This is a genomic window from Limisphaerales bacterium (assembly GCA_014382585.1).
Taxonomy (GTDB): domain Bacteria; phylum Verrucomicrobiota; class Verrucomicrobiia; order Limisphaerales; family UBA1100; genus JACNJL01.
The window spans coordinates 1-57,671 of the sequence record JACNJL010000048.1 but is presented as its reverse complement, the minus strand read 5'-3'; the positions used below and the strand labels follow the sequence as shown (position 1 = coordinate 57,671).

The 57,671-nt window shown below is 58.0% G+C and carries 48 protein-coding genes and 1 pseudogene (1 of these 49 running past the window's edge); 21 read left to right on the top strand and 28 right to left on the bottom strand.

What is annotated here, in order from left to right; translation table 11 throughout:
* From H8E27_11130 to H8E27_11060, 15 genes and pseudogenes are all read right to left on the bottom strand, one after another.
* Positions 1-1,118, bottom strand: partial view of a sulfatase-like hydrolase/transferase gene (locus tag H8E27_11130; protein ID MBC8326163.1) — the 5' portion only. The gene continues 406 nt to the left of window position 1, outside the view; 1,118 of the gene's 1,524 nt are visible here — the first part of the coding sequence; it begins with the start codon at positions 1,116-1,118; its stop codon lies beyond the left edge, outside the window.
* A 54-nt stretch (positions 1,119-1,172) separates the two neighbouring features.
* Positions 1,173-1,574 (bottom strand): redoxin domain-containing protein, encoded by a 402-nt coding sequence (locus H8E27_11125; GenBank protein ID MBC8326162.1) that lies wholly within the window; start codon positions 1,572-1,574, stop codon positions 1,173-1,175.
* Between the two features lie 9 nt (positions 1,575-1,583).
* Positions 1,584-2,219, bottom strand: a complete 636-nt coding sequence (locus tag H8E27_11120) for a HEAT repeat domain-containing protein (protein ID MBC8326161.1) — start codon at positions 2,217-2,219, stop codon at positions 1,584-1,586.
* A 6-nt stretch (positions 2,220-2,225) separates the two neighbouring features.
* Positions 2,226-3,695 (bottom strand): sulfatase, encoded by a 1,470-nt coding sequence (locus H8E27_11115; GenBank protein MBC8326160.1) that lies wholly within the window; start codon positions 3,693-3,695, stop codon positions 2,226-2,228.
* A gap of 19 nt (positions 3,696-3,714) precedes the next feature.
* A pseudogene (locus H8E27_11110) lies at positions 3,715-4,405 on the bottom strand (HNH endonuclease).
* A 52-nt stretch (positions 4,406-4,457) separates the two neighbouring features.
* Complete coding sequence (locus H8E27_11105; protein ID MBC8326159.1) at positions 4,458-5,573, bottom strand: esterase family protein; 1,116 nt, start codon at positions 5,571-5,573, stop codon at positions 4,458-4,460.
* 22 nt (positions 5,574-5,595) lie between these two features.
* On the bottom strand, positions 5,596-6,978 hold the full coding sequence (locus H8E27_11100) for a sulfatase-like hydrolase/transferase (protein MBC8326158.1): 1,383 nt from the start codon (positions 6,976-6,978) through the stop codon (positions 5,596-5,598).
* 18 nt (positions 6,979-6,996) lie between these two features.
* Positions 6,997-8,286: an alkaline phosphatase family protein gene (locus H8E27_11095; protein ID MBC8326157.1), complete on the bottom strand. Its 1,290-nt coding sequence runs from the start codon at positions 8,284-8,286 to the stop codon at positions 6,997-6,999.
* A 125-nt stretch (positions 8,287-8,411) separates the two neighbouring features.
* Positions 8,412-9,803 (bottom strand): sulfatase, encoded by a 1,392-nt coding sequence (locus tag H8E27_11090; GenBank protein ID MBC8326156.1) that lies wholly within the window; start codon positions 9,801-9,803, stop codon positions 8,412-8,414.
* Between the two features lie 9 nt (positions 9,804-9,812).
* Positions 9,813-11,294, bottom strand: a complete 1,482-nt coding sequence (locus H8E27_11085; protein MBC8326155.1) for a hypothetical protein — start codon at positions 11,292-11,294, stop codon at positions 9,813-9,815.
* A 54-nt stretch (positions 11,295-11,348) separates the two neighbouring features.
* A complete protein-coding gene (locus tag H8E27_11080; protein MBC8326154.1) occupies positions 11,349-13,673 on the bottom strand; it encodes a DUF1592 domain-containing protein in 2,325 nt (774 codons plus the stop codon).
* 57 nt (positions 13,674-13,730) lie between these two features.
* The gene (locus H8E27_11075; GenBank protein MBC8326153.1) at positions 13,731-14,987 is read right to left on the bottom strand and encodes a DUF1552 domain-containing protein; all 1,257 of its coding nucleotides are present in this window, start codon (positions 14,985-14,987) and stop codon (positions 13,731-13,733) included.
* A 67-nt stretch (positions 14,988-15,054) separates the two neighbouring features.
* The gene (locus H8E27_11070) at positions 15,055-16,395 is read right to left on the bottom strand and encodes a mandelate racemase/muconate lactonizing enzyme domain-containing protein (protein MBC8326152.1); all 1,341 of its coding nucleotides are present in this window, start codon (positions 16,393-16,395) and stop codon (positions 15,055-15,057) included.
* A 96-nt stretch (positions 16,396-16,491) separates the two neighbouring features.
* Positions 16,492-17,805 (bottom strand): Gfo/Idh/MocA family oxidoreductase, encoded by a 1,314-nt coding sequence (locus H8E27_11065; GenBank protein ID MBC8326151.1) that lies wholly within the window; start codon positions 17,803-17,805, stop codon positions 16,492-16,494.
* Positions 17,806-17,940: 135 nt separating this feature from the next.
* A complete protein-coding gene (locus H8E27_11060) occupies positions 17,941-19,263 on the bottom strand; it encodes a hypothetical protein (GenBank protein MBC8326150.1) in 1,323 nt (440 codons plus the stop codon).
* 96 nt (positions 19,264-19,359) lie between these two features.
* Between H8E27_11060 and H8E27_11055 the strand changes: the two genes are divergently transcribed.
* The 4 genes from H8E27_11055 to H8E27_11040 all read left to right on the top strand — a co-directional run bounded on the left by H8E27_11055 (position 19,360) and on the right by H8E27_11040 (position 23,267).
* On the top strand, positions 19,360-19,959 hold the full coding sequence (locus tag H8E27_11055) for a DUF1080 domain-containing protein (GenBank protein ID MBC8326149.1): 600 nt from the start codon (positions 19,360-19,362) through the stop codon (positions 19,957-19,959).
* Positions 19,960-19,972: 13 nt separating this feature from the next.
* Positions 19,973-21,025, top strand: coding sequence for a hypothetical protein (locus H8E27_11050; protein MBC8326148.1), 1,053 nt, complete (start codon positions 19,973-19,975; stop codon positions 21,023-21,025).
* A 10-nt stretch (positions 21,026-21,035) separates the two neighbouring features.
* Complete coding sequence (locus H8E27_11045; GenBank protein ID MBC8326147.1) at positions 21,036-23,000, top strand: hypothetical protein; 1,965 nt, start codon at positions 21,036-21,038, stop codon at positions 22,998-23,000.
* A gap of 78 nt (positions 23,001-23,078) precedes the next feature.
* Positions 23,079-23,267, top strand: coding sequence for a pentapeptide repeat-containing protein (locus H8E27_11040; protein ID MBC8326146.1), 189 nt, complete (start codon positions 23,079-23,081; stop codon positions 23,265-23,267).
* Here H8E27_11040 and H8E27_11035 read toward each other — a convergent pair.
* The 5 genes from H8E27_11035 to H8E27_11015 form a co-directional block, all read right to left on the bottom strand.
* Entirely contained in the window at positions 23,233-23,763 is a 531-nt protein-coding gene (locus H8E27_11035) for a mechanosensitive ion channel (GenBank protein ID MBC8326145.1), read from the bottom strand. The two genes, H8E27_11040 and H8E27_11035, sit on opposite strands and share 35 nt — an antisense overlap.
* Before the next feature lie 128 nt (positions 23,764-23,891).
* Positions 23,892-24,827 carry a thioredoxin family protein gene (locus H8E27_11030; GenBank protein ID MBC8326144.1) on the bottom strand — a complete coding sequence of 312 codons (936 nt, stop codon included), beginning with the start codon at positions 24,825-24,827 and terminating at the stop codon, positions 23,892-23,894.
* Between the two features lie 40 nt (positions 24,828-24,867).
* Positions 24,868-25,683: a hypothetical protein gene (locus H8E27_11025; GenBank protein ID MBC8326143.1), complete on the bottom strand. Its 816-nt coding sequence runs from the start codon at positions 25,681-25,683 to the stop codon at positions 24,868-24,870.
* A gap of 159 nt (positions 25,684-25,842) precedes the next feature.
* Complete coding sequence (locus H8E27_11020; protein MBC8326142.1) at positions 25,843-27,252, bottom strand: hypothetical protein; 1,410 nt, start codon at positions 27,250-27,252, stop codon at positions 25,843-25,845.
* Between the two features lie 157 nt (positions 27,253-27,409).
* Entirely contained in the window at positions 27,410-28,096 is a 687-nt protein-coding gene (locus H8E27_11015; GenBank protein MBC8326141.1) for a sigma-70 family RNA polymerase sigma factor, read from the bottom strand.
* A 201-nt stretch (positions 28,097-28,297) separates the two neighbouring features.
* Here H8E27_11015 and H8E27_11010 point away from each other — a divergent pair, with 201 nt between their 5' ends.
* Both H8E27_11010 and H8E27_11005 read left to right on the top strand, forming a co-directional pair.
* Positions 28,298-29,041, top strand: a complete 744-nt coding sequence (locus tag H8E27_11010; GenBank protein ID MBC8326140.1) for a response regulator transcription factor — start codon at positions 28,298-28,300, stop codon at positions 29,039-29,041.
* A gap of 7 nt (positions 29,042-29,048) precedes the next feature.
* On the top strand, positions 29,049-30,980 hold the full coding sequence (locus H8E27_11005; protein MBC8326139.1) for a HAMP domain-containing histidine kinase: 1,932 nt from the start codon (positions 29,049-29,051) through the stop codon (positions 30,978-30,980).
* Here the strand turns inward: H8E27_11005 and H8E27_11000 are convergent.
* The 4 genes from H8E27_11000 to dprA form a co-directional block, all read right to left on the bottom strand.
* On the bottom strand, positions 30,977-31,831 hold the full coding sequence (locus H8E27_11000) for a sugar phosphate isomerase/epimerase (protein MBC8326138.1): 855 nt from the start codon (positions 31,829-31,831) through the stop codon (positions 30,977-30,979). The genes H8E27_11005 and H8E27_11000 overlap by 4 nt on opposite strands.
* Positions 31,832-31,880: 49 nt before the next feature.
* The gene (locus tag H8E27_10995; GenBank protein ID MBC8326137.1) at positions 31,881-33,131 is read right to left on the bottom strand and encodes a DUF1552 domain-containing protein; all 1,251 of its coding nucleotides are present in this window, start codon (positions 33,129-33,131) and stop codon (positions 31,881-31,883) included.
* Positions 33,132-33,306: 175 nt separating this feature from the next.
* Positions 33,307-37,248 (bottom strand): DUF1592 domain-containing protein, encoded by a 3,942-nt coding sequence (locus H8E27_10990; GenBank protein ID MBC8326136.1) that lies wholly within the window; start codon positions 37,246-37,248, stop codon positions 33,307-33,309.
* A 244-nt stretch (positions 37,249-37,492) separates the two neighbouring features.
* Positions 37,493-38,581, bottom strand: a complete 1,089-nt coding sequence (gene dprA, locus H8E27_10985; GenBank protein MBC8326135.1) for a DNA-protecting protein DprA — start codon at positions 38,579-38,581, stop codon at positions 37,493-37,495.
* 194 nt (positions 38,582-38,775) lie between these two features.
* Between dprA and H8E27_10980 the strand changes: the two genes are divergently transcribed.
* From H8E27_10980 to H8E27_10930, 11 genes are all read left to right on the top strand, one after another.
* A complete protein-coding gene (locus H8E27_10980) occupies positions 38,776-39,885 on the top strand; it encodes a PQQ-binding-like beta-propeller repeat protein (GenBank protein ID MBC8326134.1) in 1,110 nt (369 codons plus the stop codon).
* Positions 39,882-41,222, top strand: coding sequence for a coproporphyrinogen III oxidase family protein (locus tag H8E27_10975; protein MBC8326133.1), 1,341 nt, complete (start codon positions 39,882-39,884; stop codon positions 41,220-41,222). The genes H8E27_10980 and H8E27_10975 overlap by 4 nt, the downstream gene beginning before the upstream one ends.
* Entirely contained in the window at positions 41,222-41,788 is a 567-nt protein-coding gene (locus tag H8E27_10970) for a hypothetical protein (protein MBC8326132.1), read from the top strand. The genes H8E27_10975 and H8E27_10970 overlap by 1 nt, the downstream gene beginning before the upstream one ends.
* A 2-nt stretch (positions 41,789-41,790) precedes the next feature.
* A complete protein-coding gene (locus H8E27_10965) occupies positions 41,791-43,038 on the top strand; it encodes a tryptophan 7-halogenase (protein ID MBC8326131.1) in 1,248 nt (415 codons plus the stop codon).
* A gap of 32 nt (positions 43,039-43,070) precedes the next feature.
* Positions 43,071-44,336, top strand: coding sequence for a glycosyltransferase family 4 protein (locus H8E27_10960; protein ID MBC8326130.1), 1,266 nt, complete (start codon positions 43,071-43,073; stop codon positions 44,334-44,336).
* Positions 44,336-44,770, top strand: a complete 435-nt coding sequence (locus tag H8E27_10955; protein MBC8326129.1) for an acyl-CoA thioesterase — start codon at positions 44,336-44,338, stop codon at positions 44,768-44,770. The genes H8E27_10960 and H8E27_10955 overlap by 1 nt, the downstream gene beginning before the upstream one ends.
* 122 nt (positions 44,771-44,892) lie before the next feature.
* Positions 44,893-45,354 carry a hypothetical protein gene (locus H8E27_10950; protein MBC8326128.1) on the top strand — a complete coding sequence of 154 codons (462 nt, stop codon included), beginning with the start codon at positions 44,893-44,895 and terminating at the stop codon, positions 45,352-45,354.
* 5 nt (positions 45,355-45,359) lie between these two features.
* Positions 45,360-46,628 carry an AMP-binding protein gene (locus tag H8E27_10945; protein MBC8326127.1) on the top strand — a complete coding sequence of 423 codons (1,269 nt, stop codon included), beginning with the start codon at positions 45,360-45,362 and terminating at the stop codon, positions 46,626-46,628.
* A gap of 3 nt (positions 46,629-46,631) precedes the next feature.
* Positions 46,632-47,318 (top strand): ABC transporter ATP-binding protein, encoded by a 687-nt coding sequence (locus H8E27_10940; GenBank protein ID MBC8326126.1) that lies wholly within the window; start codon positions 46,632-46,634, stop codon positions 47,316-47,318.
* Positions 47,318-50,581, top strand: coding sequence for an ABC transporter permease (locus H8E27_10935; protein ID MBC8326125.1), 3,264 nt, complete (start codon positions 47,318-47,320; stop codon positions 50,579-50,581). The genes H8E27_10940 and H8E27_10935 overlap by 1 nt, the downstream gene beginning before the upstream one ends.
* A gap of 20 nt (positions 50,582-50,601) precedes the next feature.
* Positions 50,602-51,234 (top strand): hypothetical protein, encoded by a 633-nt coding sequence (locus tag H8E27_10930; protein MBC8326124.1) that lies wholly within the window; start codon positions 50,602-50,604, stop codon positions 51,232-51,234.
* 7 nt (positions 51,235-51,241) lie between these two features.
* Here H8E27_10930 and H8E27_10925 read toward each other — a convergent pair whose 3' ends face one another.
* From H8E27_10925 to H8E27_10910, 4 genes are read right to left on the bottom strand one after another with little or no spacing between them, the layout of a single operon-like run.
* Entirely contained in the window at positions 51,242-51,958 is a 717-nt protein-coding gene (locus tag H8E27_10925) for a DUF3299 domain-containing protein (protein ID MBC8326123.1), read from the bottom strand.
* Between the two features lie 10 nt (positions 51,959-51,968).
* Complete coding sequence (locus tag H8E27_10920; protein ID MBC8326122.1) at positions 51,969-52,463, bottom strand: hypothetical protein; 495 nt, start codon at positions 52,461-52,463, stop codon at positions 51,969-51,971.
* Positions 52,464-52,467: 4 nt separating this feature from the next.
* Positions 52,468-53,703: an FtsX-like permease family protein gene (locus tag H8E27_10915; protein MBC8326121.1), complete on the bottom strand. Its 1,236-nt coding sequence runs from the start codon at positions 53,701-53,703 to the stop codon at positions 52,468-52,470.
* Positions 53,700-54,380 carry an ABC transporter ATP-binding protein gene (locus tag H8E27_10910; protein MBC8326120.1) on the bottom strand — a complete coding sequence of 227 codons (681 nt, stop codon included), beginning with the start codon at positions 54,378-54,380 and terminating at the stop codon, positions 53,700-53,702. Before H8E27_10910 ends, H8E27_10915 begins: the two co-directional genes overlap by 4 nt.
* Positions 54,381-54,496: 116 nt before the next feature.
* Between H8E27_10910 and gap the strand changes: the two genes are divergently transcribed.
* The 4 genes from gap to H8E27_10890 all read left to right on the top strand — a co-directional run.
* Entirely contained in the window at positions 54,497-55,525 is a 1,029-nt protein-coding gene (gene gap, locus H8E27_10905; GenBank protein ID MBC8326119.1) for a type I glyceraldehyde-3-phosphate dehydrogenase, read from the top strand.
* A 151-nt stretch (positions 55,526-55,676) separates the two neighbouring features.
* Positions 55,677-55,985, top strand: a complete 309-nt coding sequence (locus H8E27_10900) for a hypothetical protein (protein ID MBC8326118.1) — start codon at positions 55,677-55,679, stop codon at positions 55,983-55,985.
* A 70-nt stretch (positions 55,986-56,055) separates the two neighbouring features.
* Positions 56,056-56,478 carry a YjbQ family protein gene (locus H8E27_10895; protein MBC8326117.1) on the top strand — a complete coding sequence of 141 codons (423 nt, stop codon included), beginning with the start codon at positions 56,056-56,058 and terminating at the stop codon, positions 56,476-56,478.
* Between the two features lie 79 nt (positions 56,479-56,557).
* The coding region (locus H8E27_10890) for a VCBS repeat-containing protein (protein MBC8326116.1) at positions 56,558-57,671 on the top strand (1,114 nt) is incomplete at its 3' end.

Here is a 57,671-nt window from a genome sequence, read left to right as displayed (position 1 = left end):
ATGTCTTTTAATTTCCCGGGCTGACCGCCAGCCCAGTCGACGAAGGTGGGGAGCAGATCGTAGTTCACCACGTTGCCATCAAACGTCCTGCCGGCGGGGATGCCGGGGCCGCGCACAATCATCGGCACACGAATGCCGCCCTGCCACACCCACCATTTGTGGGCGTGCATGGGCTGGGTGAGCTTGGGATGCAGCTTGAGTTCCTTGTGACGATAACCGTTGTCGGACATCACCACGACGTAGGTGTTGTCCGCAATGCCGGCCTGCTTAAGCTTGGCGAGCACGTCGCCGATGCAGCGGTCGAGATCCTCCGCCATGCCCAGCCAGATGGCGGGGTCTTGTTTGCGGTTGATGTTGTCGGCGGTCTTGCCGGCGCGCTTGTAGTAGGCCTGCACGGCGGGATGTTTCACGTACTTGGTGCGCGTGGCGGGCAGGCATTCGCGGCCCTCGTGCATGGCGTAGTGGGAAATCTGCAGGTAAAAAGGCCGCTTCGCCTTGGCCTGTGCGTCGATGAAGTCCATCGAGCGTTGGGTGACGCTGAACATCAGCTTGGGGTCGGTAAGATCATCCGGTTGGCGGGCGACTTTGCCCACGGTGTTGCCGGGGTCGTTGGTGGTATCGCCGTCATGCGCGATGTACCCCTCAGCGCCGGGATCGCCGCGCATATGCCATTTACCAAAATGCGCGCTCGCATAGCCCAACGGCTTGAGCGCCTCCGGAATGGTCACGGCCTCGGGATCGAGTGTCATATCCGAGATGCAGGAGATCACCGGCAGGCCGCGCGATTTCTTGACGTTAAAATATTCCTGCCCGAGCGCATTCGAGAACACGGTGTAGCCATTGCGCGGGGAGGATTGGCCGGTCTGCACACACACACGCGAAGGCGAACACTGCGGCGAGGCGTAGGCGTTGCGAAACTTCATACCATCGCGTGCGAGCCGCTTGAGATGCGGCATCTGCAGCACGGGCATTTTGGAATTGGCCATCGCCTCATCAAAGGCAATCGGGGTGCCGTTCCAGGCCCAGTCATCAATGAAAATGAACACGATGTTGGGCGGGCGATTCTCGGCCTTGATGGGCAATGTCAGTGCAAAGAGAAGCGTAAGGAAACGGATCATAATGGGCGGGGAATCTGTACCAAAGCGCCTGCGAAGGCCAGCTTTTAGCGGGGGCTAATTGGAGTGGCGGGAAGCTTGCTCCAGTGCTTTTAGCATATCGTCAACTTCCTTTACATAGGAAGTAGGCGAGGCAAACGTGGGATGCGCTGCGTAGGTGAGAATGCCTTTGCGATCGATAACGAACCAACAAGGGTTGTTCTCTACCCAGCCGCCCCAGCGGATGCATTTGCGGGCAACCCCATAAATCGCTGCCGCCTGTCCCGCCGGATCAGCCAGTGCCGTGCTGAAGACGAGGCTCTTTTGTTTGGCGAACGGGCCGTTGCCGCGGGAGAGCAACCGATTCTCCTCCTTAAACACCCGGGTGCGCAGCAGGTCATGGGACTGGATCAGATATACTTCTGCACCCAGCTTAAGGACTTCTTCTTTTTTCAGGCGCAACTGCGCCTGCTCATGCATGCAGCCGCCTCATTGATCGAAGGCCGCAAAATACAGCGCAATGGGTTTCTTGCCCAGAACGGTCGATAGCTTGAAGGGCTTGCCGTCCAGCGTTTGGGCGGTGAAATCCGGAGCGGGTTGCCCGATCATTGCCGAGCCCATTTTCTTGCGGTTAATGCCCGCCGCAAACGCCCGCCGAATTTGGCCGGCACAATCCTGTTTGCTCTTGAGCTGGTCAGCGGCCAAATCAGCCGACCAGCGCACAGCGCCTTGGCGATCCTTCTTTGCCGCCTCAATCACCTCCGCCTTCATCTTGAGCAGACCAAGTGATTCCACGGCCCGAATGCGAACCATGAACTCCCGATCTTTCCGGGCCACCTCCGCCAGCGCATTGGCCGAGGCCTTGTCTCCACGAATGCCCAGCGCCCGGGCGGCCATGGATCGTACAAATTCGTTTTTGTCAGTCAGACCCGCGCGCAGGGAGGACAGGTTGGCCTGATTGATAATCTCAAATTCCAGCGCTACCCGTTCACGCCAACCCTTGTCAAAATTCTCCGGTCGCGGTGGGAACTCCAAATTACGGTAACGCTCCAATGCCGGCGGCGGTTCGGCAATTACCGCGGGTGTCAGAATGGCCAGTGCACATAGCGCAATTGAGAATCTCATCACCGTTCACTTTACTTCATTGAGCCGTTCTTTCAAGCGCTCTAAGAGCTTGGCCTTGATGGCGGCGTGGGCGGGGTCATTGGCGAGGTTGGTGAATTGTTTCGGATCTTTCTCCATGTCGTAGAGCATGAATCCTTCGGTTTTGGTGCGCTTGGAGGCGGGGTACCACATGAAGGCCCATTTGCCGGAACGTAGGCCATGGCCGCGCGCGACGGTTGTCCAGGCATCTTGACGCGGGAGTTTTGCGTCTGGGTTATTCAACAGCGGTACGAGGCTTTGCCCTTGGGCCTTGGGTTCGGGAGGCAAGCCCGCGAGTTCGGCGAGGGTAGGATACAGGTCGATGAGTTCGACGATGTGATTCGTGCGCGCGCCTTGCTTTTTGCCGGGCGCGGAAATGATGAGCGGGACATGGATGGCTTCGTTCCAAAGGACGCCTTTTTTCCACATCTGATGTTCGCCCAGCAGATAGCCGTGGTCGGAGACGAAGACGACGATGGTGTTGCCGCGAAGCTTGAGATGATCGAGCCCGTTCATGAGGCGGCCAAATTGCGCGTCCATGTAAGTGACCGCGCCGTAGTAACCGCGGCGGACTTCCCGGACGGCGGTTTTCTTTAGCTCCATCATGCGTCCCTTGGAGCCGGTCGGCATGTCGGCGTGATCGTCCTGCGGAAAATCCGGATGAGCCATTCGATGGGCATCATAAGGTTCAAGGCTGCCCTCGGTCGCCACAAACGGAAAGTGCGGGCGCACCAAGCCGACAGCGAGAAAGAAGGGCTTGGCCTGGCCTTGGCGGCCTTTGAGCAGTGCGAGGGCCTTGTCGACGGCCAGGGTATCGGCGAGTAATCCGGTGTCCTTATCCGCTACTTCGAGCACGGCGTAATCGCCGCGGATGGAGGGATGCATTTTGTAGGGAGCCCCTTCACGATGCGCGGCGGCCCATTTGGCGCGTTCGGCGGGGTAATGCTCGGCGGCGTCTGGATGCGTGTAATCGGCCAGCTTGCCAGGCGTCATCGTTTCGAGGGCGGTGATATTATGGGCCTCGCTCCAAGAAGCGGCATGGTCCGGGCCGGACGTTCCTTGCACGATGTCGACGGGGATGCCCATGTGATAGATCTTGCTCACGCGCGCGCTCCAATAGCCGTGGTTGGCAAAGTGCCGGGGAAGGGTCACCCGGTTGGGATCGACCTTGCCTCCGTTGCGCATCACGCCGTTCACCAACGGATACTGGCCCGTCATGATGGAAGCCCGCGAAGGACCACAGAACGGAAACTGACAATACGCCCGCGTAAAGCTAACGCCCGTCTTGGCAAACCGATCAAGGTTCGGCGTCTTGCATTCGGGATGGCCGTCTCCGCCGAGGGCGTAGTTCAGGTCGTCCGAAATGACGAACAGCACATTGGGCTTGGCGGCGGCCGCAGGTGAAAATGCAAAGAAAACGAGCGCATATGCAACAGAGTAAATGTCAATTGTTTTCATTGCGATTACCTGGAGGGATTTATTGTATTTTCGCGGATTTTTTAAGGTTGTGTCGCATGCAAAGAAGCTGAATGTTATCCGTTGTTATAGAGGTTCCGCCTTTTGAAAAAGGAAGGATATGGTCAAAGTGGAGATTGTCTTCCGATCCACATTCAACACACTGGCCCTGATCTCGAGTCCAAACTTCTAACTTGATATTCGTCGGTATTATTCTTCTGTGTGGAATGTCAATACTTACAGGTCGAGAGAAATCTTCGTCGCCCTCTACAGCAACAAGGCGAAATTTAAAAACATGTCTTCGATTAGATTTTTCTCGCCAGGAATCAATGAGATGGAAAACACCATTATAAGTCCAGATCCCGGGTTTGATTTTTTCATAAACACGTACCCGTTCTGGTAATTGTTCGCGCCGCTTGGCTAGTTGGGCTGCTTTAATTAAACTTTCCATTTTCAGTCAACTTGCCTGTTGAATACTTTTCTGGTTGATCGACTGTTTTTGGGTTTGGGCCTGTTCTTGTTCTGTTTATATCGTGACCTTCATAAATAAGTGTTTCACCATTGTCTTCTAATCGGTCTTCGTATGGGGCTCCAGGACGCACAGACATTAAAATAACTGAGTGGTCATGTCCGAGTCGGTAATTCATGCCTCTTTGCAGGCTTGATCCTTCACGTTTGCACATCTCCAAATAAGGTATAATTTCATTATTCATTTACTGTAACTTTGGTCGAAATTTTGTGAAGTAAAAGGAGTTGCTCAGAAGTTTACTCCTTCGGTTTGTAGCCGTGCCAGACCCATTCCAGTGCGTGGGGCAGGAACTGGGTCTTGGCGTTGCGGATGCCGTGGCCGGAGTTTTGGCAAAACAGATATTGGTAATCGTAACCCTTGGCCTTGAGCACCTTGGCCATGCGATGGTTGGCTTCCACCCAATCGTGCATATCGTCGCGCATGACGTTGGGGTTGAAGTTGTCGCGGTCGCCCACGGCCAGAAAGATGCGAAGCGGTTTCTTGGGACTCTGCGGGATGAGCTGGTCGTGAAAATCCCAGGCGCCGCCGGGGGTCTTGGGATTGAACGGCCATTGCTGGTTGACGAAGGTGCCGGAGGTGGTCAGCACGCGGTGATAAAGATCCGTGCGATACCACGCCATGATCAGGGCGGCGGAACCGCCGGAGCTGCTACCCATCACGGCCCGGCCATCCGGATTCTTGGTGAGTTTCACGCCGCAGTTTTTCTCCACCAACGGCAACACCTCGGTCTCGATGTATTCGGCGAACAGGCCGGACATGGTGTCGTATTCCTTGCCGCGTTGATGGCCTTGAGCATCGCCGCCGCCGTTAGCCACCATGATAGCGATCTGGGCGGGAACGCGTTTCTGGGCGATCAGGTTATCGAGAATGCGGGGCAAGGTGAGGTTGGGTTTTCCTTTGGGCCCGTCGTGGCAGACGATGAAAGGAGCGGCCTCGCCGGGCCGGTACTGGGCGGGCACGTAAACGGTGATCTGGCGGACGTAATCAATCTTGTGCGTGTCCACGATCAAGGTCTTGGGGTTGTTGGGATCGACCGTGCCGAAGACCTTGCGCGCGATGCCGGGGTTCAGCAGCTTGGTGGTGCGGGAATCGATTTTGAACTGGTGAATCTTGCCCTGCGGCACATTGGGGTTGGCCTTCGTCTCCGGCGCCGGCTGGTATTCCGGGCCAATCAGGTAATTGCCATTGGCGGCCACGGGCGGGTTGAGCCCCGGCTTGGCATCGAGTCGAATGAACTTGGGCGCGCCCGGTCCATCAAATTTGCGAACCGGCGGTGGTTGCCGCTTGGCGCCTTGCGCGGGCAGGGTGAATACGGTCACCAACATAGCGGCGAAAAGGTGAAGGGGTTTCATGTTCTGGTAGATTTGAAAAAGCTTACCGGTTGGTCTTGTTCTTCAGCCCTTGGATGCGGCCTTCTTTGCTGGCGGTGGTGAGGCGGGTCTTGGCCAGCTCGGCGAGCTTGGCTTCGAACTGGTCCTTGAGCGCGCGCTCGGATTGGCTGAGTTTGTTGTCCTTCAACTGCTTGCCGTCAAAAGGGCCTTTATAGCGGGTGAAGGCGGTGTTGGTGCCGTCTTGGTTGGCGAGGAGGGCGTATTGCTTGTTGCGAATCATGACCTGCTTGCGGTACCAGATGTAGATCCAATCCTTTGTGCGGGCGGACGCCTTGTTTTGGAGTACGGGGACGATGCTGGCGCCGTCAGCGGGATGGTTCTTAGGCAGCTTGGCGCCGGTGACTTCGCAGAGCGTTGGGAACATGTCGGTGAACTCGACGAGATCATCCACTACGCGCCCGGGCTTTTGGATGCCAGCCGGCCAACTGGCGATGAGCGGCACGCGTGTGCCCGTGTCGCTCATGGTGCCTTTGCCACCCACAACCTTAGTTCCGTTCCAGGGAGTAACAATGGGTGTGTCCGTACCATTATCGCCCGTAAAGATGATTAGCGTGTTGTCGCGCACACCGGATTTTTCGAGCTGCGCCACGATCTGTCCGACGGCCTTGTCGGCGTAGGCAACCATGTCAATGAAGTGGCGCTGAGGATCTTCGCGGTCGCCCTTGTAGGTGGTGGAACCGAGCCGCTTGGGATCCCAGTCGGTGGAGTCCGGTGTGGGGTCGAAGGGGCAGTGCGTGAGGATCATCGGGTAGTACACGAGGAAAGGCTTCTTCTTGTTCGCGTCGATGAAGTCGCAGAGGAAGTCGGTGCAGACCTGCGGACCGTATTCGCCGTTGGTGTAATCCTTCTCCACGCCGTTGATCTCCAATAGTGGGTTGACGAAGCGGCGGTCGATGCGTTTGCCATCTTCGTTGGATCGACCACTTCGGGTGTGTTGCCAGAGGCAGGATTGTTCGAATCCGAAATGCTGCGGTGAATCCTTGTCTTTGCCGAGTTGCCACTTGCCGGCGATGGCGGTCGCGTAGCCGGCAGCCTTGAGCTGATGAGCGAAGGTGGTTTGTTCACGATCCAGCCAGCCAAACTTCACGTAGTTCCGGACGTTGTAATGGCCGGTCATGATCTTCGTCCGCGACGGCGTACAGATCGGGTTGGAGAAACAGTTGGTGAAGCGCACGCCGTTCGCTGCCAGCTTGTCGAGGTTGGGCGACTTGCAGGATTCGCTGCCGTTGGCGGACAACGCTTCGTAGCCCATGTCGTCGGCCATGATGAGAATCACATTGGGCCGGGCGCCATCGGGAGCGGCTTGCGTGGTGAACGCTCCAAAAAGGAGCACGGCGAGGGTGGTGAGAGCGGATGTGAGTTTCATGGTTGAAAGGATGTTCGTTTATTTGAACTGCAGTTCGCTGCGCTTGAGGGTGAGGTCGTGGATGGGTTTGCCGTCGATGTTGATGATGGTGTATTTGACGGTTGGATCGTCGGCCTTGAGATCGAAGTCCACGCGGCCGAAGGATTGCTTTTCGTTGTAACCAAAAAGCGAGTGCTTGATCAGGCCGTGCACATGTTGATTGGTGAGACGTGAGGACTGCCATTCGTAGAGCGGGTACATGCCGTCAATGCCGGTGTCGATCTTGTAGGCATCGGACCGATGGCGGTCGGCGGAGAGGATGATGACACCGGGAATCTTCTCCTTGGCCAGGTGCTCAAAGATCGCCTGACGTTCGCCGGCAAAGCCGTCCCAAGTATCCTTTGAGCCGGGCTTCACCTTGGGGGTGATGGGCACGTTGGTGCAGAACACAGTGAAGGTGGCCGGTTTTTTGAGGGTTTGCTTGAGCCACTTCAATTGTACGGGGCCGAGCATGGAAGGGTTCTCCTTGCTGCGCGGGGATTCGCGATAGTAGCGGCCATCGATCATCACGAAGTGCACCTTGCCGATCCAGAAATCAAACCAACAACCGGGCTGCTTCTCGCCGCCGCCGTAGTAAGGGTTGTCGTAGTTCTCCTTGAAAATTTCCCAGACCTTGCGCTTCCATTTGGGCTTCTCGATATCGGGCCCGCCCCAGCCGTCGTTGGTGGTGAAGTCGTGGTCATCCCAGATGCCGTAGATGGGCACGCGCTTGGCGAGCTTCATCCATTCGGGCTGGCTTTGCCGACGGTAGTAGTGGAACAGTTGCATTTCTGGTGTTTCAGGGTCGTCGATGTAAACATTGTCGCCGAGCAGGAGAATGGCGCGTGGATCAATGGCGCCGATGGTGTTCCACACGCGTTCGTTGGCGGGCACGTAGCCTGAGCCGCCGCCAAAGGCGATGGTGAACTTCTCGCTCGGGGCATCTTTTTTGAGTGAGGTATCGGGCAGCACACGCTCCCACGGCCAGGTCTTGGCATCGTACTTCCAGGCGTTGGGCTTGTCGTTGGCGATGTCCAGCAACAGCTGGGTATGTTTGGGATTTACCTCAAAGGCGGAGGTCTCAAACAGGTAGGCAGCGGCCTCCTTTTTCTTGCCCTGCAGGATCAGCTTGAGCGCATGCGGATGCACGCGCTTCACCTGTCCGCGGCTACCGGGCTTTTCATTATTCACCCGCGGCTTATTCGCCTGACCTTCCTGGGCCAGAAGCGGGGAGGTGTGGAGGGCGAAGGCGAGGGCGGTGAGGCAGAGCCAGAGGGGGGAGTTTTTCATTGGATTGTTCCTTTTTGTAAACACGAATGGACACGAGTGATTTTCAGAGAACGATTCGTTACCAGTCGAGTTTGGCGTGTTTGAAATTCAGTAACAAGCTTCAGGAGTGAGGCAGGTTTCATGAGTTATTTGGAAAGGGGTTTGGCGTTTTTTACAAAGGCGGCCGGCCGACTGTTTTTTGCGATATCCTTGGTGAACACCTGAAGGTGGTTTTGGAGGCGACGCACAATGTCAGGGTTTGCCTTGAGCACGTTTTGTTTTTCACCGATATCGGTTTCCAGATTGTACAGTTGGGTGGGTTTGCCTTTGTTAACGTGGAGCTTCCAATTGCCTGAGCGCACGGCGTTGAGGTTGGTGCGGCTGTGGTAGAAAAAGGCTTCATGCGGAGTGCTCGCCTTGCCGGTGAGTACCGGCCAGACGTCTTTGCCGTCGATGACGCGGTCATTCGGAAGCTTGGCGCCGGCGAGTTTGGCGAAGGTGGGGAGTAGATCCATGGTGGTCATGAGTTTGGGATTGGTTTTGCCCGCCGGAATTTTGCCGGGCCAACGGATCACTGTGGCTTCGCGCATACCGCCTTCGAAGGTGCTGCCTTTGCGGCCTTTGAGCGGGCCGGCGCTGCCAATGGCGGGGCCGTTATCGGAGGTGAAGATCACCAGCGTGTTGTCGTCAAGATCGTGCTTTTTGAGGGTGTCGAGGATGCGCCCCACCGACCAGTCGATCTCGTTGATGGCCTGACGAAAGAGACGGTCGCGGGTCTTGTAGTCGACCGTGCCATTCTCGAGTTTTAGTTTCTCAGTGATTTCCTTCGCCACACCTTTCATGAACGGCGGGGCCACATGGAGTGGCTTATGCGGGATGGGGTGCGGGACGTAGAGGAAGAAGGGGTTTTCCTTGTTGCGCTCAATGAATGACACCGCATGTTCGGTGATGCGTTTGGTCAGGTAATCTGCGTCGGGATCCATTTCGGTGACCGTTTCGTTTTCGAGCAAGGCCAAGGGCGGGAACTTGAAGTGGTTCTGGCGTGGGTGAAACGGATGAATGTCGTGGCTGAAGGGGATGCCAAAAAACTCGTCGAACCCTTGTCGAGTGGGCAGAAACTCCGGTTGATCCCCGAGATGCCATTTGCCGGAGATGGCGGTTTTGTATCCGACCGTTTTCAGGATTTCGGCGATGGTTATTTCATTGGGGTTCAGCCCCTTGGGGTCTCCTGCCAGCAGGACGGCGAAATTCGAGCCGGTCGCCATATCGATACGCGATGGGTAACAACCGGTCATCAACGCGGCTCGGGACGGAGTGCAAACCGGGGCCGCCACGTAGAAGCTTGTGAGTTTGGCGCCTTCTTTGGCCATGCGATCGATGCGCGGGGTGTGAACATGCTTGCCCCCGAAACAACTGAGATCGCCATAGCCTTGGTCGTCCGTGAAGATCACCACGAAGTTGGGGCGGTTGGCTCGCTCCGCTTGTGCGGGCAGACCGATCCACAGCGTCGTCAGGATTGTAATTAAACGTAAGGACATCGCGCGCGGTTAGTTGAGTTCAAGCTGCAGGCTCTCGAGGATGGGCTTGGATTTGTTGGCGGTGGAGTCGGTGATCTTCAACTCGATCTGGAAGGCAAATCCAGCGGGGAGCTTGGAGAGATCGAGCGCGGCGGGGGTGCGTTGGATTTGTTTGGAGTAGCCCTTGATGTAGTCGTAGGTCTCCTTGACCTCGGTCCAGTCGGTCCACTGGTTGATCTTGCCGTCGTTGTTGGTATCGACGCCGACGCGGGCGGTGACGGTCTCAACCCACGGGCCGGGGCTCACGTAGTCGGTGCGCTGTTGGGTGGCGAGATAGAACTGGCCTTCGGCGAAGGCGACGTCCGGATCGGGGTGACCGTTACCGATTTTGTCGCACCACTTGAAAGGTTCATTGATGGACGCAGAAGTAAACCAGCCGACGCTCATTTGGTGACCGCCGGCGGGATCGTAATCGCCGAAGAGATAGTATTGGCCGCCGATGCAAATGGCCGCCCAATCGCCGTAGGCTTCCTGCTCCGGCTGGTGCACTTCGTACTTGGCGACGTTGGTCTTGAAGCGCTTCGGATCCTCCTTGAGCCAGTGCGGATGGTTGTAGGTGGCGATCTTGCCGGTGGGTTTCGTCCGGTTGTCGACGGCGGGTTTTTGGAACTTGAAATTGTTCAGGCCGTTCGGGCTCACGGCGTGGCCGGCGAGCGGAGAATCCCACGAGCGTTTGCTGGCGTTGATCGGGCTCCAGTCCTCGATGATCACGTGCATGTTGCCTTGGAGATCGCGGATGAAGCCGGCGTCTGAACCGTGCGAGGGATCCTTCACGGCGATGCCCATGTTTTTGCCGGGGACACCGTCGAAGAGGTTGTCGTCCACGTAGACGTGCGGATCCTGATCGTTTGGAAAATCATAGTAGATGTAGGCCTTGCCATCGACCCACTCGGCACTGGTGACCCAGCGGGAAAACCCTTCGGTGACGGGGCCGTGGTGCACCCAGTTCTTCATGTCGCGGCTTTGCCAGGCGTGGTAGCCGCCCTTGCCCGGCTTGAGCCCACCGGGCGCGTTAAATTGGTTGGGGAAAGGGGTCGTCCGCAATGGCATATCAAAACCCTTCAGCGTTGCCTTCTCGGCTTTGAATGCGCCGCCGCGTCGACCGCCGTAGCGGCCGAACATCCAATAGTTACCCGGTCCCACGGTGAGCAGCACCGGGGCATCGCTCAGGTTGGCCGGGCCGAGGTTTTCGATCGGGTTCCAGTTTTGCCACACGGCCGATTGGGTGAGGGTCAGCGCCTTGGCCGTTTGTTTGCGGTCGAATTTTTGTAGGTGCGTGCGGATCTGTCCGGCTTTTTCGGTGGGCGTCACGGTGCCATTTTCAATGGCGACTCCCTTGGAATCGGCTACGGCTTTTTTCCATTCGGCTTGGGTGCGAATGAGAAGGGTATCTCCGGCAACTAATGCTGAAATCGATAGGAATAGCGATAAGACGACTGAGAAGTGCTTCATAGGATCGGCCGAGCATTGGCCAAAATTGCCGCTGGCGCGAGCTAAAGATGCGGGCTAACGCTGCCGCAACAGATCCCCGGTGGCGATGGCTTCGACGAGGTGGCGCAGGGGATGCCGGTGGTCGGCGGCTTGGTCCACGATTTTGTTGACTACGACGAAATCGGCGGCGTCGAGCTGTCGGCCTTTGGCGTATTCGGCAAGGCGAACGGTCAGGTTGTAGGCGAAGGGGCGCAGGTCTTGCAGAAGGATTCGTTTCAGATCCTGCACGCCTTCAATGTCCGTGCCCTTAAAGGTGCCGTAGGTGGTGACGGGTTGTTTGTTTTCGTACCGGACACGCAGTCGGCCGATGGGGTCGTAGGCTTCGAGGGACATGCCGATGGGGTCCATTTTGCGGTGGCATTCGACGCAGGCGGCATTGGTGCGATGCTTGGCGAGTTGTTCGCGGACGGTGGTGGCTCCGTTGAGGTCGGGCACGAGGGCGGGTACTTCTTTGGGCGCGGGCGGTGGCGGGGTGCCGAGCATTTCGGCCAGCACCCAGTGACCCCGCACGACGGGGGAGGTTTCGACGCCGTTGGAGGTGAGGGTGAGGATACTGCCGTGACCAAGCAGCCCCCCGCGCGGCGTGTTCGGAGGGAAGGGGGTGCGGACGAGTTGGGCGCCTCCGGCAAAGGGGATGTCGTAGAGTTGAGCGAGACTTTTGTTCAGGAAGGAATAATCGGAATCGATGAAGTCGGCGATACTGCGGTTTTCCCGGAGCACGTGATGAAAAAAGGCGCGGGTTTCTTCTTTCATGGCCGCTTCCAGATTGTTTCGGAAATAGCTCCGGTACTGCGGATTCTTTACGTCCGGTGGCATTGTGCCGAGGGTGTCGAGGGCGAGCCATTGATCCGCAAAGCTGCGACTGAATTCAATGGCGCGGGGATCGGCGAGGAGGCGTTGGACTTGTTTCTGGAGGACGGCCGGCTTGAGGAGTTCTCCGGAATCGGCCAAGGCCATCAGTTGGGCATCGGGCATGCTGCTCCAAAGGAAGTAGGAGAGGCGGTTGGCCAGACCATGGGCGGAAAGGGTGGCGGCGTTACCGGCATCGTGGATGTAAAGGAAATCGATGGAGGACAGGATGGCGGAGAGCGTTTCGATGAGCGCCTCGTGCCAGTCGTGTCGGGCCCGGTGTTCTTTCTCCAGAAAATCAAGGTAAGGCCGGATTTCCGCTTGGGTGACGGGCCGGCGGAAGGCGCGTTTGGCGAACCGCATAATGAGTTGCTCGCGTTCGGTCGCCTGACTGAGATCCGGCACGGTCTCGGCGTCGTAGGTGGCGCGGAAAGATGGGGGCGGCCATTCGTCATAAAAGGGGCCCTCGATGGTGAAGCGGGTGATTTTGATGCCGGGCCCGCGATAGGGTTGCTTGAGGGCAGAGGGCGGAAGGTTTTTGCGCCGGATGTTGGAGCGGATTTGGGTGATGGGTTTTGATGAACCGTTCTTGAAGGTGAGGTAGGGAAAATGATTCCGATCAATCCAGCTGTTGAAGCGGAAGGTTTGCGCCTTATCATCCTTGAGTTCGAAGGTGCGATGGAGGGTGCCTTGGGCGGATAGGGAGTCGGAGACTTCCTGCATGACGCCGAAGCCCATCAGGATCGGCCCCTGTTCCGGCGTAAAGGGAATGGGGTAGAATTTCCGGTCCACGGCGGATGCGGTGACGGTGAGTTGGTATCGGCCGGGGTACGCCGGCACGCGACTGGGGGAGCCGTCAAAGAGCTTGGCTTTGCCGCCGGAACGGCCGATGGCGTAGTTCTTCGCGGTGTTGATATAACGGCTTGAAGTGCCGGTGACGCGATGCAGCGGCACCTGAATCGTTTGCGGGGAAGGCTTAGTGGCGCCGGGTGAAAAGAGCGCGTATTGCAGACTCTTCCGCGCGGCGGCCATGTATTCGATGAGCAGTTCGTTGGAGATTACCAATTGCTCGGCTTCGGTGTCGAAGCCGTGATCGATCTCGTCGTCATAAACGTATTCGGCCGGATCAAACGTTCCGTTTCGCAAACCCAGGAGGTCGCGGAGGGTGTTGCTGTACTCCCGTTTATTGAGCCGCCGCAGTCCCGATGCGCGAGTCGGTTTGTCCTTGGCCGCCTTGCTCAGGGCGAGGGCGGTGAATGCGGCGCGCGCGGGATCAGAGGGTTGAGGTTCATCTTCGGGAGGCATTTCCCGGAGGGACAACTGTTCGGATACCCGCAACCATAGCTCCGGATCGATGGCTTCAAACCGGTCCAGTCGCACGTCGCCCTTTTGTTTGTCGGGTCCGTGACATTTGAGGCAGTGGGTTTTGAAAAATTCTTTGTGAGTCGCCGCGTCTCCGTCTGCCCGCGTGGTGAGGGCCGTCAGTAGCATTGGCGCGGCCAGAAGGGCTAGGCGGAGGATTCGTGGCAGTTGAGCGGTGGACATGGCCTAGCTTAAGTCGAAGGTGCCCGTGGCGCCGTTGAACCGTTCGGTTTCCACGCCGAAATTTTGCAGCATGGTGGTGTAAAGATTGTTCAAGGGCGTCTGACTGTGGTCGGGCCGCATGGCGTCCACGTGACCGCGGTGCTGGAATCCGCCTCCGGCGAGAACCATGGGCAGGTTGCGGTTTGAATGGCGGGCGGCATCACCCAGACCACTGCCGAACAGCACCATGGTGCGGTCCAGCAGGTTGGCGTCCTGCGTCCGGGTGTCCTTGAGGCGTTGCACGAAGCGGGCCATCTGTTTCATGTAAAACGTCTCAATGATTTGAAGCTCCCGCAATCGGTCGGGCAGATTGCCGTGATGGCTGAGGCCATGGTAACCGCCGGTCACGCCGTCCAGTTCGATGACGTGGTTGTGCATGCCGAAGCCCGCGGTGAAGACGCGGCTGGAATCGTTTTGCAGCGCCAGATGGAGTAGGTCGAACATCAACGGCGAAAGGGTGCTGTAGTCCATCCCGCCGTGTGGGTGGACCGTGTCGTTCACGGCCACTTTGGGTTTTGGAATTTTCTGCCAGCGTTGAATGCCTTGGATGCGTTCCTCGGCTTCGCGAATGGCGGTCAGGTATTCCTCGAGCTTGGCTTTGTCCGCCGCGTTGATGCTGTGCTCCAGACGTTTCGCCTGGCCGCGGACGAGATCCAGCACGCTGCCCTGCCGATCAAGTTCAAGCTGGCGGGCTTTGCGGGCAGCGGGGGAGTCGGTCACAAACAGTTTTTTGAACAACAGCAAAGGATCGCTCTCCTCGCGCACCTTGATTCCCGATGCCGTCCATGAACTGCCCTGACTGCCTCCCAGAGAAATGTGGACCGAAGGAAATCGCGTCCGGTATCCGACGTGCGCCGCCGCTACTTGGTCGAGGGATTGATTTTCGCCCGTCCGCGCCTTTTTCGCATCCACGCCACTGAGGAAGGAATTCATCCCGCCGTGCTTGGTGAAGATGGAGGGGTGATCCATGTGGGAAAACACGGTCAGGTCATCTCGCAACGGCGCGAGCGGGGCGAGCACCGGCGAAGGTGTGAAATCTTTCCCAAAAGTTTTCGGAAAAAAGGTGGCTGGGTTCATCCCCAATCCGGTGCAGATGCACACCAGCCCCATCGGCGGCTGGGCGGCGGCCGGCGTTCCGAAGGATTCAAGCGGAGGCAGGGCAATGGCAACGCCCGCCGCCTTGAGAAAAGTCCGGCGGGTCGATTGAGTTTTCCGGTTCATGATTAAAGAGGATGTGACGTTGCTACCCAGTAATGGTTACAGGGGGATTGGAACATGGAACAAGTTTTTAGCGTGCTTCGAAATGGACGCCCTTTTTGTTTGAGGGGCGGTTGATCCAATGCGCTCCATCAGGGTAGCGGTGTTGATCTATGAATTCCGACCGAAACTCCAGCCCCCAACCGGGGGCCGAAGGGGTGACGTAGCAGCCATCGCGCACGGCCACGGGATGCTCGACGGCGTCTTGCAGGAAATCGATGTACTCCACCAGTTGCGTGTCGGAATGGCCGGCCACGGCGATCTGATCCCACATGCCGTAGTGCTGAATCATGTTGCACAGGGCGATGCCGCCACCGTGCGGGCAGACGGGCACGCCGTACTTGGCGGCCAGCAGAATGATCGCCATCACGTCGTTCACGCCCGCGACGCGGACGGCATCGATTTGGCAGTAACGAATGGCGCCGCTTTTGAGGAGTTGCTTGAAGATCACTGGGGACGCCGCTTGTTCGCCACAGGCAAAATCAAAGGAGGCATCGGCGAAGGTCTCGGCCAATTCCACATAACCGAGCACGTCGTCGCGGGCGATGGGTTCCTCGACCCACTTCAGATCAAACGGCCGGTATAGCTCGATGTGTTGCTTGGCCTCGGCCAATCCCCAGAATTGGTTGGCATCGACCATCAGTTGGGCGTCCGACCCGATGGCGTCGCGCATGAAGCGAATGCGCGCCACGTCTTGGGCGGAGTCCTGCCCGACTTTGAGCTTGAAGGCATCGAACCCTTCGGCCTGCAGTTTGCGGATGGTGCCGAGAATGTCTTCATCGCTCAGGCCCAGCCAACCGGCGGTGCAGTAGGCCTTGGGCCCGCGCTCGGCCATGGCGGTTTCGCGTTGGGGCACCTCGGCGCGGCGGGCTTGCAGGAGGGCAATGGCTTCCTCGCGCGTGAGGGCATCGCCGAGGTTGCGCCAGTCGATGCAGTCGGCAACGAATTCCGGCTCCAAATCCACGAGCAATTTCCAGAGCGGTTGATTGAGGGATTTGGCCCACAGATCCCACATGGCATTCAACACGGCGCCGGCGGCCATGCGAAACACGCCGTCGTGCAGCCAGCGCAGTTGATGATGATCGATCAGGCGCCGGTAGAGTTGGAACGGGGCGGCGGTGAATTCATCGAGCCGCGTGCCCACCACGAGTTGGCAGAGGTCGCGGATGCCGTGGCACATCCAGTCCGTGCCCGCGCCGATAGTGAACACCACCGACACACCGCGCAGATCGGAATCAGTTTCCAGATGCAGTACAGCCGAGGAATAATCCGGTGCTTTATGAAAGGGATCGGAACCCAGCATTTGGTCCGAGGTGGGCACGCGCAGATCAATGACCTCGGCCGAAGTAATGGTGATGGGAGATTGGGGCATGATTTTCTCAGGAGAACCAACGGAGAAGGCGCGCCGGTTCAGGCGTTCGGAGAACTCCACATTTTCCCGGGCACAACCGATGTCGGGTGTTGCGGCCTAAAACTTCCGGTACTTGCCTTCGAGCATTGGGTTGGCGGCGGCGAGGTTGGGGACGTGCATTTTCTTGGAGTCCCATTGCAGGCGTTTGCCGGGGAATTGACAGGCCACCACGCCGAGGCAGAGGGATTCCGCCAGCGGACCGGCGTAGTCGAAGCCGGCGAGGGTTTTGTCTTTGCCCTCAATGGCGTCGAGAAACTGCGTGTAATGGTTGACGTTGCCGAAGGCCTTCGTGTCCGCATCCTTCAGCACGGAATCCGGGTAAAAGGTCGGCGCGGCGCAGTGCGGCAGGACCATGCGGCCGCCTTCGCCGACGTAGAGGGCGCCCTGCTTGGGCAGCTTGTCGCCGTTGGGCAGTTGGAGATCCGGATTGCCGCCATGGCGCGGGGCACCTTCGCCATCCCACCACGTGAAGGTGAAATCGTCGGTGGTATATTTCGTGGGCTTAAAGCCGTAATGCACCTTGTTTTGCTCGGCGTGCCCAAAGCCGTTGGGCGCGCGGCATTCGGCCTCGACCCAGAGCGGGTCAGTGAGGTCCAGCGATTTGAAGGGCGTATCGAAAATGTGGATGCCCATGTCGCCCAACGTGCCGCAGCCGTAGTCGAGGATCTTGCGCCATTGGCCGGGGTGATAGACCTTCGAGGTAAACTTCCGCACCGGCGCGGTGCCCAGCCAGAGATTCCAGTCGAGCGTTTCGGGAATGGGCGATTCTTCGGCGTAGGGTTTGCCGTCATAGCCCCAATTCTTGAACGACCACACGTAGACCTTCTTGATCTTGCCGATGATGCCGGCCTTGATGTGGTGGCGGGTAAACCGGTAGGGCGCACGGGATTGGTTCTGAATGCCCATCTGAGTGGTGAGCTTTTTCTCCGCGGCAAATTCCGCCAGCTCGCGCGCTTCGGTGAGTTTGTGGGTAAGCGGTTTCTGCGTGTAGACGTGCTTGCCGAGCTTCATCGCCGCCATGGTGGCCGGGTAATGCGTGTGATCCGGCGTGGAGATGGACACCACATCCACCTTGTCGCCAAGGGCCGTAAGCATCTCGCGGTAGTCCTGGAAAAACTTCGCGCTCTTGTGCTTGGAGAGCCAGGAATCGGCCATGCCCCGCGCGCGGTCCACATCACAAAACCCAACGGCCTGCGCGTGCGCGTGATCGAGCAATTGGCCGGTATCCACGCGGCCCTTGCCGCCGGTGCCGATGTGGGCGGTGCAAATCCGGCTATTGGGCGAGTTCGCCCGTAACCCGGAGGGCAGCACAAAAAAGCTACTGACGGCGGCGGATGTTTTAACGAAATCTCTACGGGATACTTTGTTCATGGCGTGAGTGAATGGCTGCGCCAGTATAAAGCCGGCCTTCAGGCTTGTCGATGGGATTGGTTGAGCGTCTCTTTTCGTATGAAAAAACAACCCATCACAATCGCGTCGCTTCGCGAGACATCCGATACCTCGACTCTACTCTGATCGCAATCCCGCGGTATTGACGGTCACGACCTTGTAGGCGCTTTTGGTGAGAATGGCGGTATCTTTCATGGTGTATTCCATTTTGGTGAGCGGCACGGTCGGTGTGTCGCTGTATTGCAGCCCCTGAAAGAGCGGCCGGCCGAAGCGGTTGCTCGGTTGCTCGGGCACGGTGGCGATGGGGCGGCTGCCTTGGAGGATGATGAAATGGGATATGCCACTTTCCAAATCAGCTTCAGCAGTCCACGTGAGTGTGCGGCCGGTCCACTTCACATTCTTGGGCGCCGGCGGCGGCGTGGTGTCGATCACCTTGGTGTCCGTTACGTACTGCATCCATTGTTGGGCAAAGGCCTTGTTGGGAAGCCAGGAGGCTTTGTTATCGTCGATGACCGTCGGGGCCGGCACGGCGATCTTGCCGAGCAACGGAGCCAACCAAGCGCCTTGAGTGGGCATGGGCTTGAGCGGTTGACCGGGCTTGGCGGACAGACGCGCGGTGAGGCAGACGTCGAGCCACGGGATGGCGAGGTAGCGTTGGTTGCCGCATTCGTGAGCGGAGAGCGGATCAATCGCCATGCCGAGCAGACCGCCCTGGCCGCGCACGGTGTTGAAAAAAGTTTCGTTCATGGGCCACACGCGGGCGAAGCGGCCGGTCTTGACGGTGACGCCTTCCTTGGTGCCGGGATTGCACATCATCGGCACGCCGAGCGCGGCCTTGGGCAGAGCGTGCGGCTTGATGGTGGGCCGGTCCGGATTGGCCGCGAGAAATGGCACGCCCGATCGCAGCCAGGCGGCGGCCACGCGCTCGGGATGCAGCATCACCATGCCGCCGGCCCAATGTCCGCCGCCGCTGTGTCCCCAGAGCGCCCACGGCACGGTGGCCAATTCGGCATGACCGCTGAGTTTGCCCAGCTCAACGAGCGCTTCCTGAAAGGCCTTGCTGGAGCCGTTGCGCGGATCGCACCATAGTTGGCAATCGGCCTGTTGCGGTTGCTCATAGGAAGGCGAGAGCAGGGCGCAGTTGTGTTTCTTGGCCAGCGCCTGCCAATGCAAATCGAAGGCACCGGTTTGGCCGGATTTACACGAGCCCTCACCGCAGCCGTGCTGATGCACCACCACGCCGCGTAATTGCTTCACCCCGGCCGGAATCCAGACCGTGTATTGCACGGGAAACATCAATTCACCCGGCTTCACCGAAGCCTCAAAGCGCACGCGATAGTACGGCGGCTTCACCTCCGGCGGATTATCGTACGGCGCCTGTTGGGCGGGGAGCGTGACGGTGAGAGCGAGCAACATCAGGATGGCGTGGCGGAGGTTCATGATAAGGACACCAGTGTCGGGCGAGCGCGAGGCGCGGTCAATGGGGAAAACCGCCTACGGGCTTGATTCGCGGAATGGATCGGGCACACTGCGCGCATGTACTCCAAGCTTTTGGGTGTGTTGTTGTGGGTCGGGTTGGCCGGCGGGGCATTGGCGGAGCCGATTCTTCAACCCCTGTTTAACGGCAAGGATCTTTCCGGCTGGAAAGTGCCCGCAGGCAATGACGCGGCCGGTTGGTACAAGGCGGTCGATGGCGTATTGAAAATTCAAAGTGGGCCGAAGAAGAAGGGCTCGGTGCTTTGGACGGAAAAGAAGTACGGCAATTTCATGATGGAGCTGGAGTTCCGCTTTGGCGAAGGCGTGGTGGACAGCGGCGTGCACGTGCGCAATGCCGACCAGATTCAGATCGGCATCAGCGGCTCGCTCAAGCGCGACATGACCTGCTCGCCCTACATCCCCGGCAAGGGCTATCCGGTGGAGGCCAAGAATATCAAGAAACTGCTGAAGGCAAAGGACTGGAACCGCATGCGCATTCAGGCCATCGGCAAGGAATACACCGTGTGGTTGCAGGGCGAAAAGGTGATGACCTACAAAAGCGACTCGGCCATCAAGGAAGGCCCCATCGGCATTCAACTGCACGGCAACCGCAACATGGCGATCGACTATCGCAAGCTCGGCATTCTCCAACTCAAATAACTCAATTTAAAAAATGAAAACCATCCATATCGCACTCGCTCTCTTCCTGCAATTGGCCACCTTCGCTGTGGCCGGACCGCTGGTTTATGAGGGCACTGAAGGGCCCGGCAAGGGTAAACACATCGTCTTCATCGCCAGCGACCACGAATATCGCGGCGAGGAAACCTGCCCGGCCATCGCGCGCATTTTGGCCAAGCGCTATGGCTTCAAGTGCACCGTGCTCTTTGGCTTGGATGACAAGGGCCACATCAAGGCGGGCTCCTCGGATGTCCCCGGGATTGAGGCCCTCAAGGATGCGGACTTGATGTTTTGTTTCATGCGCTTCCTAGCGCCGAACGATGCGTGGATGAAACAGTTCGCCGGCTATCTCGATCGCGGCGGTCCGGTGCTGGGACTACGCACCACCACGCACGCCTTCAATGGTCTCAAGGGCAAGTACGCTAATTACAATTATAACTCGCGCAATGAATCCTTCGACTGGGGGTTCGGCCGGCAAATCCTCGGCGAGACGTGGCGGCCGCGCGAAGGGGCGGGCCATTACGGCAGCAACCACCGCTACAGCACGGCGATGTTTGTCGTGCCGGAACACAAGGACCATCCCGTGGTGCGCGGCGTGAAGGACATGCACGCCTTGGCCGGCGCGTACAGCGCGGTGCCGATTGAGGGATCGATTATCCTCGGCAAGAATCAAGTGCTCGACTCGATGAAACCCGACGGCAAACCGCTGGCCAACAAGCCGCCCAGCCCGAGCATTTGGGTGCGCGAATACAAATCGACCTCCGGCAAGAAAGGCCGCGTGTTTGCAAGCACGCAGGGCGCCTCGGAAGATATCATCAGCGAAGGCGTGCGCCGCTGCATCATCAACGGCGTCTTCTGGTGCATGGGCATGGAGAAGGAAATCAAAGCGGACATGAACGTCGATTTCGTCGGCCCGTATCAGCCCACGCCATTCACCTTTGGCGGGGAGGCGCAAAATGTGAAGCCCGCCGACCTCGCCGGTTGGGCCAGCCCCATCATGCCCAAGGGCGGAATCCACAAACCCAAACGCGCACCGCGCCGTAAATAATTTTTTAACAATGAACGACAAAAAAATCACACGCCGCACGGCGTTGAAAATAACTGCCGCCGGTGCCGGCGCGCTGGTGGTCTCCCACGAAATGCTGCTGGCGCAGGACGCTCTCAAACCATTCGGCAAGGGCTTCGCGCGGCTGGAATCATTGACCACCGGTGAGTGGTGGAAACGCCCGAGCAATCTCGGCGTGCCTCTCAAGGGTGGACGCAAAGCCGCCGCGCCCAATCTCAATGTGCCGCGCGATGAAGTGGTGGCGTTTGCGGTTTACACGCATCAGAACGGCGTGCTGAAAATTACCGGCCAACTTTTCCCGCTCAAGCCCGGCGAGAAACGCGAGGCGCGCCTGGAGTTCAAGCGCAACGGGTTGTGGGTCGAGGCCGCCAAGGCGGAAGTGCTTTATCCCGGCTGGGATGCGCATTTTCGCATCGAAAAATGGGATAACACGCAGAACGTGCCCTACCGCGTGCGGCACGGCGCGAAGGCAAATTTCGAGGGGCTAATCCGGCGTGATCCGTCAGAAAAAGAAACCATCGTTGTCGCCAATCTTTCCTGCAACTCCAGCCGCACCGGCGGGCCGCGCAAAGAAATCGTCGACAACCTCCGCCATCACGATCCCGATCTGCTGTACTTCGGCGGCGACCAACACTACCGCCACACCGAGCATACCACCGGCTGGATTGAGTTCGGCATGCAATATCGCGACATCATTCGCGATCGCCCCGCCATTTGTATTCCCGACGACCACGACGTGGGCCACGGCAACGTCTGGGGCGAAAGCGGCAAGCAGTCCACCATCCCGGGCGATGCCGATGGCGGTTATAAATATCCGGTCAAATACGTCAACCAAGTCCAGCGCCAACAAACCTCCAACCTGCCCGACCCCGCCGACCCCACGCCCGTGGATCGCAACATCGGCGTGTACTACACACGCCTCAACGTCGGCGGCGTGGATTTCGCCATCCTTGAGGATCGCAAATTCAAAACTGGCCCCGCCGGCAAAATCCCAAAGATGGGCCCGCGCCCCGATCACATTAACGATCCGAAATACGATCCCAATAGAATCGATTTGCCCGGATTAGAATTACTCGGCCCGCGACAGGAAAAATTCCTCAACGACTGGACTGCCGACTGGACCGACGCCGAAATGAAATGTGTTCTGTCCCAAACCGCGTTCTGCGGTGCCGTCCATATGCACGGCGGCCCCAACAGCCGGCTGCTGGCCGACCTCGATTGCAATGGCTGGCCGCAAACGCCGAGCCGACGCGCGTTGGAAATCATCCGGCGCGCCCGCGCCGTGCATTTGTGCGGTGATCAACACCTCGCCGTCGTCGTCAAACACGGCATCAAAGAACACGGCGACGGTCCGTACGGCTTCACCGGGCCCGCCTTGGTGAATACTATTTACGGTCGCTGGTGGCATCCGCTCGACGAAAAGGCGGGGCCCAATCCCGTGCCGAACAGTCCGCTACCGTGGACTGGCGATTACAAGGACGGCCTTGGCAACAAGATTTCCATGATGGCCTACGCCAATCCGGAAGATCGCAACGACGAAAAGAAACGCGCCGATGGCTACGGCATCGCACGCTTTAACAAAAAGACGCGCAAAGTCACCTTCGAATGTTGGCCGCGCTTTTGCGATGTGGCCGATGGCGATAAAGCTCAATACCCGGGTTGGCCCATCACCGTCGCCGAAGAAGCCAACGACGGCCGCAAAGTCACCGGCTGGTTGCCCGAACTCAAATTCGGAAAAGGCCAAAACCCCGTCATCCAAGTCATCGAAGAAAAAACCGGCGAAATCCTCTACACCGCCCGCGCCCAAAACAACCGCTTCCAACCCCGCGTCTATTCCAAAGGAAAACACACCGTAAAAATCGGAATGCAAAAGCCGGATGCCTCAAATTCTAAAACCCTGAACGGACTCGAGCCAAAGTCAAAAAAAGCCGCAGGAGATCAGTCCGTAAAACTGTAATTTCCTCTGCCCGCATAGATAGGTAGGGCGGTTTCTCCGAAACCGCCTTGGCGCGCTCGGAGAGCACGCCCTACCTTGGTGCCCAATCCGTTACGCCCTAACCTTCGTCGATCTAACCTTCGTCGATCTAACCTTCGTCGATCTAACCTTCGTCGATCTAACCTTCGTCGATCTAACCTTCGTCGATCTAACCTTCGTCGATCTAACCTTCGTCGCTCTAACCTTCGTCGCTCTAACCTTCGTCGCTCTCGGCTTTGCCGATGGTGATGGGGTTGGTGAAGAGGAGGGAATTGGGGAGGAGGATTTTTTGGCCGGCGTGTTGCAGGGTGGTGTAGCGAAGGTCGATGGCGGTGACTTCGCCGGACATGCCTTTGACTTCCACGAAATCCTGTTTGGAAAAGGGGCGGTAGACGAGCAGCAACACACCGGCGAGGATGTTGGAGATGGTGTCTTTCACCGCGAAGCCGAGGGCGAAACCGGTGAGACCAAGGCCAGCGACAAGGGCAGAGACATCCACGCCCAGTGTGCCGAGCGCGGTGATGAGGCCGGCGACCAACAGCGTGACACGGGCGGCCATCGCCAACAGGCGCACGACGGAATAATCAAGGGAGGCTTTCTCGCCGGCGGCGGAGATGGTTTTGCGGACAATGCGTGAGGCAATCCAAAAGACAAAGAGCAGCGCGGCCGCCATTAAAATTTTCGGCCCCCAAACATGAATGATAATGGGTAAATTTTCCTGAGTGTATTCCCTAATGCGATCCATAAAACCTCCTGCAGCATTTGTGGCGAATGTGGATACGCGCGGCAAGCGGGAACTATTGACAGGGGCCGATAAAAAACGGGGCAGGTTGCCCTGCCCCGTTGGGTGAATTTGGGTTTGGTGATCGGTGCTTAGATGGAGTTTTTCTTGCCGAAGTATTGTTTCAGTATTTGATCAATGCGCTTGGCCGTATCGCTCTTGGGTGCGGCTTTTTGGGCCTTGATCAGGAGCTTCTCGGCTTCATCCTTTTTCTTGGCTTGGAACATAATGGAGGATTGCATAAACAATGCTTGTTGCAGGGATTCACCGGTGGCTTTTTCTTTGTTCACCAGAGCATCGACTTTGGCAATCAGCACCTCGGTCTTGGCGCCGCGATTGTCGCTCATGATTTGCGTGAGCGCATCCTTGAAAACGGCAGCCTTACGGGCGCCTTCGTATTTAACTTTGAGGCCGGCTTTATTCTTTGCATCGAGCTTGATGATTTCATCAATCTTTTCACTGTGGCTTTCGTTGGCGAATTTGGAACCCATCAGCGTCAGCGCAGTGTCGAGTAGTTTAGCCCGCTCAATGCCCTTGGCTTTTTCAGCTTGGGCCAATGCTTTGGGGATGCGGGATTTGCCGACCATTTGTTCCACCCATTCATCAGCGGATTGGCCGCCATAGCCGGAGTTGGAAAAGAAGGGTTTGCCTTCAGCGTCGGTTAGGAAAATCGACGGCACGCCGCGCACTTTGTAATGGGCAGATAGTTCTTTGTACTGGGCCTTTTCCGCGTCGGTGGTTTTGGATTTATCGCGCGGGCTGTCGAGCTTCAGCAAAATGTAATGCTTGGGCATTTCATTTTTGAAGATGTCTTTCACCAACACGTTTTTGTGCAGTGCTTTGCAGGGCGGGCACCAGTCTGAACCGGTGAATTCCATCAGGATGGGTTTGCCTTCCTTGGCGGCTTGGGCTTTGGCTTTTTCGAAGTCCACCAACCAGCCTTCTTCGGCTAGGGCGGTGCTCACGAACAGCGTGGAAAACATGACGGCCAGCGCCATGCGGGTGGAGTAATGTTTAATGGGTTTCATGGCTGATGAACCTACCTTAGCGGCCCATACCATGCAACGGCTAATTTGCCAATGTACTGCCCAACCAGTGACGCAATGCCGAGCGGGAGGAGCTGGGGCGCAACAGCCAGGCGTCGTTGTGGTTGCGAAAACCCGTGGAGCGAAACGTAATCGGGCTCTTGATCCCGGTGGATTCCACCCAACGCCGGGTAGCCGCGATGCCGTTACCTTCGTGACAGATCAACTGCGGTCGATCTCCCAAACGCTTGAGCCGGATCAAAGCCGATTTGCGATCCGCGCCGGGATACCCCCAACGCTCATTCACGCCGTCGTAATGACTATAGGGGATGAACGCGCACCAAAGCTTGGCGATCGCGTCGTCATGAAGCCCCACAAAATTACAGGCGATTGCCCCGCGTGAGAAACCGCAGAGGATGACGCGCCCGGGATCGCCTCCGTATTGTTTGCAAATCCACGGCACCGTTTTTTTGCAATACTCCACCGTGGGTCGCACATCGTATTTCGGCGCATCGCCCCACCATTGCGTTACGTTGCGTGTGCCGGTATGATTCAGGTAGGGCAGGCAAACCCAAATGAACCCGTTGCCTCCAGAAATTCCTAAACCCATTTTGCTGCCCTCCGGTTTGCCGGTGCTCACATCGCCAAACCGGCTTCGATAAGGTCCGTTGCCGGCAAATTCCACGATCACGGGCAGCTTTGCTTCAGGCTTCCAATCTCGCGGCAGGAACAGCACATGGTAAATTTTCGTATCCCGCCAATCGGAATGAGTTTGTTTAACACGTTTCCCGACCGCAGCCGCTCCTTTAGATAACGGCGGCAGCACGAGATCCGCCTTCACGGTTCGAATGTCCGGCACGGCCTCTGGCGTCGCAAGATTCCGGGCCGGCAAATTGAATATTGAGTCGGCGCCCTGCACTGAGCAAGTTGCAAAAAGTAAGATGGATAGGATTATGTTTTTCATTCGTTTTGGGGGCATGAACTTGCCGGAAAAAAATCACAACAGCCGCGATCAAATTTATTTTGTTAATCTACCGATGATGACACCGGCCTTGGTTTCGAAGATTTTCTGCCACGCGGGAGCCAGCAGACAATCGCTGTCCTCCTGCGCGCCACCTGCGTTTTTCAGTTGCTCCGCGGTGGGCGAATAAAAAATGTAGCCGTTGGTATAGCCGGCCACGAAAGTGAGTTTGTGTTTCGACGCTTTTTTGATGTTGAGACCGATCGGGACGGTCAATTCGCCGGGGAATGTTGTGAGCACAAAGTCACCCACACGCAGTCCGGCGATTTCGACTTCAATAGTCTTAACGCCGGAGCCATAGCCGTCTTTTTGGTGACGCTTGAGCAGGCGGAGGTTGGTGTTGATGCGGGTGATTTGTTCCATCTTGTGGATGTTGGCGATGTACGCCTGCAAATTGGCGCGGTTTTTGGCATCCATTTTTTCCAATCCGGTGCGGCCCATTTTGTGCTCGTGCAGGTAGCGGTAGGAATTGAGCGAGGGGAAATCAGGCGCAAGCCCGTGCTTCGCGGCGAGTGGCAGAAAGGTGTTCAGATTTAAAAACGTGCCGTTGAGTGACTCCGCCAATTGTTTGAGCTCCGCTTCCATCTTGGCAATGCGCGGGGCGTGGTCAGCGCGGGGGAGCTTGAGTTTTTCGCTATGAATGACCAACGGCTGACCGGGTTGGCTTTTGATTTCCCGCACGGCGCGCAGCGTGCTCAAGCCGAGCATCAGTCCGAGCGGCTCGGCACTGCGCAGGTGGTTGACGGATTTGTAATTGATGGGATTAATGTCGCCGCCACAGCCTTGAACAAACAGCGCGATACAATCTTTACCCAGATTTTCCTCAATGGTCTTGGAGGAAAAACCGGTGATGTCGGCGGTGTTGCCGCCGCTGGGCACATTTTGAATGGGGTGACAGGCAAAATTATAAACGACGGCCAATGGTTTTCCATCAAGCCGGTCGAGCCGTAACACGCCGATTTCCGGATCCACCGGGCCGACGGCGGCGACCAATTCATCCGGTGGCAGCGAGTAGGCGTGACGCACGTCCACGGTACGACCGTCCTTCAAAATGAGCCGACGGTTTTCCATGATGCGCGTCTCGCACCCCACCCCCGCACCGGCCTTCGCGGGCACGAGGTTGTTCATCGCCGCCCGCACCGCCGCCACAGTACGGGTCTCCACTTCCGGATGCACCAAGCCGTGGCAATGACTGGCGTTGAAAAGAGTATTGCCCGGTGCAATGCCCATTTCCTGTTGCAGTTTGGTGCGGACGTTCGGCAAAAAATCGTCCTTGATGCGGCCGATACCGCCGATAGCCACAGCATCGATGGAGACCAACACGGCAGTGGTGCCGCCACTTTTCAAAACCAGCGCGCGCGCGTAAAGACGATCGTTCACCGGCCCGCGCTCATCGGTGATATCCACTTTGGCAGCACCCGCCATGAGGACGGCGGCATTTGTTTTTCCAATGAAGAGTAAACTAATACAGAGGGCGAGGATTCGTGAATGCGAAACGAGGGAGTGCATACGCCAAGCGTAGCGGCGCAAGCGTCGGCGTAAAGCGAAATGGGGTGGGAATCGGCTAAACAGCCATCGGGGCAACTTCCAAAAACAGCTGCCAATCAGTTTGCTTTGAGGCGAGGGCGCGGTTTTCTTTTTCCTGAAGGTGCTGGAGGGTCTCGCGCATTTTAACTTTTGCGCGATGGCAACGGACTTTTACGGAGTCGACGGATTGGCCGGTGAATTTGCTAACCTCTTTCAGGCTGCGACCTTCGATCTCGCGCATCGTGAGGATCACGCGGCTGAGGGGGGTGAGCGCATTCATCGCGTACTCAAGCAGTTGGCGCGCTTCATGCACATTGAGCTGACGATTCACGTTGCCGGTGCTCAGCCAATCGATGGAGCTCTCGCCCAGATCCTCGAAGCTGGTTTCGCGAATGCGCCGCTGGATGCGCCGCAGATGATCGCGCGCCACGTTGCTGGCAATGCGAGAAATCCAATACTCGAAGGGCGATTGGGCGCGGTATTGTTTCAGATTGCGCCACGCTTTGAGAAAAGTGTCTTGCGCGAGGTCTTCAACTTTGTGCGCGTCGCGCTCGTAATGGGTGAGGATTCCAAACACCCGATTTTTATAACGGGCAACCAAAATCTCAAACGCCTCCGGCTCGCCATTTTGAATACGGCGCAGGATCGAGGCATCCGATTCGATCAATTCGTCAACTTCATTGCGCGTTGCGCAATCGGCCATTCCCGCGATCACCATGCTCATTGTGCTCATTTTTTTCCTCGAGTTTGTTTTCCGTCAGCCAAGATGCATCGCATCTGCTTGATTCATTAGACTCGTTGGATGTAAAGAAGTTGTGTGAACGGGGCCTGAAAAATGTAAAGTGTTGTAAAGTTTGGGGAAGAAACGTGCAAAAACGGGTAAACTGCTCCCAGACGCAGGTAGCACCATGCGATGAGCCAAGCAATGAACATCCAGCCGGACGCCGCCGCACCGGGATCCACCTCGGCAGCCACGCCGATTATCATCATCGATGATGATCCGAAGCTATGTGAATTGATCGGCGATTACCTCGCCCCACTCGGTTACGATGTGGCCTCGGCCAACACCGGGACCGACGGGCTGGAGATGGTGCTCGCCGGCGATTACCACGCGGTGATTCTGGATGTGATGCTGCCGGGCATGGATGGCTTTGAAGTACTCAAGGCTATTCGCCATCAATCCAATGTGCCCGTGTTGATGCTCACCGGACGTGGCGATGAGGCCGACCGGGTGGTGGGGCTGGAGATCGGTGCGGATGATTACTTGCCCAAAACATTTTCCACCCGCGAGCTACTGGCGCGATTGCGCGCGGTGATGCGGCGGACTCAATCGAAAACCGATGCAGGAAGCGCAACGGAGATCGAAGCGAATCTCACCAATGGCGACCTCGTGATTTCGCCCGGCTCACGCACTGCCGCTTTAGGCGATGTGCCGCTGAAGCTAACCTCGCTGGAATTCGACCTGCTGCTGAGCCTCGCCCGCGCACGCGGCCGGGTGAAATCGCGCGAACAGATTCTCGATGACGTTACCGGACGCAATTACGAAGTATTCGATCGCTCCATCGACGTCCACGTGAGCGCCCTGCGGCAAAAGCTCGGCGACGATCCCAAGGCACCCACCTTCATCCAAACCGTCCGCTCAATCGGATACATGATGATCAAGCAATGAAATTCCAATGAAGATTCGCGGCACACTTTTTACCAAAATTTTCGCATGGTTCTTTTTGAACCTGTTGCTGATTGGCGCAATGATCTGGGCAGTTTACGAATTTCAAATCGGCCCCGGCTCGCCGTTCGTTGGCCCATCCGAACAACGGGTGCGCCAAGTCGCTCAGGTTATTTCCGGAGGACTTACCAACCGGCTGCGCGAGGACTGGCCGAATGAGCTGAGAAAGTTTTCTGAAATTTACAAAGTGGATTTTCATCTGGTGGGCGCTGACGGCCAATCGCTGGTGGATGATTCCCTGAAAATCCCCGAAGCGGTTCGTGAAAAAATCGCCACCCTTCCCCGCCCCGGCCCGCCTCGTGAACGACCGCCAAGCTTGGCCGAGCAACTTAAATTGAATGAGGAACAACAAGAAAAATACTCTTCTGTCAGGCTCGAGCGCGATCAGGCCCTTCGTAGTATTTGGACCAACTCCACCTTACGGGAATTACCCCGTGAAGAACGCTTCACCCAATCGCGCGAGTTGCTCAGTAAAATAATGCAGAACTATCGAGACAAGATGGATGAGTTGCTCGATGAAGATCAGCGCAAAAAATATGAGGAAATTGTCCAGCGCGGCACCCGCAGCAGCAGTCCTTTCAGTCGACGGCGAAATCCCATCAGGCCCGAACAAATCACAGAAATAATGACCGGGGCCGACACCAACAAAGACAACCAGTTAAGCAAAGCTGAATTGGAAGCCTGGCTGCGACAACGCAGCGGTTCAAATTCGGGCGGCAACGAATCCAGACCCACTCCGGGTGGTGGGAGTCCTCCGAAGAGCCGACCATCCGCTCCACCCGCCGCAGTTTTTATGATTAAAACGGACAAGCCCAAAGCACGGTATTGGGCGGGCGTAGATATTCCCGTGGTGGTTCGGGCTGAGGGCAGCGAAGAACTCCCCAGCGAAAATCTTATCGGGCTGCGCCGGGTGCAACGAGGGCGAAGTCAAGCCCAGTACTTTGCCACGCTCGTCACAGTGTCCGACACGATGGGCGGCGCCGGTCTCTTTTCCGATCCATTGCGATGGGTGAATCTCCTCATTTTGGCTGTGGTGCTTTCCGTGCTTTTCTGGTTGCCAATGGTGCGCAACATCACCCAACCCATCGCGGAGATCACCGCCGCCACAGAACAAATTGCAGAAGGAAATTTCAACACCCGAGTCAGCACCGAACGCACCGACGAAATTGGCCGCGTCGGTCAGGCGGTCGATCATATGGCCGACCGGCTCGATGGATTTGTCAAAGGCCAACGGCGATTCCTTGGCGACATCTCGCACGAGCTGTGTTCCCCCATCGCGCGCATTCAAGTCGCCCTCGGCATCCTCGATCAACGCGCGGATGATCAGCAAAAAAAATACGTGAAAAATGTGCAGGACGAGATGGAACATATGTCCGAACTGGTCAATGAACTGCTGCTTTTTTCGCAGGAAAGCGTGAAGCCTAAGTCCGTTGAACTAGAACCAGTAAACCTCCGCAAAATCATCGACCGCGTGATGGAACGCGAAGGCGCCAAATCCTCGATGATGAACATTTCGGTAAGCGAGGACATTTCCGTAACCGCCAACGCGCAGCGAATGTCTCTTGCACTCGGCAATCTCCTCCGCAATGCGATCCAATACGCCGGCGACGCCGGCCCCATCAATGTAACCGCCCGGCGCGAAAACGAAACCGTTTCCCTCACCATTACCGACTGTGGCCCGGGCTTGCCGGAAGACTGTTTACCCAAAATCTTTGACCCATTTTATCGCCCTGAACTCTCCCGCGGCCGAGCCACCGGCGGCGTAGGCCTCGGCCTCGCCATCGTAAAAACCTGCGTCACCGCCTGTAACGGAACCGTCACCTGCCAAAACCGCAAGCCCTCCGGGCTGGAATTCAAAATCGTGCTGGAAGCGTCGGGCTAAAGATCGAGCAACTCGTCCATCAACGCGGCGGTCTTGTCGTCGCCTCCGTCGCCGCCTTCGCGGGTGACCCAGCCGTTGAAGCCGATTTTCTTCAGCTCAGCGCGGACCTTATCCCATTCCACATCGCCTTGGCCGAGCGGACAGAAACCATTTTTGACACCCCAATCCTTCACATCCAGCTTCACGTTGCGGTTACCGAGAATGCGAATCCAATCGTGGCTCGGCGCGAACTTCTGCATGTTGCCGATGTCGTAATAGGCCTGCACCCAAGGGTTGTTGATTTCGTCGAGGTAATCACGAAACTGCTCGGGCTTGTAACAGAATCCGTTCCACACTGTCTCGATGAGCACATGAATACCCAGCTTGCTGGCCAGCGGGATTACCTTACGGATCTCTGTGATGGAACGTTCCCAAACATGCTCGTGCGTCTCGTTCGGCCCACTCACGCGTCCGGGCACCAGCAACACCGACGAGCCGCCCACCGCCTTCGACTCGCGAATCGCCGCCTCCAGTCCGGTGCGCCCTTCATCGCGCACCGCCTTGTCCGGTGAAGACAATCGTTGATTCCAGTGCTTGTTGTACACCACGCCGTGCATCGGCAGACCGATCTCTTCGCACGCCTTGCGCATCCCGCCGACATCCATCCCCGGCGCACTGCCCTCGATGCCGTCAAAGCCCAGCTCCTTGAGCCTTTTCATCCGTAGCAGGTTCGGTTTCCCGCCCCACTTCACAGATTTGTAAATGAGCCCCTGGTTAGCGCGAGCGCGTTTTTTGTCCTCAGCCTGAAGAGTCGATGTGGCGGCCACCGCAGCAGCAGCCCCGGCGGTCTTGCAGAAATCACGTCGGTTCATGCGTCGAGGCTAGGGACGCAATCCAGTTTGGGCAAATGCAAATCCCGCCCTAAATCTCCTCCAACGGAGCCGTCGCATCACCGAACGCCTTCGGCCGTACGTCCATTTTGTCCATCATACTGAGAAACAGCCGGCTCATTTGGCGGTTGGGATTTTTGAGGTAATCGAGATTGCGGCCGCCTTTGATTCGACCGCCGCCGCCGCCGAGCATCACGACGGGAAGTTGGGTGGCATTGTGATGACCCGTAAGCATGCTGGAGCAGAGCATGAGCATCGTGTTGTCCAGCGCGGTGCGGGGGCCTTCCTGGATGGCGTCGAGCCGCCGGGCGATGTAGGCCATTTGCTCAAGGAAAAACTGGTTTACCTTCAGCCAATCAGCGTTGTCGGTGTGCGAGAGAAGATGGTGGATCATGTAATCCACGCCGATGTGCGGGAATCGCAGGGTGCCGTGATCGTTGTTGAGTTTCAGCGTGCAAATGCGCGTGGTGTCGGTCTGGAAAGCGAGCACGAGGATGTCGCTCATCAGGCGCATATGCTCCACGATGTCCTGCGGATAACCGTCCTTCGGGCGCGGCATGTTCGGCTTGGCGAGCGTGGGCCGCCAGCCTTGCAGCTCGCCGCGTTTGCCGGCGCTCTCGATGCGCTGTTCCACTTCGCGCACGGAGTTCAAATATTCATCGAGCTTCTGCTGGTCCTGCCGACTGATGTTGCGACGCAAATCCTTGGCATCGCCCAGCACGGCATCGAGCACACTGCGGTCGCCGGTCTCGGTTTTGTTTTTAAACAACCGATCAAAGGCCAGCGCCGGGTACACCTCCAGCGGCGTGGGCGAGTTCGGGCTGCTCCACGAAATGTGCGAGCTGTAGAGCAGCGAATAATTCTTGTGCACGCCGGGGTTGGATTTCTCACAACCGAGCACCAGGCTCGGCACCTTCGTTTGGTGCCCGATACGCTGGGCCACATACTGGTCCACGCTGGTGCCCGACTGAATCCGCCCGCCCGAGGCCAGCGGCGCGCCTGAAAGCAGATTGCCCGTTTGCGAGCTGTGAATATTCCCCTTTAGCGCCTCCTTATTGTACAGGCCGCGAATGAACACCATCCGCTCGCGGAACTCATTCAGCGGCGCGAGCACCTTCCCCAGCTGCATGTCTTTGCCCTCGCCTTTCGCCCACCATTCTTTCGAGTGATACCCGCAACCCGAAAATAAAACCGCCATCCGCACCGGCGCTTCGCTGGCCTGCTTCGACTCCTTCTTCGTGTCGCCCCACACCCGCACGCTCTCCATCCAAGGCAACGCCATCGTCACCCCCAGCCCGCGCAACATCGTCCGTCGTGAAATAGTGTGCATCATCATTTCGATCTCTTTCGCGTTAGTCCATTCAGTTTATGTTCGTCTGCGTTATTGTCAATCAACGGACTCGCAGGCTCGTCCCTCCAGCGCCAATCCAATGGAGGGAGGAGCCTGCGAGTCCGATTCATTTCCCCTTCGACTCCTCCACCGCGCGTATGCTCCGAAACTGCTCGCTGGTCACGATCATCTCCACCGCCACACTGAAGCGGTAGTTTTCCTTCGCGAGCCGCACCTGCATGGCTTTCAACAACGGCTCGTCGGACAGTCCCACCTCGCGGCCCAGCGCGTAGCCCAGCAGTTTTTTGCAGAACTGCCGGACAAACGCCTCGCGCCGGTCGTTGGCCAAGTACCCGCGCAAACCGGCCAGTCCTTCAATGGTTTTGCCGTCGACCAGATTCGTTTTCGTGTCCACCGACTGCGGACGCCGCCGACCAATCGCATCGTACTGTTCCAGCGCAAACCCATACGGATCAATCCGCGCATGGCACTTGGCGCAGGCGGCCACGCTACTGTGCTTTTCAATCAACTGCCGCGCCGTCAGCCCCGCGGGCACCTGCTCCGGAAGATCGGGCACATTGGCTGGCGGCTTGGGCAGGCGCTCGCCCAGCAGGGTTTCGGAAACCCAGTTGCCTCGCAGGATGGGGCTGGTGCGTGAGGCGCCCGATTGTTTGGCCAGCACCGTCGCCATCCCGAGAATACCGCCCCGCCCTTTCGCCCGCGCGTCTTCCACGCGACGCCATTCGCTGCCGCGCACACCGTCGATGCCGTAATGCTTCGCCAGCGGTTCATTCAGAAAGGTGTGATCCGCATTGAGCAAATCGAGAATCGAACCGTCCTTGCGAAACAGTTCCTCCAGAAACCGAACGCTCTCCTCGTACATCGGCCCACGCAAAGTCGCGAACTGCGGATACAGCTTCTCGTTCTTGCCATCGTCCAGATCAAACTCCCGGATGCCCAGCCATTGGCTGGCAAACTCCACCGCCAACCGCCGCGTGCGCGGGTCATCGAGCATCCGCCGCGCCTGCGCCGCCACCACGCGGTCATCCACCGGCAGCTTGCCATTCAGCGCGCGCTGTAATTGTTCATCCGGCAAGGTGGACCACAGAAAATAGCTCAGCCGACTGGCCTGTTCGCGATTGCTCACCGGCGCCCAGCGTTGGCCCTTGGCCGTGGCCGGTTGTTCCAGCCGATACAAAAACGCCGGCGAGGTCAGCACTCGCGCAAGTACCAACCGAATGGCGCGGTCGTGTGGCAGTTCCTGTTTGCGCAGTGTCTCGTACAGACCGCGCAGCTCTTGTTTGTCCGCATCCGCCACCGGCCGCCGCCAGGCGCGTTCGGCCAACTCCAAAACCGCCGCCAGATGAACCGGCTCAGTCTTTTTCAAACGCGCGCGAAAGGCCTCGGCGCGTTGGCGCGTGGGGATGCGCATCGCCTCCAGCGGCGGCAGCAAATCTTTCCGGTCCTGCGTGGCGAATTCATATAACTGCTCGTGACTCACCACCCGAAGCAGCGGCTCCTGCGACACGTAAAACAGCTCGTCCCACAGCCGATCCAGCTCCGCCACCTCCGCCTCGCTCAACATCAGCCGGCGCAGCGCCTCGTCCTCGCGATGATATAGAATCATCGTCACCACCTCATCCACTGGCACAATCTGCGCGTGGCACATCGCCGCCGGAAACAGCGCCCGAAAGTCGTCATACGCCTGCACCATTCGCTTGGCCGCTGCCGTGCCGGTGATGATGGGTTGGACGGAGATGGCACCGGCCGCCGGCTTGGTGAGCGAAACCAAAAACTGCGCGCTGCCGTCGCGCCCTTTTGCCGGATGCAACGTGCCGGTGGTCACCACTTCCGCGCCGGCGGCGAGGGCCGCGGGCAACTTGAATTCCAGCACCGACGGCGCGGCTGCCTCGATATCCTTTATGGCAAAATTGCCAGTGGAGAGCGCGAGCCATTTCAGCGGGCCGTTGGGTTCGTTGAATTTTTTCACCAACGCCTTGTCCGCATCAGCGGCGGGAAAGCCTTGCACGCCGAGCACACGCTGCACGGCTGTGGTGTGTTTTTTGATTTCCGCCGCCGCAGCCTTGCCCGCCACCGCCGCGCGCCAGTGCGCCAGTGCCGAACCGGGCGCGATGACGGCCTGCGCCGGCTTGGCCGCGGCCGATTCGCCGAAGTGCCACACCGCCGCGTTGCCGAGAGAATCGGCCAACGGATTGCTGTCGTGAATGCGGTCGACCACTTCCTGCGCGAGATTCCACACGCGCTTTTTGCCGGCTTGCTCGGTGACGGTCAGCGAAACCTCGGTGGTATCGCACACGTGCGAACGGTCGCGCGCGTTGACCACGAGCTTGAGCAGGTCCCCCGGCTGCACGGCAAAATCCTGTTTTGGCGCAAACACGCTGCGCTTGCCGTTGTCAAAAACACCGCTGGCAATTGTGGCCGCGCCGGCGCTTCCAATCAGCTCCACCCGCCAAGCCGCGCCATTACCGCAGACGGCGTCCGAGTCGGCAAAAAATCCGGTGAGCCGCACCTTCCCCGCCAGCGGGCTGCGCCACCAAACGATGGCCTCCTGGGTGGGCGAGGGATGCACGTGCACGCTGCGGCCCGGGACGATGAGCGTCGAGAAGCGGCGGGTGTCCTTCGATGCGTTCACCAACATGCTCGGCGTGGCCGCCACACCCCAGCCGCGGATGTCCGCGTAGCCGCCGATGTTGGAATTTTTTTTCGTGAACCGCCCCTTCACCACCGGCTGGGCGAACTTGCCCAACTGCACCGCCGCCGCCCAGTTCGCCAGCAGCCGCGCGTCCAGCCCGCGCCCTTTCGCCACCGCCTCGATGGGCTTGCCGCTCGCGTGGGCCTCGGCGATGACGTTCAAATATTGATCGGTCCGCCGCAGCTCGTTCAGCTTCAACATCGCCATGCGCGGCGCGAGTGCCTTGACGCTACTCAGCGGAATCGGCGGCTGTCCCGCCACCACGAGTCGCGGCTGGCTCCAAACCACCACATCGCCCGCAGCGCCATCGCCGGCATCGCCCGCGGCGAGATAAACGGTGATTTCCCCATTCGCGTTCGCCGGCAGTTTCAGCCGAAAATCCTGCCGCGCCGAGAGCGGCGTCACGGGATTCATCCAAGCCTTCGAACGTCCCGCGCGCCCGACTTGCCCCACCGCATCGAATTTCCACAACCGATCCTGCCAACGGCGAATGTCCGCCGCGAGGCGCGCCGCGTCCGCCGGCTTGGCCGCGCGCAGCTCATCGCGCATCCCACGGAGCAGTTGCGACGGGTTTTCGTCCACCAACAAGTCAACCAGCTGCCGGAGATATTTTGCGTTTAGCTTTGCCTCTCGCGCCACTTCGGCGGCCGCCTCCGGATTCTTTTGCAACCGATCGCGATGCGTTATCAGCGCGGCCAAGTACGGCTTCGGATCAACGCGGCCCGAGGTGTTCATGGCGCGGTTGAGGGCGGCGGGATCCCACGCGTACACCTTGTCCGTCGCAGCCGTGCCGGAAGTGTGCCGCGCGTAAATGGTGCGAATTCCGTACAGCAATTCATCCGCCCAATCGCGACGCGAGGTGCCCAGCGAAAAGCGAAGGCCACTCGGCGTGAGCACCGCGTGCGCGGCGACTTCCTTGCCCGCATCGAGATATTTTTGCACCAGCGCCGGCGACATCGCCATCGCGTCACCGACATTCATGAAGCCTTCCCCCGCCGCGCCGTCCACCGGAAATTCCCGCGCCGGCGACAGCTTCACGCCCGTCAAATCCTGAATCGTGTACGTGTACTCCGCGCTGCTCAACCGCCGCAATACCACCCGCCCGGGGTCCCCCGCATTGGCCAGCGCCTCGGCATCGAGATAATTTTTCACCCAACCCAGGAACGCCTTCCGTTCCGCCGCCGAAAACTGCGCCTCCTTCTTCGGCGGCATCTCGCCGTCCTCAATCATCTCCACCACCTTCACCCAAACTTTCGGCGCCGCCCGCACCTTCGCCAAAGTCCCAAACCGCTCAAGGTCCAGCTCACCCTTTTCCTTTTCCGTGGAGTGGCAATCGAGACAGAATTTTTTCAGCAAAGGCTGAATGGTACGCTGATAATTTTTTGAAAGCTCAGGAAAGGAAACTGCAGCCGGTGCCTCAAACCCAGCGCATCCAAAAAAAATCCCAATGAAGAGTTTGCCGTTCACCGGCAGCATTGTCGCAGAACACGCGCGGCTGTCAGTACATTTTTCGATTTAAACCGGATGGTCAGGATTTTTGAAACGGATTGGAAAGCTCCATCCAAAAATTCATCCTGTCCATCCTGTCCATCCGTGTTCCTCACCGCACGCGGGTGAAGAGGCGGCCGGGGTGTTGTTGGATCAGCTTTTTCATTTCGAGCTGGAGGAGGGCCACGGAGACTTGAGCAGGCGGAAGTTCGCTGCGGCGAATGATTTCGTCCTGCTGCATTTCCTCGTGGGTGAGGACGTTATAAACGGATTGCTCGGCGGGCGTGAGGGCGGGCAACGGCAGCTCGGGTTGCTCTTCGCAGCTGTAATTAAAGTTGGCGAATTCAGCCAGCACGTCCTCGGCGGATTCACAAAGTTGCGCGCCGTCTTTGATCAAGCCGTGACAACCGGCGCTACGTGGGGAATTGATTTGGCCGGGCACAGCGTAAACCGCGCGACCGTATTCGGCGGCCAAGTTGGCCGTGATGAGCGCGCCACTGGCACGGTTGGCTTCGACGACGACTGTGCCTTGCGTCATACCCGCGACGATGCGATTGCGGATGGGGAAACTCTGTTTGTCGCCTCGGCGACCGAAGGGGAACTGCGTAATCACCGCGCCGCTTTCGGCAATGCGTTTGAAGAGTTCAATGTTTTCGGCGGGGTAAACGATGTCCATCCCGGTCCCGAGCACCGCGATGGTGCGACCGCCTGCGCGCAGTGCGGCCTCGTGCGCGGCGGTGTCGATACCGCGCGCGCCACCGCTCACCACCGTGATGCCACTAGCGGCGAGTTGGCCGGAAAGGCGACCGCACGCTTCGCGGCCGTACATTGTCGATTGCCGCGTGCCCACCATCGCGATGGCATGACGGTCGCGTTCCGCCAATTTGCCACGCACATAAAGTACAATCGGCGGGTCATAAATTTCGCGCAGCAGCGGCGGATACAAATCATCCTCCGGCGTGAGCAGCGTGCAACCGAAATCACGGATGCGTTTCAATTCGCCCGCGAGGTCCACGTGTTTTTCCCAACGCGTGATGAGCCCGGCGACTTTCGGGCCGATGCGTTCCACCTCCATCAACGCCCGCTCCGGCGCACGCAAAATCGCCGGCGCATCGCCGAACTGATCGAGCAACCGCCGCACCCCCACTGAACCCACCTCCGGCAACAGATTGAGCACCAGCAACGCTTCACGTGGATTCATAAGATTGATTTTAATAATAAAATTCCGGAGCAGCAAGGGCAGTTTGAGATGGATGAAAAACTGGCTCTCCCCAGGCAAAATCATACGTTCACGTACTTTTTGCGTTGCTTTCCCTCTGATTTCGGGGGATGTTTTCTGAAAGCGGATGGAGCGGCTCACGTCAAATAAGCAACGTTTCCCGCAATGATTCCACTATGAAACACTGGATTCTCACTTTGATCATGCTGACGGCGCCTTTGCTGCGCGGTGCGGATTGGCCTATTTTTCGGGGCAATCGCGGCCTCACTGGCGTGGCTGCGGGGGCGGTGCCGGACCAACCGGTGTTACATTGGAAATTCAATGCCAAAAAACCAGTGAGAGCTTCGGCGGTCGTGGGCGATGGGCGTGTTTATTTTGGCTCGGATGACGGGAAGTTTTACGCGCTGAATTTGGCTGACGGCAAAAAAATTTGGGCGTTCGACAGTAAAGACCCCATTGAGGCTCCAGCGTTGTTTTTGGACGGACGCGTTTATTTTGGTAATAGCATTGGGAAATTCTATGCGCTCGAGGCGAAAACCGGCATCAAACTTTGGGAATTTGAAACGGGCGACCAAATCACCGGCGGCCCAAATTGGACAAAGAGTCCCGATGGAAAAGAAACTTATGTCATCATCGGCAGCCACGATTTCTTTCTATATTGTCTCAATGCGAAGACCGGTAAAAAGATTTGGGAATATGAATCAGAAAATTATGTAAACGGATCGCCGGCTTTAAGCAATGGCCGCACGATGTTTGGCGGCTGCGATGCAATGCTGCACATCATTGATATTGCCAAAGGCACGCGTCAAAAATCCATCGACGCGCAATCGCACATCATCGGCAGCATGGCCACGGAAGGCGGACGCGCGTATGTGGGACATCACGACTGCGCGTTTTTGTGCATTGATCTCAAAACGGAAAAAGTGGTGTGGCAATATAAGGACCGACTGTTCCCCTATTCATCTTCACCGGCACTGACAAAAGATCGTGTCCTTTTTGGCGGCGAAGACAAGCGGATCCATTGTATTCGCCGCGACAACGGCAACGCAGTGTGGACCTTCAGCACCCGCGGACAAGTGAACAGCTCGCCGGTAGTATGCGGCGGCAAGGTCATCGTAGGATCCAACGACGGGCGGCTGTACATCGTACGGCTGAAGGACGGCAAATTACTTTCGAGTTTTGAGACAGAGGACAGCATCACAGCTTCGCCGGCGGTGGTGGATGGGAAAATAATCATCGGCAGCGAGGACGGCACGTTGTACTGCCTCGGCCCGAAAAAGAAATGAGCAACGCACCTCTCGAACCCGCAGCCAAGCCGAAACTGGAAACCCAAACGACGGTGGGGAATTATTTTGTGTCGAATTATCCGCCGTTTTCGTTTTGGCAAACGGAGGCCGTGCCGGAAGTGATGGAAGCGATGGAGCGCGCGCCGGATGAGGGCACGCCGTTGGGGCTTTATCTGCACATTCCGTTTTGCCGCAAACGGTGTCACTTTTGTTATTTCCGCGTTTATACGGACAAAGATTCGGCGGCAATTAAAAGCTACCTCGATGCCACGTTGGCGGAGCTGAAAATTTACGCGCGCCAACCGTTTATCGGCGGGCGCTCGCCGCGCTTTGTTTATTTTGGCGGCGGCACGCCGAGTTATCTTTCCACCAAACAACTGAGCTATCTCACCGAAGGGATGAAGGCATTGCTGCCGTGGGATGAAGTGGAGGAGGTCACGTTCGAATGCGAGCCGGGCACGCTGACGGATGCGAAGCTAAAAATTATCCGCGAGGTGGGCGTCACTCGTTTGAGCTTGGGCGTGGAAAATTTTGACGATCACATTCTGGAAATCAACGGACGCGCCCATCGCGGCGGCGAGATTGACCGCGCTTATAATTTCGCGCGCGAAGTGGGTTTCCCACAAATCAACATCGATCTCATCGCGGGGATGCTCGATGAAACCGAGGATAACTGGAAAGCGTGCGTGGCCAAAACCATCGAGATGTCACCCGACAGCGTGACGGTTTATCAAATGGAAGTGCCATACAATACGACCATTTACAAACGGATGCAGGAGGACGGCAAACTCACCGCGCCGGTGGCCGATTGGGAAACCAAACGTCGCTGGACGGATTATGCGTTCGCCGAGCTTGAAGCCGCCGGTTACACCATCGGCAGCGCGTACACAGCGGTGAAGGACAAGGCCAAGAGCACTTTTGAATACCGCGACCAACTTTGGGCGGGCGCGGATTTACTTTCGCTGGGCGTCGCGTCCTTCGGCCACATCGGCGGGGTGCATTATCAAAACCATCACGACTTCGATCCGTACGTGGAACGCGTGAATGCCGGCGAACTGCCTGTCCACCGTGCGTTGACGCCGACGGATGACGAGCGGCTGATTCGGGAATTTATTTTACAGCTCAAGTTGGGCTCGGTGAGTTTGAATTATTTTGAGAAAAAATTTAACGTGAATCCACAAGAACGTTTTGCGGAACCGCTCCGACGCATCAAGGAATGGGGCTACCTCAACATCGAAGGCGACACCGTGTCCATCAACCGCGAAGGCCTGCTGCAGGTCGACCGGTTGCTGCACGAATTCTTTTTGCCCGAACACCGCAACGCACGCTACGCTTGATGTCCACACCCGCTCCCTCCCTCTCCCTGCACGACGCTGCGCGGCCGTTGCTCGATTTTTACCAACGGAGCGGCGTCGCCCCGCCCGAGCTGCTGCCCATCGACGGCACGGAAATGCCCGAGCCGTTTCGCAAACTCCTTGTGCACGCCGATGACATGACGCCCACACTTGAGCATTTTCATGGCAGCCGCATTCACCTACGAATGGTCAACCGTGAAGTGACCGAGGCTGCTTACACGCGCGAGGTCATTCTCGAAGCGGGTGAAAACAATGCACCGGTGGAGTTTGGCGCGATCGCGATTCATCTCGAGCAATTTCCCGAGGCCGCGCGCGACCTAATTCTCGGTGAAAGCGTGCCCCTCGGCACCATCCTCGCCGACCACGCGATCTTACACGAAAGTTGCCCGCAAGCGTATTTCCGCGTGAACTCCGACCCGCTTATTACCGAAGCCCTCGGTTTGCCCGCTTCCACCGAGTTGTACGGCCGCTGCAACATTCACCGCAATCTCGACGGCAAACATCTCGCCGAGATTGTCGAAATTCTGCCGCCCGAATCCAGCGCTTAACGATGGCCGGCCACGACGTCATTATCATTGGCGCGGGGCCCGCCGGCAGCGCGGCCGCCGCCATCCTGGCCGAGCACGGACGCCGCGTGTTGGTGCTCGAACGCGAAAAATTCCCGCGTTATCACATTGGCGAATCGCTCCTGCCTTTCACGTACCAACCGCTCGAGCGTTTGGGCATGATTGAAAAACTCAAACAATCGGCCTTCACCAAAAAATACAGCGTGCAATTCGTCTCGCCCGATGGCCGCGCGAGCCAGCCCTTTTATTTTTTTGACCGGTACGACCGCGAAACCGTCGCGCAAACGTGGCAGGTCATGCGTGCGGAGTTTGACGAAATGCTCCTCAACAACGCCCGCGAAAAAGGCGCGGAAGTCATCGAAGAAATTTCGGTGAAAGAATTAATTTGGGAAGGCAAACAAGTCGTCGGCGTGCGCGCTGTCGATCAAGCTGGCGAGGAAAAAGAATTCCGCGCACCGCTCACCTTCGATGCCACCGGCAAAGAAGCCCTCACCGCCAACCGCAACGGCTGGCGCGAGCGCGATCCGTTTCTCAATAAAATCGCCGTGTGGACTTATTATAAAGGTGCCGTGCGGCAAAAAGGCATCGACGAAGGCGCGACGGGCGTGGCGTTTGTGCCGCAAAAAGGCTGGTTTTGGTGGATCCCGCTGCATGATGACCGCGCCAGCGTGGGCGTGGTGGCCGAAGGAAAATACCTTAGCCGCGACGGCGTGCGCGATCCCAAAGCGATGCTCGAGCGCGAGATTGAAAACAATCAGTGGGTGAAAGACAACCTCGCGCCCGCGACACAAATTGGCGAATATTATATCACCAACGAATTCACCCATCACTCGCGCCACTGCGGCACGCACGGTTTGCTGTTGCTCGGCGATGCCTTTTGCTTTCTCGACCCCGTTTTTTCCAGCGGTCTAATGCTCGCCCTCAAGAGCGGCGTGATGGCCGCCGACGCCGCGCACGAAGCCCTTGAAGCCAACGACCTCTCGCCCGAACGCTTCACCGAATACGCCACCGACCTCCGCGAAGGCATCGAAAATATGCGCAAACTTTGCTACGCCTTCTACAACGAAAATTTCAGCTTCGGCAAACTGGTCAAAAAATATCCCGAAGTCGCCGGCGACGTCACCGACTGCCTCTCCGGCGACGTGAACAAAGATTTCAGTCACATGTTCAAGTGCATCGAAGATTTTTGCGAAGTGCCGGAGGCTTTGGATTTGGGAGAGCCATTAAAGTGAACATCATCCAAATCACACCCGGCGCGGGCAATATGTATTGCGGGAATTGTTTCCGCGATAACGCGCTTGTGGCGGCTTTGCGGGAGGATGGGCACGAGGTAACGATGGTGCCGCTTTATTTGCCGCTAATGTTGGATGAGGAAAACCAAGCGGAGGGTTCACCGATTTTTTACAATGGCGTGAATGTTTATTTGGAACAAAAATCGCCTTTCTATCGCAACGCGCCACAGTGGGTGCATCGGCTGGTGGGATCGGAACGGTTATTGAAAATGGCTTCGAGTCGGATGGGAAAAACGAATGCCGAGGACGTCGGTGAAATCACCCTCTCGATGTTGCGCGGCGAAGCCGGGCATCAGGCCCGCGAACTGGAGCATCTCATCGATTGGCTGAAAACCCAACCCAGACCAGACGTCATTTGCCTTTCCAATTGCATGCTACTCGGGCTCGCACGGCAGCTCAGGGAGGCACTCGGCACACCGATCGCCTGCATGCTCCAAAACGAAGCGCCGTACATCGACAACATGGCTGAGGGGTTGCGCGGACAAGTATGGAAAATGATGACCGAGCGCGCACGCGAGGTGGATTGCTTCATCGCCCCCAGCGAATTTTACGCAACGCAAATGCGCGACAAACTCAAACTGCCCGGTGACCGCGTGCGCGTGATTCACAACGGCATAAACCACGAAGGCTACACCGCTGAACGCGTGGCACCCAATCCGCCGGTCATCGGATTCTTCGCGCGTCTGTGCAAAGACAAAGGCCTCGACACACTCATCGACGCCTTCATCAAGCTCAAGGCCAATAATTCCATTCCGCAGTTACGCCTCAAAATTGGCGGCGGCTGCCGACCGATGGACGAACCGTTTGTCGAACGCATGCGCGCGCGACTGCACGCCAAGGCGTTGTTGGGGGATGTGGAATTTCACCCCAACCTCAGCCGCGAAGCGAAACTGGATTTTCTAAAATCGCTCTCCGTGCTTTCGGTGCCCGCGCAGTTTGGCGAGTCCTTTGGATTTTATGTCATCGAAGCGATGGCTGCGGGCGTGCCGGTGGTGCAGCCGCACTGCGCGTCTTTTCCGGAATTGGTGGAAGCCACCGGCGGCGGTGTGTGCTATCGTCACGACGGGCCCGAAAGCCTCGCCAACGCCATCGAAAAAATGCTGCACAATCCAACTGAAGCCAAAGCCCTCGGCCTCAAAGCGAGAGAGGCCGTCCGCGAAAATTTTTCTGTCAAACGCAAGGCTACCGAGATCGCGGCGGCGTTTGGCGAGTTAACCCCCAATCCCACGGAAGCATAATGGCACACGAATTCAATATCACTCGCCGCGTTGAGTTTAGCGAAACCGACGCGGCCGGGATTGTCCATTTCGCGAATTATTTCCGCTACATGGAACACGCGGAGCACGCGTTCTTTCGTTCACTCGGCCGCTCGATTGTGGATTCCGAACTCGATGTCGGCTGGCCACGTGTGCATTGCCACTGCGATTTTAAAAAGCCGCTGAAGTTTGAGGATCAAGTGGAAATCCAATTGCTCGTGGAAGCCATCACCAGCAAATCCATCCGATACCAATTTCGTTTTTGTGCTAATGGAACCGAAGTCGGCCGCGGCGGATTCACTATCGTCTGTGTTCGCCGCAACGAAGCCGGCGAAATGAAAGCCGCCAACATCCCGCCCGAAATTGCCTCCCTCATCGAGGCCGCGCCCGAGGATAAATTGATCATTAACGTTTGAGCAAACCAACCCAAAATAGAAAGTCACAAAAAAAAATGGCAGCAACCACCACCGCATCTGGTATCCCATGGTACGCATGGGCCCTTCTCACCGTCGCCTGCTGGGGCGTCTACGGCGTGTGCATGCACACCGGCTCCACCAGCATGGAAAACAAAGAACACGGCCGCATCATGGCGTTTCTTTGGGTGGGCCTCGCTTATTTTCTCACGGCGGTCATTGCGCCGCTGATTCTTTTGAAACTCAAAGGCGGCCCGATTGAATTTTGGGCTTACCCGGCGAAAGGCCTGAAGTGGTCACTCATCGCCGGCATCCTCGGCGCGATTGGCGCGCTCGGCGTGTTGCTCGCTTTCGGTGCGTCACCAAATCCGCCGATTTATGTTCCCATTGTGATGTCCATCATCTTCGCTGGCGCGCCCATCGTGAACGCCATCGTAAACACCACCAAGGAAGGCAACTGGGCATTTGTGAAACCCCCTTTCATTATCGGCATTTGCCTCGCCGCGCTGGGCGGTTATCTCGTCACCCAAAATCCGCCCAAACCACCGCCCACGGAAAAGCCCGTCGCCACCGAGAAAGCCAATTAATCACCATGGCCAATGCGCCATCAACCAGTCGGAAAACCATCCGTGCCCGACAACTCGAGCAACTGCGCGACCTCATCCGCGCGGTGCGCCCCGCCAATGCGTTTTACGAAAAAAAACTCGCGGCGGCGGACATCGATGATTCCATCGCCAGCCTCGAAGACTTTGCCGAGCGCTGCCCATTCACTACCAAAGACGAACTCGTCACCGACCAAGCCGCCCACGCACCTTACGGCAGCAACCTCACTTTTCCACTCGAGCACTACACCCGCATTCACCAAACCAGCGGCACCACCGGCACGCCACTGCGTTGGCTGGACACACCTGAAAGCTGGCAAAGTATGCTCGAGAGTTGGCAAACAGTTTACCGTGCCGCCGGCATCACGTCCGGCGACCGCGCGCTGTTCGCATTTTCCTTTGGCCCCTTCATTGGCTTCTGGATGGCCTACGAAGCCGCCGCGCAAATGGGTTGCCTCTGCTTCCCCGGCGGCGGCCTCACCAGCACCACGCGCCTGCGCATTCTGTTGGAAAACGAAATCTCCCTGCTCTGCTGCACGCCCACTTACGCCCTGCGGCTTGCCGAAGTAGCTGCGCAGGAAAGCATCGATCTATCGCAGTCCAAGCTGAAAACCATTGTCGTCGCCGGTGAACCGGGCGGGAGCATTCCCGCCACGCGCGAACGCATCGAAAGCGCGTGGCCCAACGCCAAAGTGTTTGATCATCACGGCATGACCGAAGTCGGCCCCGTCACCCACGAGTGGCCTCGTGAAAAAAATAATCTGCAAATCATCGACGCCGCTTACCTCGCCGAAATCGTCCATCCCGAAACCCACGCGCCCGTCGCCAACGGCGAAGAAGGCGAACTCATCCTCACCCCCCTCACCCGCACCGCGATGCCGTTGCTCCGCTATCGCACCGGCGACCTCGTGCGCCCCGAGACCCACGGCGACGCCCTCATTCTGCGCGGCGGCATTCTTGGTCGCGCGGACGATATGGTCATCATTCGCGGCGTCAATATTTACCCCAGCGCCTTCGAGCACATCCTCCGCCCCTTCGATGGCGTCGCCGAATATCAAGTCATTATTTCCCAGAAAACCGAAATGGCCGAACTCCGCCTCCGCATCGAACCCAAACCCGAGGCCAACGCCTCCACCCTCGCCGAACAAATCACCGACACCCTCCGCACCCAACTCAACCTCCGCATCCCCGTGGAAACCGTCGCACCCGAAACCCTCCCCCGCTTCGAGCTCAAAGCCAAACGCTGGATTAAAGAATAACCCATGCCCAACGATACTCCTCTGCTGCAGCTAAAAAATATTTCCCGCGAATTCCCCTCTGCCGACGCCGGTGAACCGCTCCAAGTGTTGCGGAACTTGTCGATGGAAGTAGCGGGCGGCGAATCCATCGCCATCGTTGGCCCTTCCGGTTGCGGCAAAAGCACGCTGCTCAACCTCATCGGCACGCTCGACCAACCGACCGACGGCACCATCGCATTCGATGGCCGCAACCTCGGTGAACTGGACGCGGACGAATTAGCCATTTTGCGCAATCGCGAGATGGGGTTCGTTTTCCAAAGCCACCATTTGCTGCCGCAATGCACCGTGATGGAAAACGTACTCGTACCCACGCTCGCCCACGGACGCACCACCGAAGATGATGAAGATCGCGCTGGCCGCCTGCTTGACCGCGTGGGCCTTGCCGAACGGCTTTCGCACCGACCCGGCCAACTTTCCGGTGGCGAACGCCAGCGCGTGGCTGTGGTGCGCGCGCTCATCAACGAGCCTCAATTGCTCCTCGCCGATGAACCCACCGGCGCCCTCGACCAAGCCACCGCTGATCAACTCGGCCAGTTGCTCGTGGAATTGAATACCGAGGAAAACGTCACCCTCATCACCGTTACCCACTCCGAAACACTCGCCGCCCAAATGACTCGCACCGTGGAACTCAACGAGGGCCAAATTAAATAATGACCCGCTGCCGACTTATTTTTAACAGCTTTGCGCACCACGCACGCTCGCACCTTGGCACCCTGCTCGGGGCCATCGTAGCCGGCGCCGTGCTCACCGGCTCGCTGGTGGTGGGGGATTCAGTAAAACGAACGCTGCAAATTCAGGCCGAGCAACGCCTCGGCTACATTCAGGCAGCAACGGTCCAGCACGACCGTTTTTTCCGTGCGGACCTCGCGAAAGCAATCGAACTGGATAACCCAACTCATTTCGCCCCCGTCCTGATGCTCGGAGCCGCAGGATTTGCCGAGGATGAATCAGGCGCGACAAAAACGCGCGCCAACCAAATCCAACTCATCGGCATCGACAAATCGTTTTGGAAACACGCGATGCTCAAAGCGAATCTTCCGCCGCCGATGAAAGATGGTGAAGCGCTCATCAACCCGCGCCTCGCCGCCCAGCTCGGCCTCAAGGCCGGTGATGAATTCCGCCTGCGCATCGCCAAGCCCAGCGTGCTTCCCCGCGACGCGCCGCTCTCGGTGACGGAAGATCTCACAGTGCGCCTGCGCCTCACCGTCGCCAAAGTAACCAGTGCAAATTCCGAGCTGGCCAACTTCAGCCTGCGCCCCGGCGCCGTGCCACCGTTTAACGTGTTCGTGCCGCTCGCGTGGTTGCAAAACAAAGCCGAACTGGACGGGCGCGCCAACGCGATGTTAGCGAGTGGCCCAAAGCCAACGAAGGAATTGGTGCAATCAGCCAATGCAACATTGAAAACGGAATGGCGTTTGGCGGACGCTGAATTAGAGCTGCTGGAAAACGAAACCAACGGCGTCATCGACCTGCGTACCGACCGAATTTTCCTCGATGCGAACACGCTAAAAGCCACCTCCGATACCCAAACGGCACTCACCTACATCGCCAATGAATTTCGCCTCGGCACCAACGCCGTTCCGTACTCGATGATTACCGGCGTGAGCGATGGTTTTTTTGAACACACGCCCACCGGTGATGAAATACTCATCACTCAATGGCTCGCGGACGACCTCGGCGCGAAGGCCGGCGACAAAATCGAAATGGATTATTTCGTGCTCGGCCTTAATCGGCAACTCGAGGAGCACCTGCACACCTTCACCGTCACCGGCATCGTGCCCACAGAGGAGCCCGGCTGGCGCGAACTGATGCCCAAATTTCCCGGCATCGTTGACAAAGATAATCTGCGCGATTGGAATCCCGGCATTGATTTTTATTCCAGCCGCATCCGCGATCAGGATGAAGATTATTGGAAACAACATCGCGGCACGCCCAAAGCCTTCATCGCATTGGCCACCGCGCAAAAACTCTGGGCCAATCGCTACGGCGAAGCCACCACGGTGCGTTACACGTTCGCCAAAGGAAAACGCGCCCAAATTGAATCCGCGCTTCAGGAAAAACTCAATCCCGCCGACATCGGCCTTGTGTTCCGCGACGTACGCACCGAGGCCATCACCGGCCAATCCGCCAGCGATTTTGGCGGCCTGTTCATCGGCCTCAGTTTTTTCCTCGTCCTCGCCGCGCTCATTTTGATGGGCCTCCTTTTTGTCTTTGGCGTGGAACAACGTGCCCCGCAAATCGGCACCCTCCTCGCCATCGGTTTTACCGGCAAAACCGTCCGCAACCTCCTCCTCACCGAAGGCCTCGTGCTCGCGCTCATCGGCGCGGCGCTCGGCGCTTGGGCGGGCCTGGGCTACACGCAAGCACTGGTCCACCTTCTCAACTCTGAATGGGGCGGCGCCATCGGCAACGGCAGTTTGGTTTACCACGCCAAACCGCTCACGGTATTGTACGGCGTCCTCGGCGGGTTGTTTGTCGCGCTGTTTACCATTTGGCTGACCGTCCGCAAGCTCAGCCGCGCCAACGCCATTGCCTTGTTGCAAGGTGCCCCCGCCCAACCCTCTGCGACTACAGCGGGCAGCAAAGCCATCATCACCGCGATCATCTGTGCCGTGGGCGCGATTGCGCTTGGATTTGCGATGAAGGATGCGCAGGGGCAAATGAAGGCGGGCGGATTTTTTGGCGCGGGGATGCTGCTGCTCATCAGTGGCCTGTGCGTGTGCCACGTGTGGTTAGGAAAACTGGCGGCGGGCGGTGGCTCCTCCCTTGCTTCGTTTGCCTCGTTGGGCGCAATGGGTTGGCGTGGCAGCGCGCGGCGGCGCGGACGCAGTCTTGCATGCATCGGGCTGCTGGCGTGCGGCGTATTTTTGCTGATCGCCGTGGGCGCGTTCCGGCTTGATCCGAACGAAGGCGCGAACGAACGGTGGGGCGGCACAGGCGGCTTTGCGTTATTCGGCCAGAGTGATGTGCCGGTGTTATACGATCTCAACACCCAAAAAGGCCGCGAGAAAATGGCGCTTGATGGTGAGGTTAATCTGGTTCAGTTCCGAGTGCGCGCGGGTGACGATGCAAGCTGCCTCAACCTCAATCAAACCCGCGAACCGCGCCTGCTCGGTGTGAATCCAAAAGCACTGGCGGATAAAAAGGCGTTCACCTTCGCCCAGGGCACCGGCTGGAAAGTGCTTGATGAAACCGAACGTGACGCCGTGCCCGCCATTGTGGATATGAATACCGGCATGTGGATGCTGCACGTGAGAGTGGGCGATGTCATCGATTACCCTGACGAATCCGGTGGCACATTTAAAATCCGTATCGCCGGGTTCCTCGCCAACTCCGTGCTGCAGGGCGATCTCATCATTTCTGAAAAACACTTCGTGAAACACTTCCCATCCGCCAGTGGATATCGCGTGTTCCTGATCGATTCAGCCGACCCCAAAGCTACCGCTGCCGCACTGAATTTTGCGCTGGAAGATTACGGTCTCGAGCTGACGCCCGCCACGCGGCGCTTGGCGGAATTTAGCCAAGTGCAAAACACCTACCTCGATATTTTCCAAGCACTCGGCGGCCTGGCCCTCCTACTCGGCAGCGCGGGCCTCGGCGTGGTGGTACTGCGCAATGTTTTGGAACGGCGCGGAGAACTGGCGCTGCTGCAAGCGATCGGCTTCCGCAAATCCGCGCTGCATTGGCTGGTGCTGGCCGAGCACGGCGGGCTGTTAATTTTGGGCTTGGCCGCGGGCATCATCAGCGCAGCCGTCGCGGTTTGGCCGACCTTGAGCGCCCCCGGCCAAGGCATGCCGCTCGAATTACTGGCGTGGACGGTGGGCGGCATCTTGCTGAGTGGACTGCTTTGGACATGGCTCGCCTCAGCCGCCGCCCTGCGTGGAAAATTATTGCCGGCATTGCGCCACGAGTGATGAATGATTACACTCCGGCAATGACGCGTTTGATTTTTTTTCCATTATTCGCTGTGTTCATTTCTGCATGCGTGATGCCGCCGCGTGCGGACACGAATTTGACGCCGTTGGTGCAGGCAAATTTCCAGTCCACCGCGCTGCCTGAAAACTGGATTGTACTCAACGGCGAAGTCACCGTCACCAACGGCGCGCTGCAGTTGCCAGCCAAGCCACTGGGATTGCACGGGGTGATGTTTGGCCCGGCGCTGCCGGATAACTTGCGCGTGGCCGCGCGGTTTCAAGCCAAAGCGGAAGGACGACAGTTACCGGAATTTGGTTTGGGGCTCAACGGCATTGGCGGGTATCGCGTGATGGTCAGCCCCGGGCAAATGAAGCTGAAATTATTCCGCAATGACCTGCCCGTGCACGAGGTGAAACACACGTGGGTACCCGGCGATTGGACGCACATAGCTTTGCAAATCCAACCAATGCCCGGATTGAAATGGAGCGTGAATGCCAAGGTGTGGCACAGCAGCGAACTGGAGCCAAATGATTGGCAACTCGCGTGGATGGAAAATGTGGAACCCCTCCCCGGCCGCGCCACTGTTTGGGGTCAGCCATTTTCCGGCAAACCGATTGCGGTGGATGATGTGCGGGTTTGGCGAATTGATTGATTACAATCTATAAATCAATCGGGCCGCCAAGGCGGTCGCCGTCCAATTCATAGATGCCGACGAGATAGCCGTTCTCCAGCACTTCGCCGACTTTGAGCGTACCGAAAATGGTGATGGGCACGTCCATGATCGGCTTCACGCCTTTGCCCTCGGGCATACGCACGCTCACCCATTCGTTAATCTTGGGTACCGTGCCGTAGCAGCACATCGATTGATCGCGCATAATGAGCATCTCGGTGATCTTGCCGCCTTCCACCTTGAGCGGGAGCATGTATCCCTTAAGCGCGATTTTCTTTTTGTGAAAATCGGTGACAACTTTGGGGATGATATTTTTCTCAATGATCGCTTTGGCCTTGGGATCAGTGATGGGATCATCGGGCACTTCGTAGGCGAACGAGGCGAGCTTGTCGAAACTGATGAGGGAATAATCGCCGATCATCGCGTTTTCGGACTGCACCAATTCCGCCGGCGTCGGCGCGGGCTTGCCGGCCTCGGGTTTTTGCGCGGGCTCATTGGGCTCCACCTTGGCGATGAGCGGCTCGACGGGCTTGGCCACCGCGGGCGGCTGGGGTAATTCCTGAATAAACGGTTGCTCCGGCGCAGCCGCCACGCGCATCACGGCCTCGCCGCGTTGCACGATCACGTTGGATCGAACCTGCGTTTGCTGGCCGCAACCGGCCAACCCCACCAACGCCATTACACTGATGCCCTGCCAAAGTTTCATTACCAACAATCTACTCCTTTTTGGCGAGATGGAAAGTTATTTTTGTGAGGGATTTGCCTTCGATTTTTAGTTCGGTGAGGGTGCCAGTGAAGGTGGGGGTGTCGTTTATCCAATCGATTTGGGCGACGTAGAGGGAGGTGGGTTGGGTGGTGGCGGTCACACCATCGAGCTCCGTGGGTTTGAAAATGATGGTTTTCTCAGCCTCGCCGACTTTGGCAGTGGCCTCGATTTTTTCCATAAAAAATTTCAACGGTGATTCGCGGGGATGAAAGCGCATCGCGTGCAGTTGCAGACGGTCGGTGCCCGGCTCGAGCACAAATTCGAGGTGACAAAATTCATTTTCCACATTTACCAACACGCCGCCGTGCGGGGCGGCGTGGCCGTGAGCATCGCCTTCACCGTGGTTGTGGTTGTGGCCCGCGTGATCGTGATTGTGGCTATCGCCGCAACCGAGCGCGGCGGCGAGGATCAATATGGGCAGGGACACGAAATGTTTGAGCATCATTATCTTAGCTTTGTGGGATGAGGTTTTCGGCTACGTCGGTGCGGTAGGCTTTGAGGGCGGGGATGATGCCCACGACTGCGCCGAGCACAATCAGCCCCACCGGCACAATGAGCATCACGGGGTGTTGCTCGAAGGGATGGAGGGTGACGCCGATTTCATTTCGCAGAATGTTTTCGGCGGCGGCCATAATTCCGGCGTACACGGCGAAGCCAATCACTGCGCCGAGCGCGGCGATGGTGGCGCTCTCCAGCACAATGACGCCAAACACCGTGCCGCGTCCCGCGCCCAACGCGCGCAGAATGGCAAACTCGCGGCGGCGTTCATTCATCGTATTATATATACTCGCCAGCACGGAACCCGCCGCCACCACGGCCACGAGCAGCGCGACCCAACGCAACACTTTTTCCGCCCAACCGAGTCGGTCGAACAATCGCGCCACGACGTCGGCGGTGGATTTCACAAACGTGAGGTGGTCGGTGCCTTTGTTGTAAATGCTGTCGAGGGTGTTCATCCCGAAAGCGCGCGCGGTGGTGTTGGTGCTGAGCTGGATGAGTACGGCGCTAACGTCGCCGGCGTATTGCGCGTCGTGTCCGTCCATCTGCTGCAGGCCCTCGATGGGAATCCAAATCACTTTGTCAGCCGGCGTGCCGGTGGGGCGCAGAATGCCCACCACGGTGTACTCATCTTTGTGCGGCTGCTGGCCTTCGGCAAAGTTGAGGCCGTGATACGGATTGAATTTTTGGTTCACGCGCCAGCCGAGTTTGCGTGCCACGGTGTCGCCGATCACCGCTTCCTTGTTCCATTGCTTGTCGTTCCGGATAAAATAATCGCCCACCGCCAACGCGTAAGGCTCGCCCGGCGAATGCTCGGCGGCAAACAAATCGTGCGTGGTGCCCACAATGCGATAGCCCTGGAAATTATCGCCCACGGCAATCGGCACGGCGTTGCGGTAAAAGCGTTTGTAGCTTTTGCGGAATGTCTCGTAATCGGCGCGGTTGATGAGCCCGGGCGAGGCGTCCATATGAAACAAGCTATTCAGCACCAATTGCGTTTGCGACCCCCGCGGGCCGAGGATGGCATCGAATCCGCCGGTGACATTCCGAAAGGCGCGCTGCGATTGGAAGTTCACCACCCACACCGCCATCAACAAACCGCAACCGAGGCCGATGCTCGTGGCGGTAATGATCGTAGACAACGCGTGCTGGCGCAGGCTGTTGCGGATGATCATCCACCACGTCATACGGCCACCTCCTGCGCGGCGCGGTTCAACTTTGCCAAATCCTGGGAATCTTCAAATTGTTCGAGAACCAATGGATCGTGGCTCACTATCAACAATGCCGCGCTGCTTTCCTCGCACACTTCGCGGATGAGCTGCAATGCCTCGCGCGCGTTGTGCGGATCAAGATTTCCCGTCGGTTCATCGGCCAACACAAGCAGCGGCTGGTTGGCCAACGCGCGCGCCACAGCCACGCGTTGCTGTTGGCCCACAGAAAGTTGACCGGGACGATGATGCAAGCGATGGCTGAGCCCCACGCGATCAAGCAAGCCGCGCGCAGCATCGGTGTCCGGCCCTCGGCCAAAACTCATCCCGAGCAAAACATTTTCCATACAGGTATAGCCTTGCAAAAGGTTAAAAGTTTGAAAAATGTAGCCGATGCATCGCGCGCGGAGGGCGTCGCGATGGGGCTCGCTGGCGGCGGCCATATCGCGGCCATCAAGCCGCACGGTGCCGCTCGTGGGGCTCAGAATGCCGGCGATGCAATTGAGCAAGGTGGTTTTACCCGTGCCGCTGACCCCGCGCAGAGCGATTTGTTGGCCGGTCTTGAGGGAAAACGTCGGCACATCCAGCACCGTTTGCGTTTCGCCTTCGGGGGTGCGGTAGCATTTATTGAGATCGCTGATTTCCAGCAGTGGCATCGGCGAGAGAATAACGCACCGGTGCGGGGATGTCGAGGTCGCTGGACTCCGCTCTTGACGCCGCAGCCGCCATCGCTATGATGCGCGGCCCGCATTTTTAAGAAGCGGAAATTACTATGGCTATCAAAGTTGCAATTAATGGTTTCGGGCGGATTGGCCGGTTGGCTTACCGCGCGATGGTGGAACAGGGACTCGTGGGCACGGCGATCGACGTCGTCGCAGTGGGCGATATCGTCCCGGCGGATAATCTCGCCTACCTTGTTAAATACGATTCAGCGCAAGGCACGTTCCCCGGCGAGGTCACCCATCAAGGCGATGACACGCTGGTCGTCAATGGCGATGAAATGAAAGTCGTCAGTGCCCGCACTCCCGCCGAACTGCCGTGGAAAGAGCTGGGCGTCGATGTCGTCATCGAATCCACCGGCCTCTTCACCGATGCTGAGAAATCCAAAGGCCACCTCGAGGCCGGCGCGAAAAAAGTCATCATCAGTGCCCCCGCGAAGGGCGAAGATTTAACCGTCGTGATGGGCGTGAACGATGACCAATACGACGCGCAAAATCATCACATCGTTTCCAACGCCAGCTGCACCACCAACTGCCTCGCGCCCGTGGTGCACGTATTGCTCAAAGAAGGCTTCGGCATTGCAGAGGGGTTGATGACCACCATCCACGCCTACACCGCCACACAAAAAACCGTGGACGGTCCCAGCCGCAAAGCATGGCGCGATGGCCGCGCCGCCGCCATCAACATCATCCCCGCCAGCACCGGCGCCGCCAAAGCGGTGAGCCTCGTTTGCCCTGAGGTGAAAGGTAAATTAAGCGGGATGGCCTTCCGCGTGCCCACGCCGACGGCGAGCGTGGTGGATCTCACATTCAAAACCGAGAAGAGCACCAGCTACGCCGAGATTTCCGCCGCTATGAAAAATGCCAGCGAGACTTATCTCAAGGACATTCTCGGCTACACCGAAGACGAAGTGGTGAGCACTGACTTCATCCACTGCCCCAATTCGAGCATCTTCGATCAAGGCGCGGGAATGGAGTTAAATGAAAACTTCTTCAAAGTCGTCAGCTGGTACGACAACGAATGGGGCTACTCCAATCGCGTCGGCGATCTGCTGAAGCTGATGATTGATAAAGGAATTTAATCCGGAGACAGCATTCAAAACCTGGAATTTACAAGGCGGCCTACGGGCCGTCTTTTTTTGAATCGCCACCTTGGCCTCAACCTTTTTTCACACTCGGTTAGCAACTTTCCAAGCGCGATCCTTCAATCCGGCTTACGTTGAATTAAGGAGAATGGAAATGTGGTATGCAGGGCAACGGGTGATTTGCACCAACGACAACTTTTCCGGCGCGATTTGGGATTGGACCTCCAACGTGCCGAGAGAAGGTGAGGTGTACACCATCGCGGAGTTCGAGCACCTGCCGCAATGGAATACGCGCACGCCCATCTTGAGTTTCCTCTTACGGGAATTAAGCGCGAATAGTTCCACCGACGCCCAAAGCGCCGACGCCTACTTCTCCTCCTGGCGGTTTGAACCGGCGGAAATCGATCCTCCTTGGGCGGCGAACGCCCTCCACCCCGGTCGGTTTCACTCCACCTAAAAGTCGCGAGGGCGGCCCACCTCCGTCCTCGCGGCTTGCCTTTCGGCAACTTCCAAGGCAAACCCATTCAATGCTATCACAACACACGCACACACTTACCGTGCCGACCACGGGCCGTGAGTTTCACGAAATCACCGGTGAAGTGGAATCGTTGGTTTCAGAAACCGGCTTTGCCGAAGGCTTGGCGACGATGCATTTGCAGCACACCAGCGCGTCGCTGTTAATTCAGGAAAATGCCGACCCCGGCGTGCGGCGGGATTTGGAACGCTTTATGGCCCGCGTGTGTCCCGATGGCGATCCGATGTTCGAGCACGATTACGAAGGCCCCGACGATATGCCCGCCCACGTCCGCACGGCGTTGACGGCGGTGAATCTTTCCATCCCCATCACCGGCAGCCGCTTGGCGCTCGGCACGTGGCAGGGAATTTATTTATGGGAACACCGCCACGCCGGCCATCACCGGAAAGTGACGGTGCATTTAATTGGGGAATGATTTTTGAACCGCCAAGGCGGTTCAATTTATCTGGCCAAGTGGTATGAACCCGCCCATCATTCTCCTTCACCTGTAAATTATGCGCACACTACTTTTGGCTCTCTTTACGGCGACCACGATTGTGGCGGCTGATGCACCTTCGGCGGCAGAACGGTTTGGTTTTTTGGGGCCGGAAATTTTTCCGGTCGGGCGAGGGATTGATAATCTTTGCCAAGCGGATCTTGATGGCGATGGGCGCCGCGATTTGGTTTTGGTCAACAATCCGCGCAGTAAAATCACGCTGCTTTACAATCGCCCGGGCGAAAAACCCACGACGCCCACGGAAGACGCCGCCAATGCACTGCCGCCAGATGCACGGTTTCGGATTGAATCCATCCCGTCAGAGAAACGCATTTCCAGTTTGGTGGTGGCAGATTTGAATGGCGACAAAAAGCCGGACCTAGCCTACTACGGCGAGCCGAAGGAATTGCTGGTCCAATTTCGCGAGGCCAAAGGCTGGGGCACACCGAAGCGGTGGACGCTGCGCGACGGGCAACTGAGCGCCAACGCACTGGGCACGGGCGACCTCAACGGCGATGGCCGCACGGATTTATTGTTGCTGGGCGAATCAAAATTATACGTGCTGTATCAGGACGCCAAGGGCGCGCTGGGCAAACCAGTGAGCCTCCCGCTGGCGGACAGCGTGAAGGCGTTTCAGGTGGTGGACCTCGATGGCGACCGGCGCAGTGACTTGGCGTTGATGAATTGGCAGAGCACCGTGCCGTTTCGGTTTCGATTGCAGGGCAAAGACGGGCAACTCGGGCCGGAGCTGCAGTTTCGAATGCCCAGGCTGCGCAGCTTTCACGCGGAAGATTTGGATGCCGATGGCCGCGCGGAGTTGATTTCCATTGCCCAACAATCCGGCCGCGTGAGCGTGCATCATCTGGCCACAACCGCGCCCAAAGCGTTGGCGGGCGAATTGAGGCGCGGCCAGCTCGAGCTGCTTGCTCTGCCCAAAACTGCCAAGAACAAACGCGGTCGCGCGTGGGCGGATGTGGATGGCGATGGCCGCACAGATTTGATTTATGCCGATCCGGAGGGCAGCCAACTGGTGCTGCAAACACAAACCGAGCGCGGCACGTTTGCCAGTCCGCGCCGCTTCCCCTGCCTCAGCGGCATCACGCAGATTGCGGTGGCGGATTGGAATGGCGACG

Coding starts and splice junctions, on each gene's coding strand:
- H8E27_11000 (MBC8326138.1), bottom strand. CDS start 31,831: ATGAACCGACGTGATTTCTGCAAGACCGCCGGGGCTGCTGCTGCGGTG.
- H8E27_10940 (MBC8326126.1), top strand. CDS start 46,632: ATGCCCAACGATACTCCTCTGCTGCAGCTAAAAAATATTTCCCGCGAA.
- H8E27_10930 (MBC8326124.1), top strand. CDS start 50,602: ATGACGCGTTTGATTTTTTTTCCATTATTCGCTGTGTTCATTTCTGCA.
- H8E27_11090 (MBC8326156.1), bottom strand. CDS start 9,803: ATGTCCTTACGTTTAATTACAATCCTGACGACGCTGTGGATCGGTCTG.
- H8E27_10950 (MBC8326128.1), top strand. CDS start 44,893: ATGCACACCGGCTCCACCAGCATGGAAAACAAAGAACACGGCCGCATC.
- H8E27_11080 (MBC8326154.1), bottom strand. CDS start 13,673: ATGCTACTGACGGCCCTCACCACGCGGGCAGACGGAGACGCGGCGACT.
- H8E27_11050 (MBC8326148.1), top strand. CDS start 19,973: ATGAAAACCATCCATATCGCACTCGCTCTCTTCCTGCAATTGGCCACC.
- H8E27_10915 (MBC8326121.1), bottom strand. CDS start 53,703: ATGACGTGGTGGATGATCATCCGCAACAGCCTGCGCCAGCACGCGTTG.
- H8E27_11035 (MBC8326145.1), bottom strand. CDS start 23,763: ATGGATCGCATTAGGGAATACACTCAGGAAAATTTACCCATTATCATT.
- H8E27_11030 (MBC8326144.1), bottom strand. CDS start 24,827: ATGAAACCCATTAAACATTACTCCACCCGCATGGCGCTGGCCGTCATG.
- H8E27_10960 (MBC8326130.1), top strand. CDS start 43,071: ATGTATTGCGGGAATTGTTTCCGCGATAACGCGCTTGTGGCGGCTTTG.
- H8E27_10980 (MBC8326134.1), top strand. CDS start 38,776: ATGAAACACTGGATTCTCACTTTGATCATGCTGACGGCGCCTTTGCTG.
- H8E27_11005 (MBC8326139.1), top strand. CDS start 29,049: ATGAAGATTCGCGGCACACTTTTTACCAAAATTTTCGCATGGTTCTTT.
- H8E27_10895 (MBC8326117.1), top strand. CDS start 56,056: ATGCTATCACAACACACGCACACACTTACCGTGCCGACCACGGGCCGT.
- H8E27_10925 (MBC8326123.1), bottom strand. CDS start 51,958: ATGAAACTTTGGCAGGGCATCAGTGTAATGGCGTTGGTGGGGTTGGCC.
- H8E27_11095 (MBC8326157.1), bottom strand. CDS start 8,286: ATGAAAAACTCCCCCCTCTGGCTCTGCCTCACCGCCCTCGCCTTCGCC.
- dprA (MBC8326135.1), bottom strand. CDS start 38,581: ATGAATCCACGTGAAGCGTTGCTGGTGCTCAATCTGTTGCCGGAGGTG.
- H8E27_11105 (MBC8326159.1), bottom strand. CDS start 5,573: ATGAAACCCCTTCACCTTTTCGCCGCTATGTTGGTGACCGTATTCACC.
- H8E27_10920 (MBC8326122.1), bottom strand. CDS start 52,463: ATGATGCTCAAACATTTCGTGTCCCTGCCCATATTGATCCTCGCCGCC.
- H8E27_11120 (MBC8326161.1), bottom strand. CDS start 2,219: ATGAGATTCTCAATTGCGCTATGTGCACTGGCCATTCTGACACCCGCG.
- H8E27_10955 (MBC8326129.1), top strand. CDS start 44,336: ATGGCACACGAATTCAATATCACTCGCCGCGTTGAGTTTAGCGAAACC.
- H8E27_10900 (MBC8326118.1), top strand. CDS start 55,677: ATGGAAATGTGGTATGCAGGGCAACGGGTGATTTGCACCAACGACAAC.
- H8E27_11115 (MBC8326160.1), bottom strand. CDS start 3,695: ATGAAAACAATTGACATTTACTCTGTTGCATATGCGCTCGTTTTCTTT.
- H8E27_10975 (MBC8326133.1), top strand. CDS start 39,882: ATGAGCAACGCACCTCTCGAACCCGCAGCCAAGCCGAAACTGGAAACC.
- H8E27_11070 (MBC8326152.1), bottom strand. CDS start 16,395: ATGCCCCAATCTCCCATCACCATTACTTCGGCCGAGGTCATTGATCTG.
- H8E27_10995 (MBC8326137.1), bottom strand. CDS start 33,131: ATGGCGTTGCCTTGGATGGAGAGCGTGCGGGTGTGGGGCGACACGAAG.
- H8E27_11055 (MBC8326149.1), top strand. CDS start 19,360: ATGTACTCCAAGCTTTTGGGTGTGTTGTTGTGGGTCGGGTTGGCCGGC.
- H8E27_11125 (MBC8326162.1), bottom strand. CDS start 1,574: ATGCATGAGCAGGCGCAGTTGCGCCTGAAAAAAGAAGAAGTCCTTAAG.
- H8E27_11010 (MBC8326140.1), top strand. CDS start 28,298: ATGAACATCCAGCCGGACGCCGCCGCACCGGGATCCACCTCGGCAGCC.
- H8E27_11015 (MBC8326141.1), bottom strand. CDS start 28,096: ATGAGCATGGTGATCGCGGGAATGGCCGATTGCGCAACGCGCAATGAA.
- H8E27_10935 (MBC8326125.1), top strand. CDS start 47,318: ATGACCCGCTGCCGACTTATTTTTAACAGCTTTGCGCACCACGCACGC.
- H8E27_11045 (MBC8326147.1), top strand. CDS start 21,036: ATGAACGACAAAAAAATCACACGCCGCACGGCGTTGAAAATAACTGCC.
- H8E27_11060 (MBC8326150.1), bottom strand. CDS start 19,263: ATGAACCTCCGCCACGCCATCCTGATGTTGCTCGCTCTCACCGTCACG.
- H8E27_10910 (MBC8326120.1), bottom strand. CDS start 54,380: ATGCCACTGCTGGAAATCAGCGATCTCAATAAATGCTACCGCACCCCC.
- H8E27_11085 (MBC8326155.1), bottom strand. CDS start 11,294: ATGAAGCACTTCTCAGTCGTCTTATCGCTATTCCTATCGATTTCAGCA.
- H8E27_10970 (MBC8326132.1), top strand. CDS start 41,222: ATGTCCACACCCGCTCCCTCCCTCTCCCTGCACGACGCTGCGCGGCCG.
- H8E27_10945 (MBC8326127.1), top strand. CDS start 45,360: ATGGCCAATGCGCCATCAACCAGTCGGAAAACCATCCGTGCCCGACAA.
- H8E27_10965 (MBC8326131.1), top strand. CDS start 41,791: ATGGCCGGCCACGACGTCATTATCATTGGCGCGGGGCCCGCCGGCAGC.
- H8E27_11065 (MBC8326151.1), bottom strand. CDS start 17,805: ATGAACAAAGTATCCCGTAGAGATTTCGTTAAAACATCCGCCGCCGTC.
- H8E27_11075 (MBC8326153.1), bottom strand. CDS start 14,987: ATGAACCGGAAAACTCAATCGACCCGCCGGACTTTTCTCAAGGCGGCG.
- H8E27_11100 (MBC8326158.1), bottom strand. CDS start 6,978: ATGAAACTCACATCCGCTCTCACCACCCTCGCCGTGCTCCTTTTTGGA.
- gap (MBC8326119.1), top strand. CDS start 54,497: ATGGCTATCAAAGTTGCAATTAATGGTTTCGGGCGGATTGGCCGGTTG.